This window comes from Telluria sp. LT1R51-2, from assembly GCF_059685775.1.
Window position 1 is genome coordinate 3611689 of record NZ_JCASIM010000001.1, and the last position, 57671, is coordinate 3669359.

The window sequence follows — 57671 nt, forward strand, 5'->3', positions numbered from 1 at the left end:
CCTGCTGTTCCTGGCGGTGCTGATCTGGCTGCCGTGGCAGGCGCGCCAGATGGAAAGCAACGATCGGCAAGAGCAATTGATTGCCGATACGCTGTGGGTTGAGCAGACGCTGCGTTTCGAGCTGGCACGCAGCGAAGAAGCGCTGGCCGCACTCGGTGCCGACCTCGTCGTCGCGCCGCTGCCGCCGGCCAAGCTGACGGCGCGCTTCCGCCAGATGTTTACCAATGGCCCGGAACTGGTGCGCGTCGTCTGGAGCGATGCCGACGGCGTCCAGCAAGCCATCCACGGCAGCGACCTGCCCGCCACCGGCCTGCCCCAGGCTACCGTGCTGGCCGGCGAAATGGCGCGCTCGATCCGGCGCGGCCGCTACAGCGTGCCGTACGGCGCCACGGCCTCCACCCACGGCGTGATCGATTACTACCTGCCGCTGTTTCGCGGCGGCCAGTTCACCGGCAGCCTGGTGGCGACCTACAGCCTGCAAGTGCTGCTGGATGAAACGGTGCCGTGGTGGTTCGCGCAGGACAATGCGCTGACCCTGCTCGACCGCAACGAACTGCCGGTGGCCCGGCGCGCGTCGGGCGGGCCGGGCCGCAACGTCTACACGCACCAGCGCGAGCTCGACCTGCCCGGTGCCCAACTGGTGCTGTCGACCAACAGCGTCAAGCGCGCGCCGCAACTGCTGCCCAACCTGCTGGTCGGCTCGGTGATCGTGCTGGCGCTTGGCTTGTTGATGAGCCTGGCAGCGCTGTGGCGCCACATCTCGCGCACGCTGGCGGCCGAGGCTGCGCTGCGCCAGCAGATGGCGTTTCGCACGGCCATGGAAAATTCGCTGATCACGGGCCTGCGCGCGCGCGATCTCGAAGGCCGCGTCACGTACGTGAACCGCGCCTTCTGCCAGATCGTCGGCCTGTCGCAGGAAGAATTGATCGGCAAGAAGCCGCCGATGGCGTACTGGGCGCCCGAAGCGATGGCCGAATACGAAGACCGCTTCCAGGGCATCCTGTCGGGCAAGGTCACGCCGCAGTTCGAGACCGTGTTCCAGCGGCCCGACGAAGTGCGCGTGCCGGTGCTGGTGTTCGAGTCGCCACTGGTCGACGTCGACGGGCGCCATACCGGCTGGATGAGTTCGGTGCTCGACATCACCGATCGCAAGCGCGTCGAAGAACTCAATCGCCAGCAGGAAGAAAAGCTGCAGGCCAGCGCGCGCCTGGCCACGATGGGCGAGCTGTCGTCGATGCTGGCGCACGAACTGAACCAGCCGCTGGCCGCCATCTCGAGCTACACGGTGGGCGCCCTGAATATGCTCGACCGCGCCGCCGGCACCGGCCAGGAAGTCAAGCCCGGCATGCTGCGCCACGCACTCGAACAGGCGCGCCAGCAAGCCCAGCGCGCCGGCCACATCATCCGCAGCGTGCACGAATTCGTCAAAAAACGGGAACCGCTGCGCCAGGAACTGACGATCCGCAGCGTGATTGCCAGCGTGCATGCGCTGATCGAATTGCAGGCGCGCCAGGCCGGTGTGGTGCTGCGCGTGCACTTGCCACCGGGCCTGCCGCCGGTGCTGGCCGACCGCGTACTGCTCGAACAGGTGCTGCTGAACCTCACGCGCAACGGCATCCAGGCCATGCAGGATACCGTGCCCGACCAGCGCGTGCTGCGCATCGAGGCGGCGCACGTTGACGACCAGGTGGCCGTCTCGGTGATCGACCGCGGCCACGGCATTTCGGCGGAAGTGGCCGAGCGGCTGTTTTCGCCGTTCTACTCGACCAAGGCCGAGGGCATGGGCATGGGACTGTCGATTTGCCGCACGGCGATCGAGTTTCACGGCGGCACCCTGAGCCACGCGCCGTATCCGCCCGGGGGCACCGTGTTCACGTTTTCGCTGCCCGCGCAGGCAGGGAGCCGGGCGGTCGGCTAGAATCGCGTGCGGCGCCCTGCCCGACCATTACGGAGACCCCCATGCTGCACATCGTCGACGACGAAGAAGTCATACGCGATTCGCTCGCCTGGCTGGCGCAATCGCGCGGCCTCAACGTGCGCAGCTATACCGGCGGCCAGGAATTCCTCGACGTCATCAAGGACCTCGACGGCAGCGGCGACTGCGTGCTGCTCGACGTGCGCATGCCCGGCATGAACGGCATTGCCGTGTTCGACCAGTTGATCGGCCGCGGCCTGCTGCCGCGTCTGCCGGTGATTTTTCTGACTGGCCACGGCGAGGTGCCGATGGCGGTCGACTCCCTCAAGCGCGGCGCCTTTGATTTCTTCGAGAAGCCGTTCAACGACAATGTCTTGATGGATCGCGTCGAAGAGGCGCTGGCCGCCTCGCGCAGGGCCGCCACGTCCGCTGCGGTGCAGGCGCGACTGGCCACGCTGTCCACGCGCGAACGCGAAGTGCTCGACCTGATCCTGGCCGGCATGATGAACAAGGTCGTGGCCGACAAGCTCGGCATCAGCATGCGCACGGTCGAGGTGCACCGGGCCCATATCTTCGACAAGATGCAGGTCAAGACGGCGGTCGAACTGGCCGGCTTGCTCAAGTAAATACCGGCAGCGTGCTCGCGCTGCCTTCACACTGTCTTCATTTCCTGCGCGTAAAGGGTCTGAGGAGTCTGCAGCAGCCTTGTAAAATAAAGTCTGAACGCGCCGCGGCCAGGGCGCTGCGATGCACAGGCTTTTTCAGGAAACGCGCATGAACGAAAAGACAGTTGCAGACAAGATGTTTCTACGCACGGCGACATCGATGCTCGTGCTCAATGGCCAAGCCAATCCAACCGTGACAGCGCACATGCCGGCCGACATCGTCAAACAGGGGGACGGGCCGTTCGACGTCATCCTGATGTTTTGCATGGGTCAGAACGACCTCGCGCATTACCTGCCGCTCGCCAAACAACAGCTCAGTGACACCGGCTCGCTCTGGATCGCGTACCTGAAGCAGACGGCCTCGAAGGCAACCGATATCAACCGTGATTCGATCAATGCCTATGCCAAGGAGCATGGCATCACCGGGGTGGCCATGATTTCGATCGATGGCGACTGGTCGGCGCTGCGCCTGAAACGCATTGCGGTTTGAGCTCGTCGCATAGATTGAAGGAACATGCGATGCAAATCCTTCATAGATAACGCTTTAAGGTCCATAATAAGCAATCTATGAGGTAATTTATGCCGAAGAAATTGTCTGGCTCCGACGTCTGGCCAACCCTGGTTCTTGACCACCTTCAGATTTGGGGGCGCTGTATTCGCACTCAACGCCTGCAGCAGCGTATTACTGCAGCCGACTTGTGCCAGCGGCTGGGAATTTCAGCAGCGACACTGCGTCGCCTCGAACGCGGCGACCCTGGCGCTGCAGCCGGCTCCTACCTTACCGCGTTGCTGACCTTAGGCATTGCTGACGCAGCAACCCCGCCCGTACCTGCGGCGTTATGGCAAGAAACCGGTAGCATTCGGGTCAGATTACGCCAACAGCGCGAAGGCGGAGAGCCTAATGCAGACTATTTCTAAACCACTGTTTATCTACCTTCAACGACCTGACACGGCTGAGTGGGTAACCGTTTGCGCAAAGCGTCAAATCTCGATCGCTGGGGCGCTCTTGCCGTTGGTTCGGCACCCAAGCCTCCGACAGCCACATTTGACAGTCCGTCAGTACCGCAACTCAGCCAAGTCATTGAAGAGCTTGCAGCGATTGCGGAGCTCCGGCCAAGCGTGCGTGCCAACGTTCGCCGAAGACTAGTGCAAACCGCCAGCCTCGGCGGGGCTCGGCCGAAAGCTACCGTCCGGGATGAGAACGGACAGTTCTGGCTTGTCAAACCGCGCATCGCATCCGATATTGCCGATATCCCCCGACTCGAACACGCGTGCCAGCAATGGGGTGCCGGCAGCGGGCTGCATTTTGCGCGCACCGAGCTGCACCTCGAAAAGGATGGACGCAGCGCAGTGCGGGTCTTGCGCTTTGACCGTAACGGCCAGCACCGTCATATGTGCCTGAGTGCGGCCTCCATGCTGCAGGCCGAATATCCTGACAATCTTACGCAAACCGACCGCTGGAGTTACTCGCGCCTGGCCGACGAGTTGCGCCGTGTTGGCGCACCTGCCGATGACCGGAAGGAGCTCTTTGGACGCATGGTATTCAATGCAGTCTGCGGCAATGACGACGATCACGTGCGCAATCACGCTATTGTGTACCAGGCGCCTGAACGCATGTGGCGACTCGCACCAGCGTTCGATGTGGTCGCAAATCCGTCCGAAACGCCACGACGCCTGTCGATGCAGCTGGCGCTGGGACGCTTTGACATCTCACGTGAGGCGGTCCTTGCAGATGCCCTTCGATTCGGTTTCGATAACCGCGACGCGTGCAGTGCTTATCTGAATGAATTGTTGGGGCGAATGCGAGCATCGTTCGATGCATCGGTTGCGTGTCTGGACGAAGCATGGCGCCAGACACTGCATGAGCGGCTGCAGCACAACGCAACCATGCTGGGTAGTGAAGCGGCTTGGAAATAATCTGGATTGAACTGGTAGCGGTTCGACGTACTCATCAGCACATACGATGTTGCGCCAGCGCCCACGCCACATGCTCACGCACCAGCTCGGATGGATGATCGGCCCGCGTTTGCAGCGCTGCCACGATGGCCGCATCGCCAGGCAACTGCTGCGCCGCATTGCCCAGCCCCACCGCCAGATTGCGCAGCCAGCGCTCGTGCCCGATGCGCCGGATCGGGCTGCCTTCCATGCGCCGGTTGAATTCCGCTTCTTCCCACGCGAACAGGCCCACCAGGTCGCCCTCGCCCAGGCCGTTGCGCTCGTCGAAATCGGGCACCTGCGCCCGCTGCGCGAACTTGTTCCACGGGCACGCGACCTGGCAATCGTCGCAGCCGTAGATGCGGTTGCCGATCAGCGGACGCAACTCTTCGGGGATGCTGCTTTTCAGCTCGATCGTCAGGTACGAGATGCAGCGCCGCGCGTCGAGCTTGCCCGGGCCCAGGATCGCGCCGGTCGGGCACATGTCGATGCAGGCCGTGCAGCCGCCGCAATGCTTGCCGGTGGGCGGGTCGACCGGCAGTGGCAGGTCGATCAGGATCTCGCCAATGAAGAAGGTCGAGCCGGCCGCGCGCGACAGCAGCAGCGTGTGCTTGCCGCGCCAGCCCAGGCCGGCTTTTTCGGCCAGCGGCAATTCCATCACGGGCGCCGAATCGGTGAACACGCGAAACCCGAACGGACCAATTTCTTGCTGGATTTTCTCGGCCAGCGCTTGCAACCGGTTGCGCAGCACCTTGTGGTAGTCGCGGCCCCGCGCATACACCGACACGACGGCTGCGTTCGGGTCAGCCTGACGCAGGCGCTCCCCGGCGCGCCAGTCGCCCTGGCGCTCGGTTGGCAGATAGTCCATCCGCACCACGATTGCGCGCACGGTCCCGGGCACGAGTTCGGCCGGCCGCGCACGCTTCATGCCGTGGGTTGCCATATAATCCATCTCGCCGTGGTAGCCCGCATCCAGCCAGGCTTGCAGGCCTGCTTCGAGGTGCCCCAGGTCGACATCGGCAATGCGCACGTCGGCAAAGCCCAGCCCCGCGCCCCATCCCTTGATGGCGCGCGCTAGCTGGGGCAGGTCGACGGATGAGGTTGGGGAATCGGACATACCGGGGTGGGAACACCACAAGAAAAGAACGCAGCAGAATGCAGTACAACACGCTATTTTATGCCATGCAGCCCATCAAAGCGCACCAGCACTACTATTTGCCGGACGAGTCGGCCACCGATGCACTGGGCGGCGCGCTAGCCCGCGCGCTGGCGCCGGGCCTCGTCATCTACCTGCACGGCGACCTGGGCGCCGGCAAGACTGCACTCACCCGCGCCCTGCTACGCGCGCTGGGTCACACGGGCACGGTCAAGAGCCCGACCTACACGTTGTCGGAGCCATACAACGTGATGCTTGACGACAATCCTCTGAGCGTGATCCACTACGATCTGTATCGCATGTCGAGTCCGGAAGAATTCCTGGACGCCGGCTTTCGCGAAGATTTTGACGGCCACAACGTCTGCATCGTCGAATGGCCCGAAAAAGGCGAGCCCGTGTTGCCGCCGCCGGACATCCGTTTACTGCTGAGCGTCAGTGGAAACGGCCGTGCTGTAGAATTGCAAGCGTTGTCTGAATTGGGCCTGCTATGCCTCGATCGTCTCGCTTTCCTCCCGCCGCACCAGTAACTACGCCCTCAACACGCCGCCGCGTCATGCTCAAGGCCGGCGGGACACTGCTGCTGTCCGTCGTCGCCCCCCTGCCCGCCAGCGCCAACCAGATCCTGGCAGTACGCGTCTGGCCCGCGCCCGAGTACACCCGCGTCACGCTCGAAAACGACACCGACCTCAAGACCGAGCATTTCCTGATTCCCGATCCGCCGCGCCTGGTCGTCGACATCGACGGCCTGGGCCTGAGCCCCACGCTCAAGAGCCTGGTGGCCAAGATCGAATCGAACGACCCATACATCAAGCAGGTGCGCGTGGGCCAGAACCGGCCGAACGTCGTGCGCCTGGTATTCGACCTGAAGGCCGAAGTTAAACCGCAGGTGTTTACGCTCGCGCCCGTGGCCGGCTACCAGCACCGCCTGATCTTCGACCTGTACCCGGTCACGCCGGTGGACCCGATTGCGGCGATGATCGAAAGCGGCGAATGGAGCACCGGCACGACCAAGACCGTGGCGGCCGGCACGCCGGCGCTGGGCGACCCGGTATCCGGCCCGCCGGGCGCGACGATGCCCGCTACCGTGCTGCCGCCATCCGGCGCCGTCGGTACGGGCACTGCGGCGGCGGCAGGCGCCATCGTCGCCACCACGCCACCGGTGCAGATCCCGACCCCGCCGCCAGTGGCGCCGCGCACCCAGCCGAATGCCGGACCGGACGCCATTGCCCGGCTCGAAGCCGAGATCTCGGGCCTGCGCGGCACACCGCCGGCCCAGGCGGTGCAACCGACGCCCGGCAGGGCCGGTGCACGTCCGTCGCAGAAAGTGGCGCGCATGGTTACCATCGCGCTCGACCCGGGCCACGGCGGCGAAGACCCGGGCGCCATCGGCGCCAACGGCAGCCGCGAGAAGGACATCGTGCTCGAAGTGGCCAAGCGCCTCAAGACCAAGCTCGAACAATTGCCCAACACGCGCGTGATGCTCACCCGCGACGGCGACTTCTTCGTGCCGCTCAATACCCGCGTTGAAAAGGCGCGCAAGGTGCAGGCCGACCTGTTCGTGTCGATCCACGCCGACGCCTGGGTCTCGCCGACCGCGCGCGGCTCGTCGGTATTCGTGCTGTCTGAAAAAGGCGCCAGTTCCAGCGCCGCGCGCTGGCTGGCCAACGACCAGAACCGGGCCGACCTCGTGGGCGGCGTGAACCTGGCCGGTGGCAGCACCGACCGGCAGCTTGCCAGCGTGCTGTTCGACCTGTCGACGACGGCGCAGATCAACGACAGCCTCAAGCTCGGCAAGGCCGTACTGCGTGAAATCGGCGGCATCAACCGGCTCCACAAGGCATCGGTCGAGCAGGCCGGCTTTGCCGTGCTCAAGGCGCCGGACATCCCGTCGATCCTGGTCGAGACCGCCTTCATCTCGAACCCGCAGGAAGAAGCACGCCTGAACGACAACGGCTACCAGGACCAGCTGGCCAATGCCATCACGAACGGCATCCGCCGTTATTTCGCCGACAACCCGCCGATGGCCAAGAGCCGACAAACCTGACATGGACCACATCACTTTCGGGCAGCTGCCCGCGATCCGCATCACGGCGCCCGACGGCGCCACTGCCATCATCACGCTGTACGGCGCGCACCTGGTCTCGTGGCATGGGGCCGATGGCGGCGAACGCATGTTCCTGAGCGCCCGCTCGGCGCTCGACGGCAGCCGCGCGATCCGTGGCGGCGTGCCGGTGATCTTTCCCCAGTTCGCCGAGCAGGGCGACGGCATGCGCCATGGCTTTGCGCGCGTGTCCACCTGGCGCCTGGAAGACAGCGGCGTCGAGGATGGCGCGGCGTGGGCCGTGTTCGGCCTGAACAACGCCGATCTGCCGCCGGCCATGGCAGGCGCGTGGCCGCACCGGTTCGCGCTGCAACTGCGCGTGACCGTGCGCGCCAATGAACTGAGCATGGCCTTGAATGTCCGTAACACGGGCGAGGCGGCGTTCCCGTTCGCAGCGGCGCTGCACAGCTACCACCTCGTGCCGCATCTGGCCGACGTGCGTATCGAAGGGCTCGAGGCGGGCACGCTGTCGATCGCCGACAAGCTCGACGTGGTGTACGAGCAGGTCGACGACACCATCTTCCTGGGCACCTGGGCGCGCGTGCTGACGCTCGAGCAGGAAGGCTTTTCCGATGCGGTCGTGTGGAATCCGGGCGCAGCCGACACGGCGGCGCTGCCGGACATGGAAGATGAAGAGTATCAGCGCTTCGTCTGCATCGAACCGGCACAGCTGACGCCGGTGCAGCTCGTGCCTGGCGCGGCCTGGGAAGGCCGCTACAAGGTCAGCTGAGCATTTACATCGACTCTTTGATCATCCGTCCATTGCTCGGCTGCACAGGCCGCGCATTGTATGGATACAGCCGCGAGAACAGCGCCATCTGTTGCGGCGAAGCCGTCATCGGCTGCTTCATCACGATCCACAGCACGTTCTCGGTACAGGGCGGCTCGCTCAGCGAACCCATGTACGTGAAGTAATCGCGCCGCGCCGGCAGGATCTCGTTCACGTTCAGCACGATCGACGGCGTCACGGTCGTCAGCTTTTCCAGCGGCAGGTTGTTCCACACGGTCTGGATCATCGGATTGGCATCGCCACGCTCGAGCTGCACCGCCAGCACGGCGATCTTGTTGTCGTAGCTCTTGTGCACCATGTGCACCACCATCTCGGTGCCGCGGCCATTGACACGTTCTTCGCCCGGGCGGTGGAAGTGGAACTGCTGCAGCTCGTAGGTGGTGCCGCCCACGGTCAGGAAGTTCCCGCCCGCGACATTGACTTGCACCGTGTGGCCATTGTCGACCTCGTTGAATGAGCTCGGCTGATAGTCGAACGTGATCTGTTCGAGGTTGACCTTCATGCCATCGCGCAGGTCGATGGGCGACTGGCGATTGCCGGTATTACAGGCCGCCCATGCCGTATTGATCTTCGACCAGTTCTCGGGACCGAACTCGCCGTCATAACTCCAGTGCGTGCCATTCTTCGGCCTGGCAGTTTCGACGGCCACGGCCGCCACCATCGCGGCCTCCTTCTTGCGGCGCGCGTCGGCGGCCTTGCGGGCGCGCGCCGCTTCTTCGGCGCGCAGGGCCTGCTTGGCGCGCAGCTCGGCGAGCTTTTCGGCAATGCGCACCGACAGGTCGACCTCGGTATCCTCTTCGGATTTCGCGGGCGCAGCCGCAGCGGCAGCAGCAGGCGCAGTGGCGGCCGGCTTGAGGTTCGGCCGGATCGACGCAATCGCAGGCTTGGCCGGCTCGGCCACGGGCTTGGCGGTCTTCGGTGTCGGTTCATTCGCCTGCGCCAGGGCGGTGACCAGGCCCAGCGTACATAGTGCGATCAGGTTACGCATGTGATTTTCGGATAGTTTGATTCTCTCCATCCTTTATCGGACTCAGCGCCTGTAACTTGAGTGCGCACGGGCAACATGGGGACTTAATTCGTCGGATTAGCCAGTTTGCAAGCCTTCGCAACAACATCCCGTGTCGTTCTTGCATCGCCCGCCCTACGCGCTTTGCCCTCGATTACAATTGCCCGATACTTATAACGACAGGGGGAGCAGATGCAGGCAGCGTCATCAAAAAAGAACACGATCCACGCAACCGTCGGCGCAGCACTGTGCGCGCTGCTGTCCATGACCAGCGCGCACGCCGCGGCGGCGAAGACCGAGCAGGAATTGCCGCCCAGGCTGACAGTGGCCGATGTCGTCAAGGCATCCAAAGCGGCCGAATGGCGCGCGCTCGACCCCGAGAACACGATGTACATCGAGCTGCCAACGGGCCGCGTTGTCATCGAACTCGCGCCCCGCTTCGCGCCGAACACGGTCGCCAACATCCGCGCGCTGGTGCGCGAGCGCTACTTCGACGGCTTGTGGGTGATGCGCGCGCAGGACGGCTTCGTCGTGCAATGGGGCGACCCGGATGAAGAAAAGCCGCGCCCGTTCAAGGCCGCCAAGACCGTGGCCGCTGAATTCACCGTGCCGTACACGAAGAGCGACACCTTCACGCGTCTGAAGGAACGCGACGTCTACGCGCCGCAGGTCGGCCACGTCGACGGCTTTCCCGTCGCGCGCAATCCGGCAACCCGGCAAACCTGGCTGCCGCACTGCTACGCGATGATCGGCGCGGCGCGCGACAACGGCGCCGACACCGGCAACGGCTCGCAGCTCTACACGGTGATCGGCCACGCGCCGCGCCACCTGGACCGCAACATCACGGTCGTGGGCCGCATCGTGGCCGGCATGCCGCTGCTCACCGTGATGCCGCGCGGGACCGCCGCCGCAGGCTTCTACGAAAAGGCCGAGCAGCGCACGCCGATTGCCAGCGTGCGCATGGCGGCCGACGTGCCGCCCGCCGAGCGCAGCAAGCTCGAAGTCATGCGCTCGGACAGCGCTGCGTTCCAGGCCCTGATCGACGCCCAGCGCAATCGCGGCGGCCCGTGGAGCAAGGTGGCCGCCGGCGCGATCGACCTGTGCAACGTGCCGATTCCCGTGCGCGAGCAGCCTTGACGACACGGGGGCGGGGCAATTTGCAGCCGGGGACGATCCGGGTCTTTTTCGACGGGCTATAATCTGCGGATGAACGCCCCTGCCCCGACCATCCGCCCCATCCAGCAGCTTCCCGACCAGCTCATCTCGCAGATCGCCGCCGGCGAAGTGGTCGAGCGGCCCTCGGCCGTCGTCAAGGAGTTGCTGGAAAATGCGCTTGACGCCGGTTCGACCACGATCACCATCCGCTTGGAAGAAGGCGGCGTCAAGCGCATCGCCATCACCGACAACGGCCGCGGCATCGCGCCCGAGCAGCTGCCCCTTGCGCTGGCGCGCCACGCGACGTCCAAGATCGCGTCGCTGAGCGACCTGGAAAACGTGGGCACGCTGGGCTTTCGCGGCGAAGCGCTGGCCTCCATTGCCTCGGTGGCCTCGGTGCGCGTGACCTCGCGCACGGCCGACGCTGCGCACGCGTTCGAGATCGTCGGCTCGCACGAAGGCGTGGTCGCCCCATCGTCGGGCGCCTGCGGCACCACGATAGATGTGCAGGATCTGTACTTCAATACGCCGGCGCGGCGCAAGTTCCTCAAGTCCGAACAGACCGAATACGCCCACTGCGCCGAAGTCGTGCGCCGCATCGCGCTGTCGCGCCCCGACGTGGCCTTCAGCCTGTCGCACAACGGCCGCACGATCGACCACTGGAACGTCAGCGAAGCGGCCAAGCGCAGCGCCCACATCCTGGGCAACGATTTTGCCGAGGCGCGCCTGGCGCTCGACGAAGCGGCCGGCCCGCTGCACCTGCACGGCTACGTCGGCCTGCCGACGGCCTCCAAGGCGCGCGCCGACGGTCAGTTCTTCTACGTGAACGGGCGCTTCGTGCGCGACAAGGTACTGGTGCACGCGGTCAAGGCGGCCTACCAGGACGTGCTGCACGGCGACCGCTTCCCGGCGTATGTGCTGTCGCTCGACCTCGACCCGGCGCTGGTCGACGTCAACGTGCACCCGTCGAAAACCGAGGTGCGCTTTCGCGACAGCCGCGCGGTGCACCAGTTCGTGTTCCACGCGGTGCAGCGCACGCTGGCGCAGACGTCAGCCACCGCGCATGGCAGCGTGCCGGGGCCAATGACCGCGGCCGAGGTGCGCCCGAGCGGCACGCCGCTATGGCAGTTGTCGCAATCGCCATCGCAGCCGCAGCAGCGCCCGCACGAGCAGACCTCGTTCGGCGCGCAGCTCACGCAGACCTTTTCGCCGTCGCCGTACGCAGCGGGCAGTCGCTGGGACGATGCAGCTACCGGAGGCGGCGTGCCCCAACGCCTTGAAGCCTACGGCGCGCTGTTTGCCTCCGATGCGGCCAGCAGTTCGTCTGGCACTGCGTCTAGCAGTGCGTCCAGCTCGGCGCCGATGCCGGTGCCCATGACGGCGGCCGACAAGCCGCTGTCGAACGACGACTTCCCGCTCGGCTTCGCGCTGGCCCAGCTGCACGGCATCTACATCCTGGCGCAGAACACGCGCGGCCTGGTGCTGGTCGACATGCACGCGGCGCACGAGCGCATTCTGTATGAGCAGATCAAGAACGCGCTCGACGCCCAGGCGCAGGGCCAGGAAATGCAGGTGCAGGCGCTCCTGATTCCGGTGACGTTCTACGCCGACGCGATGGAAGTCGCCACCGTGCACGAGCACGCGGACACGCTGGCAACGCTGGGCTTCGATATCGCGGCCCTGTCGCCGACGACGCTGGCGGTGCGCAGCGTGCCGACGCTGCTCAAGAACGCCGACGCGCAAACGCTGGCGCGCGACGTGCTGCGCGACGTGCGCGAATTCGGCGGCTCACGCGTGCTGATCGAACGACGCAACGAGCTGCTGGGCACCCTCGCCTGCCACACGGCGGTGCGCGCCAACCGCATCCTGAGCCAGCCCGAAATGAACGCGCTGCTGCGTCAGATGGAAAGCACCGAGCGCGCCGACCAATGCAACCACGGCCGCCCGACCTGGGTGCAGCTCGAGATCTCCGCGCTCGACAAGCTCTTCTTGCGCGGTCAATGATGGGTAACATGAACAAACCGCTGGCCGTGGCCATCATGGGCCCGACCGCTTCCGGCAAGACCGCCGCCGCCCTGCGCATCGCCCAAACGCGCCCCGTCGAAATCATCTCGGTCGATTCGGCCCTGGTGTATCGCGAGATGGACATCGGCACCGCCAAGCCCACGCCGGCCGAACTGGCCGCCGTGCCGCATCACCTGATCGATATCCTCGATCCGCTCGATGCGTATTCGGTGATGCAGTTCAGGAACGATGCGATCCGCCTGGTGGCCGAGATCACGGCGCGCGGCGCGCTGCCGCTGCTGGTGGGTGGCACGATGATGTATTTCAAGGGCCTGGTCGAGGGACTGGACGACTTGCCCACCGCCGACATGGCACTGCGCGCCGCGCTCGACGCCGAAGCGGCGCGCATCGGCTGGCCCGGCATGCACGACAAGCTGCGCGCGCTCGACCCGGTCACCGCCGACCGGCTGGCGCCAAACGACGCCCAGCGCATCAACCGGGCACTGGAAATCATCGAACTGACCGGCAAGCCGATGTCGGCGCTGCTGGCGCTGCGCACGAAGCCCGTACTGCCGTTCAGGCTCGTGTCGTTTGGCCTGGAGACCGATGACCGCGCGGTGCTGCACAAGCGCATCGCGCAGCGTTTCGATGCGATGCTGGGCACGCGCGACGACAGCGGGCTGGTGGCGGAGGTGGCGCGGCTGCGCGCCCGAGGCGACCTGTCGCCGCTGCTGCCGTCGATTCGCTGCGTGGGCTACCGCCAGGTCTGGGATTACCTCGACGGGCGCATCGACCGCGCCACGCTGCGTGAGACGGGCATCATCGCCACGCGCCAGCTGGCCAAGCGCCAGATCACGTGGCTGCGCGCGATGCCGGACCGGATCGTCATCGATTGCCTGGGGCCGGATCCGGCCGGCGCGATGCTGGCCCAGCTTGCGCTGTTGGAAAAATGACATGCGCAGCAACTATTTGTGACCCACACGCCCCCGCGATCTTGACAGCCATCCACTCACGCCGGATAATACTTGCCGTTGCGGTGATATAGCTCAGTTGGTTAGAGCACAGCACTCATAATGCTGGGGTCGGTGGTTCAAGTCCACCTATCACCACCAAAGATTTCAGGCGATGGCCTGGCTCCAACGAGTCAGGCCATTTTGCTTTGCCAGTTCCGGTGATATAGCTCAGTTGGTTAGAGCACAGCACTCATAATGCTGGGGTCGGTGGTTCAAGTCCACCTATCACCACCACGAAGTCAAAAGGCCGCTGATCCAAAAGGTTCAGCGGCTTTTTTCATGCCCATCCTGTCCGCATCGTGTTGCCCGAGCATCGGTCACGTGGCAGGCCACTACCCCGCAATGGCAATTCCCCGATGCCGATCGACATGTCACAAGACAGCGAGTCGTTGCACCGTGTCGGGTCGCGTGCGCTTGCATCGCGCATCGCGCATCGCTCTTCACGCGTATTTCCACCGCGATGACAACCGGGGTGATACATGGCTGTTACTTCCGTGATTGTCCGAACCCAGCTATGTTTGAGCGGTGTTTCCTCTATGACACCTGATTTTATGGGCCATGGATATCACTGTCATTTCCAGCGTTCGAACGTATCGAAACTGTCACGTCGCGCAGTTTTGATCATCCCAATCAAGCGACTATCAAAGGAAATATTATGGCTCTGAAGATCATCACCGCATTCTATGGCGACGCTACACGTGGCGCGGATGTCACGGCACAAGTTCAAGCCATTGTGGCAAACGGAAACGATGATGTCTCGATCAGCAATCAGTCATTGGGCGGCGATCCTGATTTCGGCACCAGGAAACAATTTGGCGCCGTGTACTTTCATGAGAACGGCACAATTGCATCGATTGTCGGGCAAGAAGGCGACACGCTCGATTTCGTGAAGTAATTCAGCTATTTCAATAAGATCCGGCACCGCTGCAAGAATTTCTGCGAATGTTGACATGGCATCAATGAATGCAGCGGGACCGCGATCACATATCGCAGCAATTCAATGTAACAGACCGGTCGCCCGGAAAAATTCATCACGATTTAACGATCTTACTGCCAGGCGCATCACCCAACGATGATTGCGAGATCGTTGTTTATTCCCTCAGCTGCTGAACTTCGATGCTTCCGGTGAATCCGGACTGTCCACCTGCTGCCGCAAGGCGCCCCTCTCCCAAGGTGTCAGGCAAGCGCTGATCCGGTTGCCGCGTGACGCTGCCTGCCTGAGGTAATTTCGCAGCACCCCCGGTTGCCCCCATCGATCACGCACACTACGCAGGCCTGCCAGCCAGACAATGTTTTGGCTTGTCGAAAGAAGGCTAGCCCTGCGCCACAGTGCATAATGTGCGAAATAATTCATAAAAAAAGTGGCTTCACCCTATGGCGAACATCCGGCGCTCCCTGTTCATCAACTTCTTCACCTCGACAGGCGGCACCGTCGTCCAGTTTGCCGTCACGCTGTTTCTGGCCCGCGTACTGAGTCCCAGCGATATCGGCATCTATTCGATGACCATCGTGTTCATCAATATCGCCCATATTTTCCAGGACTTCGGCGTCGGCAGTTATCTGCAGCGGGAAAAAGAACTGACGCCGGAAAAACTGCGCGCTGCCACGGGCGTGATTTTTACGACCTCGTGGATGATTGCCGCGGCCATCTACGCCGGCAGCGACTGGTTTGGCGAATGGTTCAATGAACCCAAGATGGTGCCCGTGATGAAGGTCCTCGCGATCTGCTTCGTGTTCATCCCGTTTGGCTCCATCACCAATTCGTTGCTGATACGCGATTTCGCGGCGGGCAAGCAGGCATGGGTCACGGCGGTGAGTACGGCAACGTCGGCGGCGACCTGCATCGTCCTTGCCCTCATGGGTTTTGGCGCACTGAGCATGGCCTGGGCCAATCTCGTCAACATCATCACGTGCGCGATTGCCTACATTCCCTTCCGGCCCAAGTATCTTCCATGGATGCCCTCCTTCAGGCACTGGCGCGACGTCGTGCATTTCGGGATGAGTTCGCTCCTCACAAATTGCCTGAGCTCGATTAACAATTCGATTCCCGATATCCTTCTCGGGAAACTGGGCAATGCGACCCTGGTCGGCTTTTTCAGCCGGGCCAATTCAACCGTCACGATCTTTTTCCACATTGCCGGCAGTACGGCAAATTACGGGTCGGTGTCGTATATCGCCCAGGCCCACCATCGCGGCGAGTCGGTTGGCGCCTTGCTGAACAAGGCGACGTCGCTGTTGACCGGCATTGCCTGGACAGCACTTGGATTGACGTATGTGTTCGCCACGGACATCATCACCGTGCTGTATGGCGAGAAATGGCTGCCATCGGTACCGGCCATCGACGGCCTGCTGGTCGCCTGCGCCATCGGCACGATTTTCAACTACTACCCGGCAGCCATGACGGCGATCGGCAGGCCGTTCCTGGCCTCGTTCCCGATCGCGGTGACGCTTGCCTCGCGTGTGGCATTTGCCTTTGCCCTGTTTGACGGCAGCATTCGCAGCTTCTCGTGGGTGATTTGCGGCGCGACCATCGTTGCGATGCCCGTGCTGCTGATCCAGCAACGCATCTATTTTCGTCACCGGCTGTCGACCATGCTGGTCGCGTTATGGCCCAGCGCTGCCGTGGCGATCATTTGCATGGCGGGCGCGGCGTTTCTCAAACTGGCCTTTCCTGCCTCATTCGCACCGGCGCTCGTACTTCTTGCCTCGGCCCTGCCGCTGGCGTGCCTCTGGTACTTGTCACTTCGTCTCACAGGGCATCCATTAACTGCAGAAATCCATAAAATGGCCGCCGGGTTCCGGGCGCGTATTGCATAAACGGGCGGCAATGCCAAGCTTATTCTGATGACATGACGGGTCAGTTGGTTTGAGGCGACAGAACTTTATTTTGGCCGCAACTGGCACATTGCCGGTGATATGATAATAACAATTGTCATTGCTGGAAAAACTCGGTGTTATTCATTGCGACAGACAATCTCCGTTGTGTGTCGTTTTATTCCTGCAATTACACATTCCCCTTGTTTACCGAGTGCCGTCCCGAACCAATTGGCCATAATGCCAGACCCTAAACATCCGTTGTCCCAGTACGTGTTTGTCGTTTTCGCCGACGATTGGGGTCGTCACCCGTCCAGTTGCCAGCATTTATTCTTGCGAATTATTCCGCACGTGCAGGTTATCTGGGTCAATACCATTGGCCTGCGCACGCCGCGATTGAATCTGCATGATTTCAAACGGACCATGCAGGTCATTCATGCATGGATTCGGCCCCATGCCCGGCTCAGAGCACGTTCGCCAAACCGCACCCGGCAGATTGGCAATGACTGTTCCACGCCGTCAGCCAGCAACGCCGTGTTCCCGTATATCGTCAACCCGGTCATGTGGCCATCGTTCCAGGGCCCCACGTCCACCGCGCTGAACCACCACCTTCTCTCGGGCGCAGTGCATGAAGCGCTGCGGCATGTGGCGCCGGGCAAGCATCCCATTCTGGTGAGTACGTCGCCCATCGTGCCCGGCCTGTTTCGCGACCATGTCTTCAAACGAAAAATCTATTACTGTGTCGACGACTTCACGCACTGGCATGGCATCAATGGCCCGGCCATGCATCGCCTGGAACAACAAACACTGCACGCGTGCGACCTGATGATCGCCACCTCGACCTCGATTCTCGACACGCGGTCACCACACGCGAAAGCGTCGACGCTGCTGACCCATGGCGTGGACCTGGCGCATTTCTCGGGTGCCAGCCCCGATCCCGACAGCCCGCTGGCTGCCTTGCCGCACCCGATAGTCGGCATGTTCGGCGTATTCGACCAGCGTGTCGATGGCCAGGCCCTCAAGGCGGCCGCGCGCCTGTCACCGCAGGCAAGCTTCGTCGTCCTCGGTCCAGTCATGGATCGCCAGCCCGGCGAATTTCATGATGTGCCCAACCTGCACTTCCTGGGCGCCGTGCCGTATGCCGACTTGCCCGGCCACGTCGCCCATTTCGACCTGTGCATCCTGCCGTATGTGGTCGATGCATCGACCTGGAACATCAACCCGCTCAAGCTCAAGGAATACCTGGCCACGGGCAAACCCGTGATCGCCTCGCCCCTGCCCGAGGCGATCCGATTGGCCGCCTACCTGACCCTGGCTGCGCCGGACGCGTTCCCGCAGGCAGTGGCAGCGGCCCTGGCCACGCTCGAGGCCGGTCCGGCAGCACAATCCGACGCCGCACGCAGCCGCCTCGCGGATTTTCTCCACAGCGAAAGCTGGGAAGCGAAGGCAAAAAGCTTCCTGTCCGACGTCATGGTCGATCTGTGAGCAATCCATGAACGAGCGTATCCGCATCCTTTGCATCGCAACCATGTTTCCCAATCCACGGATGCCGGTGCATGCCCAGTTCGTCAAGCAGCGACTGGATGCGTTGTCGGACAAGGTCGATCTGATCGTGGTGTCGCCGATCCCCTGGTTTCCCGGCGAACGGTATTTTGCGCGCTACGCCAACCGCAGCCAGATCGCGGCGCAGACCGACGCGAACGCGTATCCAACCTTCTTCCCGAAGTTCTTCTCGATCCCGGCGGTGCTCAAGCCACTGGAGGGTGTCTTCCTGGCGTTCGCGCTGCGGCGTTTCATCGCCGCCCATGGCCTCGAGGGCAAGATAGACGTGCTCGATTGCCACCTGGCGTTTCCGGAAGGGTTTGCAGGCGCCCTGCTCGCCCGCATGATTGGCAAGCCGTATGTCGTGACCTTGCGCGGCCACGATATCAACGATCTTCCCAGGTTTCCCGTGCGGATCCGGCAAGTGCTGTTCGCGCTGCGCCACAGTGCGCGCTACTTCGGCGTTGCCAGAGCGCTGGTCGATGGCGCCATCCGGCTGGGCGCGCCGCCGGACAAGGGTTACGCGTCCACCAATGGCGTGGACACGGCGCGGTTTCGTCCCACGGCAAAGATGGCGGCCCGCGCGGCGCTGGGCTTGCGCACCGACCGGCGCTATATGCTGTCGGTATCGCACCTGGTGCCACGCAAGGGCATCGATATCCTGCTGCGCGCCCACGCCCTGCTGCGCGCCGGAGGGCACACGGATCTGTGCTTCATCGTCGTCGGGCAAGGGGGCGAGGAAGGCGACTGCGAAGCCGATCTGCGCGCGCTCGCGACCGAACTCGGGATCGCCGAACACGTCGTCTGGGCGGGCGCGGTACTGAACACCGACCTGCACGCCTGGTACTCCGCGGCCGACGTGTTTTGCCTGGCCAGCGAAAAGGAAGGCTGGCCCAATGTCGTCCTCGAGGCCATGGCCTGCGCCACGCCGGTGGTGGCGCACCGCACCTGGGGCGTACCCGAGATCATCACGGGGCCGGACCTGGGCATCCTGGTCGACGCCCGCGAACCGGCGCCGTTCGCGCACGCCATCGGCCTCGCGCTGGAGAATGACTGGGACCCGGCGCGGCTACGGGGTTATGCGCTGGAAAACACCTGGGACAAGGTGGCCGACGGACTCCTCGCGCACTTCCAGGCGATCGTCAGGCCCGCTCAGAAAGCGGGGGTCAGGTCTGACAAACGGACACAAGCTCAGCCGTAATACTCGCTCAGAAAGCGGGGGTCAGGTCTGACAAACGGACACAATCTCAGCCCTAGTACCAGTACATTGGAGCTTACAGATGAGGCCGTGTCCATTTGTCAGACCTGACCCCGGCTGTACGCAAGCGAAGTCGAAACCGCCTGATAATTGGCCCCCGCTGCCAGCGACATTGGCAACGCCAACTCCACGCTTCTTACTCCGGCGTGCGCCACTCGCCGTCGGACGCATTTTCATCGAGCGCGAAGTCGCCGCGCGCCAGCGCCAGCAGCACCTCGTGCGCCGCTTGCACATGCTCGGCCGGGACCAATAACCGCACGCCGCCCAGCGCAGGCGCCAGCAGCAGGTCGGTCTGCATCAGGTGCGCGTCGGCCAGCATCGCCGGGATGCCGGATGCTTCCAGGCAGCCCTGCGCCAGGGTGGCGTCCACGGGAATCATGTAGCGGGCCACGACGTACAGATCGCGCTCGGGCACGGCTTCGATGTCGGGGTGGGCGGCGAGCCAGTCGTTCAGGGAGAGCGTGTGCATGAGGGTTCCTTGACTAGCGCAGCAGTGCGGGGAGATGCGACAACAGGTACAGGATCACGCCGATCATCCCGCCCACGATGGTGCCGTTGATGCGGATGTATTGGAGGTCCTTGCCGATATTGAGTTCGATCTGCGCCGACATTTCGCGGTCGTCCCATTGCTTGACGGTGTCGGCGATGTGGCGTGTGAGGTAGCCCGCGAATTCGGGCGCCACGCCGCGCGCGGCGGCCTCGAGGTTCTCCTGCAGCGACTGGCGCAGCTGCGGATCGTCGCCCAGCGCCTTGCCGATCCAGGCGCCCATGCCGACGATGCGGCGGCGCATGCTCGAATCGTCGCTGGCCAGGTCGCGCTTGAGCCACGCCTTCAGCTCGGTCCAGAGCGAGCCGACATACCCGTTAAAGGTGGCGTCTTCGAGCAGGTAGCGCTTGACGTCGTCGGCTTTGGCCAGAAAGTCCGGATCGACTTTCAGGCGCTCGATGAAATCGGCCACGTACTCGTCGAAACGTTCACGCAGCGGATGCGCGGGGTCGGCCGCGACCTTGTTGAGAATACCCGAGGCCAGGCGCACGGCGATGTCGGCGCCCTTGCGGCCAATCAGTTCGGACGGCAACATGCGCTCGACCAGCGCGTAGTCTTCCTTGAGCCAGTCGACGATGCCATTGGCAATGGCGCCCTGGGTCTCGGTATTGTCCAGCAGATGGGCAAGCTGGCGGATGCCTTCGTCGAGCAGTTGCTGGTGGCGCCGGCCGCGCGTCAGGCTCTCGAGGATCGCGCCGCCCGACTTCGACAAATCGACGCTGCCCACCATCGTGTGCACTGCGCGCCGGATGACGTTCTGCACCGGGGCATCCTCGATGAAGTCGAGCATGAAGGTGGCGGCGCGCACCAGGTGCGCGCCCATCAGTTCGGTATTCACGGGTTTGGCCAGCCAGTCGGCCAGCAGTTGCACCGGGTCGTGGCGGCGGATCAGCTTGAGGATCGACTCGGTGTCGAGGAATTTTTCGCGCACGAACAGCGCCAGGTTGTCGGCGATCTTGTCCTTGTTGCCGGGGATGATGGCCGTGTGGCGCGAGATGATCGGGATCGGGATGCGCTTGAACAGCGCCACCACCGCGAACCAGTCGGCCAGCGCGCCGACCATCGCGGCTTCGGAAAACGCGCGCAAGAGGCCCGTCCACCAGGTCTGCGGCAGCAGCAGGCTGACCACGAACAGCACGGCCGCGCCGACGAAGAAGCCGAGGGCGATCAGTTTGGACTTGCGCAGTTCGTCGTGCTTGTGCATGCGGGGCGGCCCGGCTGTGGCGATGGTGCCATGCTAGCCGACTTCGCGCGCGCGTGACGCGCCGGCTGCCTTTGGCGCATCAATCCTGCACCACCTGCACCCGCCTTACGCCGCCACTTCTTCCTCGCACAAGGTCAGCTTTGCGCAGCGCTGTCCGTGCAGCTGCGGCAGCAGCAGTTCGCTGCGTGCTTCCAGCAGCGCAAACACTTCATCCTTCGACAGCACGTACTGCTCCAGCAGCGTGTCCTTGAGCGACTCCATCATCAGCTTGTAGTCGCGGATCGCGTCCAGCGTGTAGCTGTACAAGGCATCTGCCTTTTCTTCCACCAGCCGCACCGTATGCTCGCCGCCGATATCCTTCTGCAGCTGGCTGTAATCGATCTTCGAGCGCGAATACATCGACAGGCGGCTCACCATCAGATTGAGCATCTTGGTGATCTTCTCGATGTCGTTCTGGCTGCCCACCGAAATACCGCGCGGGCCGTAGAACAGTTCTTCGGCCGCGACGCCGCCGTACAGGCCCACCACGTCGCGCTCGAGCTCTTCCAGCGTGCGCAGCGACATGTCTTCGCCCGACTGCAGCACGTAACCCAGTGCGCCGATCTTCGACACGGCCTCGGTGCTGATCTTGAGCAGGTGCGAGCGTTCCTTGACTTCGGCCAGCGTCATCCCCTGGCGCAGGAACGGGTCAATCTGCATGAAGAAGTGGCCCAGCTCGTGCAGGGCGATGCGCTCGCGCTGCTTGTGCTTGTCGAGCGTCGTGGCGCGGTCGGTCAGGCCGATCGTGGCGCGCTCATAGGCGCGGAACAGCAGGTTCGTGTTGATGATCGTTTTTTCCTGGATCGACAGCATGCTGGCGCGTTCGACCACGGTTTCCAGCAGCGCCGGGCTCAGGTTCTGGGTGATCTCGGCGACCTGGTCCAGGTTCAGGTCATTCCAGTCGACGAGGCCATCCTTCTTGCGCGACAGGAAGCTGCGCAGCAGTTCGCGGCGCTCGCCCTTGTTCGGCAGGCGGAAGTTGATCTTGACCGAGAAACGGCGCAGCATCGCTTCGTCCATCTCGGTCGAGTTGTCATCGAAGTTCGAGGCGACGATCCAGATGACGCCTGCGCCCTTGTCGCTTTTCACGCCGTCGAGCAGGCCGAGCATCGTGTTGGCGGTGTCGTCTTCCCACTTCTTTTCGCTGCGGCCACGCGGCATGAACAGGCTCTGGGCTTCGTCCAGGAAGATGATGCACTTGCCCTTGGCGCAGGCCTTGCGGTGCAAGGCGTTCAGCGCCTTGGAGCCGCCGCCGACATAGCCCGATTCGAGCGCCGAGCCGGACGCCGAAATCATCGGCAGGTTCAGGCGCTTGGCCAGATAACCCACCAGCTTGGTCTTGCCGGTACCGGCCGGGCCGGTGAGCATTACGTTGAACGGCTTGTCGATATTGTGCGACTGGTATTCGGCGCGGTTGCGGATCATCTCTTCCAGGTGCAGCACTTCCTGCTTGATGTCGTCCATGCCGATCAAGTCATCCATGCTGCCCTTGAGCTTGTCCGGGGTGATGACCGAAGCGCTCATGCCCATGCCAGGCATTCCGAATTTGATGAGGTACAGCACCAGCAGCACGATCGCGATATTGAAGGCGTTCTGCTTGAAGAAGGTGCCGGTGCGCGCGAGCGTGCTTTCGCCCTCGTCCATCACGGCTTCGTGGGCCGCCAGGTAATCATCCTTGGCGATCGAATACGGAATCGCGTTCTTGAGCAGTACTTCGCGCTCGAGCGACAGGTGCGAGGTGCTCGGCACCTTGACCACGTTCAGCGCTGCCGAATCCTTGAACTTGTAGATGTAGCGCGGCGCTTCGGACAGCGGTTTGGCAATGAGCAGGTATTCCAGACGGGCCTTCTGGTCCGCCAGTGCGGTGATCTCGGCGATGTTCTGCGAATGGACCACCGGGCGCGCGTCCTGCGGCACATTGGATTTGAAGACCGCCAGCGTCACCAGCATGGCCATCAGGATGACGGCGAGGATGCGGACGTAGACGTTCTTGAATGCAATCTGAAGACGGGAAAAATTGGGCATAAGGTGTACTCGTCGAAAATGCTTGATGCAAAGAGAGACTGGGGTGCCATGCCACCGGTAGCGGTAGTCGGCGTCGGCGATAAGCCAACAAATTCGCGTTGCTGCGGCTTGCTTTTTGATGCTTGCAAGCAAGGGAGTAAGAAGACTATACCTTCAAAAAAAATCGCCGGGAATACCAAAAAGTCAAAAACCCGCGTGATTTAAGGCGAATGAAAGTCTTGATAATGGAATTGATTATCCGACTGACAGCATTCGTGATGAGTGTGTCAAATAAATCGGCAATTATTGCGAGATAGGCATGACGAAATGCCTAGGAGATGGGTAGAGATATTGTTGAGCGCTGCATATTTACCACAGTCAACTTTTTAAGACTGCATGCAATATGACGCTATCGGTACATAAAGTGGTGGCTATTTCTGCAACTGCTCAAGCAAATGGGTGCAGGCTCGCACCGATTCGAACAAACAAGTCGGGAGAGAATCGGGCGATAAAATGATTCCACCAAAGGCGGCAATCGCTTATACAGCAAGGCGCCGGTTAACCAGCGCCATCGCGGCACAGGTCATGCAACTTGATCATCGTATTCCAGTTGCGCGACGTGGCGCCATCGCCCAGCCGTTTGCCGAGCGCCACCGCGGCTGCACTATTGAGCAGGCCTTGTGGACACCAGACATAGGCCGCGTGGCGTCCAAGTGCCACGGCTTCGGGCGCCCAGTCCAGGCGGCACAGGTCGGCCGCCAGCGCGCATTGCGGCTCGCCTGCCAGCAGGAAGGCGAACAGGCGCGCGTGGTCGGTGGCCACCTGCAGCAAGGGGTTGTCGGCGATGATCTCGGCCACGTCATCGCATGCAAACACGAACACGCGCGCACTGACGCCCAGATGCAGGGCGATGGCCGCTTCGATCTCCTGCGCCGCATTGACGGGTGGGACAACGGCGTCGAACACGATATTGCCGCTATTGAGCAGACTGCGCACGCGCGTAAAACCGAGGTCTTCGACCAATTTACGCAGGTCGGCCATTGCAATGCGTTTGGCGCGGCCAACGTTTACGCCGCGCAGCAGGGCAATGTAGCGCAAGCGCGGCGCCGTGTCTGCCCCGGCCCGCATGCTATTGCAACCCTTCCTGGCGCAACGCTTCCTGCACCGCAGGCAGCATCTTGATGCGTGCTTGATAAGCCTGCAGTGCCGGCCAGTGATCCAGCGAGAAACTGGTGAACCCTACCCAGTTCAACACGGTAAACAGGTAGGCGTCGCCACGGTGAAGTCGTCCCCGACCAGGTAACCGTCGTCGCCGATCTGACCCGCCAGATACGTCAGTGGCGCCGCCAGCGCCGCCCAGGCTGCTTCCTTGGCCTCGCTCGACGCGCCCGGTACGAAGATGGGCGAAAAACGCTTGTGCAGCTCGGTCGATGTCCACGCCAGCCATTCCATCGATTCGTAGCGCTCAAACGTGCCGGAGGCAGGCATCAGCGCGCTCGCCGGGGCCTGGTCAGCCACGTATAGCAGGATGACCTGGCTCTCGGTGAGCAGCTGGCCACCTTCCAGCGCCAGCGCCGGCACATAGCCTTTGGGATTGATGGCCCGGAAATCTTCGCCGCCCGCAGTCAGTTTGGTGCGCAAATTGACACGCTCGCTGTCAAACGGCAGGCCGGAGGCGATCAGGGCGATACGGGGCGCGAGCGAGCAGGCGCCGGGACTGAAGTAGAGTTTCACGGGGTTCCTGAAATGGAAATGGAAATGGAAATGGATGCCAAAAGCCTACAGCAATTTGGCGCCGCTCTCCAGCCACAGGCGCTGCGGCATGAACGCGACATATTGTGTCGCCGCCGTGATCTGTACGCACACCGGTGATACCATCGTTTGAATATTGAATGGAGGAAACTATGAGCGACGATCACGAGCTGGTCCCGGTGGCCAGCGCATTGCCGGGCATGGTGCTGTCGGACGAACTGCTCGACAGCCATGGCCTGGTGCTGCTGGCCAAGGGCACGGTCTTGAGCGAGGCGATCATTGCCTCGTTCGCGCGCCATCAGATCGACGTGGTGCCGGTGGCGCGCGTGGAAGCGCACCGCGCGCCAAACGCAGCGGCGGTACAGGCGCGACTGGACATCGTGTTTCGCCGCCACGACCGCGACGACGACAACGACTGGGCCGGCAACCTGCTGCGCCGCTACGTCGAGGATTACCGGCTCGAACGGCAGGTGGCGCCATGACGCTCGATGAACTGACGACCGGCCTGGACGACCTCCCCTCGCTACCCGCCGTCGTGATGGAACTGCTGGGCAGCATCGACCAGGAAGACGCCGACCTGGCCGTGTTGGCCAAAAAGGTCGCCCTGGATCAGGCACTGACTGCCAAGACGCTGCGCCTGGCCAACTCGTCGGCCCTGGGCCTGCAGGTCAAGGTCACGACGATCCATCAGGCCATGACATTTCTTGGCGTGCAAGCCACGCGCAACCTGATTCTGGCGGCATCGATCACGGGTTGCTTTCCCGGCAGGCGCTGTCCGGCGTTCGACCACAAGGCGTTCTGGCGCCTGTCGATCGCCACCGCTGCCTGCGCGCGGGTGCTGGCGCGCCATATGCACTTCAATCAGGACGTGGCATTCACGGCCGGCCTGTTGCACGGCATCGGGCGTCTGGTGCTGGTGACGCGTTATCCCGAGCAGTACGACGCCGTCCTGCGCGAACGCGAGCGCGTCGATGGCGACCTGCTCGAAACGGAGCGCGCCATGCTGGGTGTCGACCACATATTGGCAGGCCGGGCGCTGGCCGAGCACTGGCAATTTTCGGACACGCTGCGTCAGGCCATCGCGTTCTATGGCCAGCCGGAGATGCCGGGTGCGGGGTTCCTTGCTACCATCGTGCACGTGGCAAAGGCCGTGGCGCATGCGCTCGATCTTGCAGGCTATGCAAACGAAGTGGTACCGACCGTGTCGAGTGTCGCCTGGACGGCGCTGGGATTGTCCGAGGAAGCGTGGTTGCAGGTGTTCCGCGAAACGGAGCTGCAATTTGAAGAAATGACCGCCATCCTGTTGGCGTAAGCCGCAGGACGGAATCAGATAAAGGTCATCAGGTAAGCGTCAACAGGTAGTACGAAGTCAATTGCTGTGCGGCGCCACTCAGGCGGCGCCGCGGCACGCCAACAACGCAGGCATGACAGACACGTCTGCCATGCCCACGATGTCAGTGCGCATAATTACCGGTCTTTGGCGTCACGTCGCCCGCTTGGTTTGCCTGGCCCTGTGCTGGCTGGTTTGCCTGCTGTGCAGCAGCTGCAGCAGCGGCTGCCGCTTTCTCTTCTGGCTTTGGACGACCCTGTGCATCCGACAGACGGTACTTGGTGCGGCGATCGCCCATCAGGTCACGCAGGTCGCGAATGCTCATGCCCGTCACTTCGTGCATGCGGATCAGCAGCGACGCGCCAACCGGCAGACGGTGGTGGCGAATCTTGCTGATCACAGGCGGTGCCACTTCGAGCATGCGCGACAGCGCAGCATCGTTCTTCAGCTGCATCTTGCCCAAGAGAATGTCGAGCAGATGGTTCGGGTTGTAACTCTCTTGCGACGACAGAGCGTGATGTTGTTGTGCCATGATATTCCTCACGAGTTGGTTAAGATAGTTCCCTTATGAACCTTAGTTAAAGACAACATATCCTCAACTAAAGTTCCCGGAACGTGTTCAGGAATTAAACAGGGCGAATCTGAGTAGTTCCTTAAGAATTCCGGTCCTGCGGTGCGCCACGCGGTTTCCGTGTACGCACTTGTCTTTCAAACAAATTATCGCTGCGCGCGCCAGGTCGATGCCGACCCCGCGCACGTGACTCCTTGTCAGAAATCAAGCTAACAGATGGAAAGCTTGTCACGTTTGCATTTCAGCACATGGGGCCACATTGTGGCGCACGCAAGAGATTTCCCTGATAAATTTTTCCAATCAGAATGATTACGGAACTCTTTGATTTGCATAGAGAAATACTTCATGCACGCCGCACCCTGCGCTAGCGAAAATAAAGTATGTTCCCTAGCGAACATTTAACATTGTAAATAAAACGATAATTACTTTAGGTAAGGAAACTACGCATTCCTTTCGGAACACCTTGTTCTTTCCCGCCGGTGTTTTTATCGAGCCCCTACCGAATTACGGTAAACTGATCCCCCAGCCTTGTCGGCGCAGCAATTCGTCCCCAACTACCCTCTCCATGCAGAAAAAAGTCTTTATCAAAACCTTCGGTTGCCAGATGAACGAGTACGACTCGGACAAGATGGTCGATGTCCTTGGCGCCTCGGATGGGCTGGTACGCACCGACAAGCCGGAAGACGCGGACGTCATCCTGCTCAACACGTGCTCGATCCGCGAAAAAGCGCAAGAGAAAGTGTTTTCCGATCTCGGCCGCCTGCGTGAACTCAAGCGCAACAAGCCGGACCTCGTCATTGGCGTGGGCGGCTGTGTCGCGTCGCAAGAAGGCCAGGCCATCATCAAACGCGCGCCGTTCGTCGATGTCGTGTTCGGCCCGCAAACGCTGCACCGCCTGCCCAAGCTGATCAGCGACCGGCGCGCGTCCGGCGTGGCCCAGGTCGATATCGCCTTCCCCGAAATCGAAAAGTTCGACCACCTGCCGCCGGCCAAGGTCGACGGCCCGGTGGCGTATGTTTCGATCATGGAAGGTTGCAGCAAGTACTGCAGCTACTGCGTCGTGCCGTACACCCGTGGCGAAGAAGTCTCGCGCCGCTTCGAGGACGTGCTGACCGAGGTCGCGGGCCTGGCTGCGCAAGGCGTCAAGGAAATCATGCTGCTGGGCCAGAACGTGAATGCGTTCCGTGGCACCATGGAAAACGGCGAGATCGCCGACTTCGCCCTGCTGCTCGAATACATCGCCGAAATCCCCGGCGTCGAGCGCCTGCGCTTCGTCACCAGCCACCCGAAGGAATTCAGCCAGCGCCTGATCGACGCCTACGCCAAGATCCCGCAACTGGTAAACCACCTGTACCTGCCCGTGCAACATGGCTCGGACCGCATCCTGTCGGCCATGAAGCGCGGTTACACGGGCCTTGAGTACAAATCGATCATCCGCCGCATCCGCGCGGTGCGTCCCGACATCACGTTCTCGTCCGACTTCATCGTGGGCTTTCCCGGTGAAACCGAGGCCGATTTCGAGGCGATGATGAAGCTGGTGGCCGACGTCAATTTCGACAACAGCTTCAGCTTCATCTTCAGCAAGCGCCCCGGCACGCCGGCCGCGAACCTGGAAGACGATACGCCGCACGAGGTCAAGCTGGCGCGCCTGCAGCGCCTGCAGGCCCTGATCGACGCCAACACCCGCAAGCACAGCGCCGCCATGGTCGGCAGCGTGCAGCGCGTGCTGGTCGAAGGGTATGCCAAGAAAGATCCAACCCAGCTCCAGGGGCGCGCCGAAAACAACCGCGTCGTCCTGTTCCCCGTGGATGCGACCAATGTTCAGCTCATCGGCCAACTGGTCGACGTGCGCATCAGCGCCAGCCACGATTATTATTTGCGCGGCGAACTCGTCGCCAACCTTGATACGATTGCCATCGCCAGTTGAAAACACAGCCAACCCAGCCCTCGTACTTCATCCCTGAGCCGCTCGACAACACGCGGCTTGCCCACCTGTGCGGTCCACTCGATGAAAACCTGCGCCAGATCTCGGCCGCTCTCGACGTGACCGTGTTTCGCCGTGGCGAGAAATTCATCGTCAACGGTGACAACGCCGATCGCGCCGTCGAATTGCTCGAACGCTTCTATGCGGTCGCCAACAAGGTCGTGCCGATCGAAGAAGTGCAGCTGGCCCTGGTCGAGCAGCGCGCTGGCATCAAGCCGCGCAGCCTCGAGGCGCCGGGTGGCGAGCCACGCGCCATCAAGGGCGTCAAGGCGGTCAAGGCCGTGCCCGACATGGCGCAGGATGACGTCGCCCCCAACGACGTCGACAGCCCGGCCCTGAGAACCCGCCGCAGCGACCTGCGCGGGCGCACACCGCACCAGATCCAGTACCTCAACGATGTGTTGAATCACGACATCGCCTTCGGTGTGGGCCCTGCCGGTACCGGCAAGACCTATCTGGCCGTGGCCTGCGCGGTGGACGCGCTCGAGCGCGACGCCGTCAAGCGCATCATCCTGACCCGCCCTGCAGTCGAGGCGGGCGAGCGCCTGGGCTTCCTGCCGGGCGACCTGGCGCAAAAGGTCGACCCGTACCTGCGTCCGCTGTACGACGCACTGTACGATCTGCTCGGTTTCGACCGCACGCAAAAACTGTTCGAAAAGCAGATCATCGAGATCGCCCCGCTGGCCTACATGCGCGGACGCACGCTGAACCACGCGTTCGTCATCCTCGATGAGGCGCAGAACACGACCGTCGAGCAGATGAAGATGTTTCTGACCCGCATCGGCTTTGGCAGCAAGGCCGTCATCACGGGCGACGTGACCCAGGTTGACCTGCACAAGAACCAGCGCAGCGGTCTGGTCGACGCCATGCACGTGCTCAGGGATGTGCGCGGCATCGCGTTTTCCCAGTTCTCGAGCGTGGACGTGGTGCGTCACCCGCTGGTCGGGCGCATCATCGATGCCTACGAATCCGATAATTCGGTGCAGGAACTGGCCGACCTCCCCAAACCGATCCCGGTGAAAAATGCAAGAAAAAAAACATCCGCTTGAACTCGAGGTGCAGTTCGCCGACCCGCGTCTGGAAAGCCTGCTGCCCGAGGCCACGCTGCGTACCTGGGTCGAGTCTGCCCTGCTCGGCCCGGCCGAACTGACGATCCGGTTTGTCGATGCGGCCGAAGGCCAGGCACTGAACCTGGCGTATCGCGGCAAGGACTATGCGACCAACGTCCTCACCTTTGCCTACAACGAAGATGAAGACCTGGCCGAGGACGATCCGGTCAAGGCCGACATCGTCCTGTGCACCGACGTGCTGCAGCGCGAAGCCGACGAGCAAAAGAAAACCGTCGAGGAACACACGGCGCACCTGGTCGTGCACGGCGTGCTGCATGCGCAGGGCTGGGACCATGACAATGACGACGATGCCGAAGAAATGGAACAGTTCGAGCGCGACATCATGGAAGTGCTGGGGTTCCCGGATCCGTATGCGGACTGAGTGAAGACAGCTTGAACGTCAGCCTGGCCTGAACGGCGGCGCGCCTGCCGCTCAGGCCGCACGCCTGCATCAAAAACAGGCAATGTGCCTTTTGGTGTATCCTACGCCCATCGCAACAACGGCTTCTCGCCAACTATGCCCGAGTATCCCAGTGACGTCCGTCCGGACGCCAAACCCCATCGGTCCCTGCTGGAAAGGTTGACCGCATTCATCTCCCCCGAGCCTGAAAACCGCGCAGAACTGCTTGAAGTGCTGCACGACGCCCACGAACGCAACCTTCTCGATGCCGACGCCCTGTCGATGATCGAAGGCGTGTTTCAGGTGTCCGACCTGTCTGCGCGCGACATCATGGTGCCCCGTTCCCAGATGGACGTGATCGATATCACGAAGCCCATCGAAGAGTGGATGCCCTACGTGCTCGAGACCGCCCACTCCCGCTTCCCCGCCATTGAAGGCGAACGCGACAAAGTCGTGGGCATCCTGCTGGCCAAGGATTTGCTGCGCTATTACGCCGAAGAATCGTTCGATGTGCGCACCAAACTGCGCCCGGCCGTGTTCATTCCCGAATCGAAACGCCTGAACGTGTTGCTGCGCGACTTCCGCGCCAACCACAATCACATGGCGATCGTGGTCGACGAGTATTCCGGCGTGGCTGGCCTGATCACGATTGAAGACGTGCTCGAGCAGATCGTCGGCGACATCGAGGACGAATACGATTTCGACGAAGAAGAAGACAACGTGATCTCGATCCGCGAAGGCCAGCTCGGCCCGCGCTGGCGCGTCAAGGCGCTCACCGAGATCGAACAGTTCAACGACGAAGTCGGCACCAACCTGCCGGACGACGACGTCGACACCGTCGGCGGCCTGGTTGCCAGCCACCTTGGCCACATGCCCCACAAGGGCGAAGTGGTCGATCTGCACGGTGTACGCTTCGAAGTGCTGCGCGCCGACGCGCGTCAGATCCACGTCCTGCTGGTCGAAAAACTGCCATTGGCGGACGACGAACACGACTGATGCTGCGTCGCCGTACCTCCCCAGCCGCAGCGCCGGTCCCGGCGCTGCGCGCCAACAAGCCCTCGGCCCTGCTGCTGCTGGGCGCTGCACTCGCCGGCGCCTCGTCCCTGCTGTCATTCCAGCCGGTGGGCTGGTGGCCGCTGCAATTTCTTTCCCTCGCCTGGCTGTTCTATCAGGTCGGCATGAGCCCGTCCGTCAAGCGCGCGACGCTGATCGGCTGGGCCTTCGGCTTCGGCTGGACGCTCGCCGGCGTACACTGGCTGTACGTCTTCATGACCGATTTCGCCCACTTGCCGGCCGTGCTGGCGGTGGTGGGCTTGACCCTGCTGTGCCTGTACATGGGCTTGTGGGGCGCCTTCACGGCGGGCGTGGCGACCTGGCTGCGCCGCCGCTGGTCGCTGCCGGTGGCGGCGTTCCTGCTGCTGGTGCTGCCCGTGACCTGGGGCGTGTCGGAATGGCTGCGCGGCTGGGTGTTTACCGGTTTTCCGTGGGCCTCGTCCGGCTACGCGCATGATCTGGCGCCGCTGGCAGGTTACGCGCCGCTGATCGGCGTGTATGGCATCGGCATCGTCGTGGGCGTCATTGCCGGGTGCCTCGCGATGTTGACCCAGCGCGCGCGCTGGCCGGCCATGGGTTTGATGGCTGCCCTGCTGCTGGGCGGCGCGGGCCTGCGCACGGTCGAATGGACGCAGGATGTCGGCCAGCCGATCAGCGTGCGCCTGTTGCAAGGCAATATCGCGCAAGACCGCAAGTTCGACGCCGAATTCCTGAACAGTATCCTGACGCGCTATCAGGGCCTGATCACGGCCGCACCGGCCGACCTGATCGCCACGCCCGAAACGGCGATCCCGACCTTCCCGCAACATCTGCCCGACGGTTACCTGGCCGGTCTGCAGCGCTACGCCACCACCAGCGGCAGCACGCTGGCCATCGGGATGCCGCTGCTGGACGGTCCGGGCAAGTATGGCAACAGCCTGGTCACGCTGACGCCGCAGCCCCAGTCCACCGTGTACCGCTACGACAAGGCGCATCTGGTGCCGTTCGGCGAATTCATCCCGCCGGGCTTCCGCTGGGTGACCGACATGCTCGACATTCCGCTCAACGACGCCACCCGTGGCGCCGCGCTGCAGGCGCCGTTCGCCGTCAAGGACCAGCTGGTGCTGCCGAATATCTGCTACGAAGACGTGTTCGGCGAAGAAATCGCCTACCAGCTGCGCAACGCGCCGCAACCGGCGACGCTGCTGCTGAACGTGTCGAACCTGTCGTGGTACGGCCAGTCAGTCGCCATCCCGCAGCACCTGCAGATTTCGCGCATGCGCACGCTGGAGACGGGCCGCCCGATGCTGCGCGCGACCAACGACGGCGCCACCGCCATCATCGACCGCCGCGGCAATCTCACGCACGCACTGCCCTTCTACACCGACGGCGTACTCGCCGCCACCGTGCGCGGCGCGGCCGGCATGACGCCGTTCATTCGCCTGGGAAGCGCGTCGTTCCTGCTGCTGGGGGCATGCATGCTGCTTGGCGCCTGGTTTGCCGGGCGGCGTTATCTGCTTACAAAAGCGTAAGGTGGACGGCATCGCTGCCCACCCCGCCCAAATCCCTTCCCAGAGGGTACGAAAAATTCAGTAGAATTGGCCATTTGGCAAACATACCGCGTTCACGGTCCACGGGCCGCGTTCCACTCGACATGCTCACATTCCAGCAAATCATCCTCACCCTGCAGTCCTACTGGGACAAACAGGGTTGCGCACTGCTCCAGCCCTACGACATGGAAGTCGGCGCCGGCACCTTCCACACCGGTACCTTCCTGCGCGCGATCGGTCCGGAGCCATGGCGCGCCGCCTATGTGCAGCCATCGCGCCGCCCGAAGGATGGGCGCTACGGCGAGAACCCGAACCGCCTCCAGCACTATTACCAGTTCCAGGTTGCGCTCAAACCCGCGCCCGAGAATATCCTCGACCTGTATCTCGGTTCGCTCGAGGCACTGGGCCTGGACCTGAAAAAGAACGACGTGCGCTTTGTCGAGGATGACTGGGAAAGCCCGACGTTGGGCGCCTGGGGCCTGGGCTGGGAAGTCTGGCTCAACGGCATGGAAGTCACGCAGTTCACCTACTTCCAGCAAGTGGGCGGGCTCGATTGCAAGCCGGTGCTGGGCGAGATCACGTACGGCATCGAGCGCCTGGCCATGTACCTGCAGGGCGTCGAGAACGTGTACGACCTGGTCTGGACCGAGTGGCAGGAAGACGGCAAGACCAAGTCCCTGAGCTACGGCGACGTGTTCCACCAGAACGAGGTCGAGCAGTCGACCTACAACTTCGAACACTCCAATACCGAGATGCTGTTCCAGGCATTTGCGAACCACGAATCGGAAGCCAAGCGTCTGGTCGAACTGGCGCTCACGCTGCCGGCCTACGAGCAGATCATGAAGGCCTCGCACAGCTTCAACCTGCTGGACGCGCGCGGCGCCATTTCCGTGACCGAGCGCGCCGCCTACATCGGCCGCGTGCGCACGCTGTCGCGCCTGGTGGCGCAAGCCTATTACGACTCGCGCGAAAAGCTGGGCTTCCCGATGGCGCCCAAAGCTGACGTCACCGCTGCTTGATAAGAACAGAACAGACCATGAACCAAACACTCCTCGTCGAACTGCAGACCGAAGAACTGCCGCCGAAGGCGCTCGTCAAGCTGGGCGCCGCCTTTGCCGCCGGCATCGCGAATGGCCTCAAGGCGCGCGACTTCCTGGAAGCCGACAGCGTCGTCACCACGTACGCCACGCCGCGCCGCCTGGCCGTCTCGATCACGAACGTGCGCGACACGTCCCCTGATAAAGCGATCCGTGAAAAAGTGCTGCCGGTGACGGTGGCGCTGGACAAGGAAGGCAATCCGAGTGCGCCATTGGCCAAGAAGCTGGCCGCGCTGGGCTTTCCCGACCTGACGATCGACCAGCTCGAACGCGCCCCGGACGGCAAGACCGAAAGCTTCTTCTACACCTACACCGCCGCTGGCAGTGCGCTCACCGGCGCGCTGCAGGACGTACTGCAGGATGCGGTGGTTAAGCTGCCGATCCCGAAGCTCATGAGCTACCAGCGTCCGAACGGCGACACCGTGCAGTTCGTACGACCGGTGCACCGACTGCTCGCGCTGCACGGCGAGCAGGTGCTGCCACTGATGCTGCTCGGCCTGACAGCTGGGCGCGAGACCGCCGGCCACCGCTTCCTGTCGCACGGCGGCGCGATCACGATTGCGCACGCCGATCAGTACGCGAACACGCTGGAAACCGAGGGCAAGGTCATCACGTCGCCACAAGCGCGCAAGGACAGCATCCGCGCCCAGCTGCTGGAACAGGCCGGCGCCGACCAGGTCCTGATGCCCGAGTCGCTGCTCGATGAAGTCGCGGCGCTGGTCGAATGGCCGGTCGTCTACGAATGCCGCTTCGAAGAAGAATTTCTGGCCGTGCCGCAGGAATGCCTGATCCTGACGATGCAGACGAACCAGAAATACTTCGCGCTGACGGACGCCGACGGCAAGCTGCGTTCGCGCTTTCTGATCGTGTCGAACATCGCGACCGACGACCCGTCCGCGATCGTCGGCGGCAACGAGCGCGTCGTGCGCCCGCGCCTGTCAGACGCCAAGTTCTTCTTCGAGCAGGATAAAAAGAAGACGCTCGAGTCGCGCCTGCCAGCGCTCAGCAACGTCGTGTACCACAACAAACTGGGCTCGCAGGCCGAACGCAGCGAGCGCGTGACCAAGCTGGCCATGTACATTGCCACGCGCCTGGGCTTTGACGCGTCGCTCGCCGAACGCGGTGCGCGCCTGTCGAAGGCCGACCTCTTGACCGACATGGTCGGCGAATTCCCGGAACTGCAAGGCATCATGGGCACGTACTACGCGCGCCACGATGGCGAGCACGATGAAGTGGCGCGCGCGGCGTCCGAGCATTACCAGCCGCGCTTTGCCGGCGATGCCCTGCCGACCACCGATACCGGCCTTGCCGTCGCACTGGCCGACAAGCTCGAAACGCTGGTGGGAATCTGGGCCATCGGCCTGCAGCCAACGGGCGAAAAAGACCCGTTCGCGCTGCGCCGCCACGCACTGGGCATCGTGCGCATGCTGGTCGAAAAGCGCCTGCCGCTCGAACTGTCCGACATGCTGCGCGATGCGGTCACGACGTTTGCCGACCAGCCAGCGTTCAAGGACCCGAGCGCGGAGGTCACGGCCTTCATGCTCGACCGCCTGCGCGGCCTGCTGCGCGACCGGGGCTTCTCGCCAAACGAAGTCGAAGCCGTGCTGGCCCAGAACCCGGACCGCGTCGACGACGTCGTCCAGCGCCTGGAAGCCGTGCAGGCGTTTGCCGCGCTGCCCGAAGCCGCCTCGCTCGCCGCCGCCAACAAGCGCATCACCAACATCCTCAAGAAGAACGAGGAAGCACTGGCGCAAGCCGGCGCGGTTGATCCGGCCCTGCTGCAGGACCAGGCCGAGAAAGACCTGGCCGCTGCCGTCACGCGCGTGCAGCCGGCCGTCGACGCGGCGTTTGCCGCAGGCGACTTCGCCGGCACGCTCAAGACGCTGGCAGAGCTGCGCGAGCCGGTCGACGCGTTCTTCAACGATGTGATGGTGATGGCCGACGACATTGCGCTGCGTAACAACCGCCTGGCGTTGCTGGCGTCGTTGCACGGCATGATGAACCGCGTGGCCGACATCTCGAAGCTGGCAACGTAAGCACCGCATGCAGGCACCCCCGATGAAACTCATCATTCTCGACCGGGACGGCGTGATCAACCACGACTCGCCCGACTTCATCAAGTCGCCGGCCGAGTGGATCCCGATCCCCGGCTCGCTCGAGGCGATAGCCCGCCTGAACCAGGCGGGCTATCGGGTGGTGCTGGCCACGAACCAGTCGGGCATTGCGCGCGGCCTGTTCGACATCGCCACGCTCAACGCCATCCACGCCAAGATGCACGCGGCGGCGCAGCTGGTGGGCGCCGACATCGACGCCATCTTCTTTTGCCCGCACGCGGCGCTGGATGCCTGCGACTGCCGCAAGCCCAAGTCGGGCATGTTCGAAGAAATCGGCAAGCGCTTCAAGATCAACCTGAAAGGCGTGCCGACCGTGGGCGACTCGCTGCGCGACCTGCAGGCGGGCTTCAACCGTGGCTGCACGCCCTATCTGGTCCTGACCGGCAAGGGCGAGCGCACGCAGATGACGGGCGGCCTGCCGCCCGGCACGAAGGTCTTCCCGGACCTGGCTGCGATGGTCAGCGCCCTGCTCAAGCCCACCAGCGCCACTGGTGCTGGCGCTGCCCAGGCGTCATAATCAATACAACACCACGATAAGAATAACCAGATCGTTTTGTCCGGAGCCCCTTTGCGTAATTTCAGTCTGTTTCTGCGTTCCCTGCTGTTCACGATCGTCATGATGGTGGCGACGATCATCTGGGCTTCACTGTGCTTCCTGGCAGCCCCGCTGCCCTACAACCAGCGCTTCTGGTTCACCTCGCGCTGGAACGTCTTCATCATCTGGTGCGCGCGCGTCATCTGCGGCATCCGCTACGAATTCAAGGGCTACGACAACCTGCCCGACGCACCGGCCATCGTGCTCTCGAAGCACCAGTCGGCATGGGAAACCATCTTTTTGCTGCCGAACCTGACCCGTCCCCTGGTCTACGTCTTCAAGAAGGAAATCCTGTACATCCCGTTCTTCGGCTGGGCCATGGGTTTGCTGCGCATGATCCCGATCGACCGCAAGCAGGGCAAGAACGCGTTTTCGCACGTGGTGCGTCACGGTAAACGCCGCCTGGCCGATGGCCAGTGGATTATCATGTTCCCTGAAGGTACCCGCATTCCGGTGGGCCGCAAGGGCAAGTACAAGAGCGGCGGCGCGCGCCTGGCGGTCGAGACCCAGGCCGTGGTGGTGCCGATCGCGCATAATTCAGGCGAGTGCTGGCCCAAGAATTCGTTCATCAAACGGCCCGGAACGATCACGGTATCGGTCGGCCAACCGATATCGCCGCAAGGCCATACCCCTGACAGCTTGATGCAAGAGGTAGAAAATTGGATAGAATCGGAAATGCGCGTCATTTCGCCCCACGCCTACAAAGGTGGTTGAGCGACATTAGCACCCAGATCAGGAATTCACGTCCGCAGCAAACGGCGGCGTCGTCGAAGATCGACGGCGACCAGCTCGAACTGTTTGCACAAGAATTCTTTGCGGCGCTCAAGCCTTCCGACAGGCCGGCGCCGCCGTCCCAGCCATTGTTCAAGGCGCCGCCAGCGCCGCCCCGTACAAAGCTCCCTTCGCCGCCCGTCGGCCCGCAAGATCCTCCCCTCAAACGCATCGCGCTCGGCCAGCACTACGTCGACTACGCGCTGCGCCGCTCGTCGCGCCGCTCGATCGGCTTCATGATCGACGACGACGGCCTGCGCGTGACCGCACCGCGCCGCGTAACGCAGGACGACATCGAGAACGCGCTGCGCGCCAAGAGCCGCTGGATCATCACCAAGCTGCTCGAACGCGGCGAGCGGCGCGAACTGCGCCAGCAACGCGCGCCGGTCGTGTGGGTCGATGGCGCGCTGCTGCCGTTCATGGGTGGGGAGATCACGCTGCGCCTTGAGCCGGCCACGCGCAGCCATTGCCGCTTTGATGAAGCGACGCGTGAGCTGGCGATCGGCGTGGTGCCCGGACTGGCCGAATGGCAGCTCAAGGAACGGGTCAAGCTGTGGTTTCAGGCCGAGGCAAAACGGGTATTCACCGAACGCCTGGACCACTACGCGCCGCGCCTGAACGTGCGCTATACAACCTGCACGCTGTCGTCGGCTGGTTCACGCTGGGGTTCGTGCACGGTGGGCGGGAGCATTCGCCTGAACTGGCGCCTGATCCACTATCCGCTCGCGTTGATCGACTACGTGGTCGCGCACGAACTGGCGCACCTGCGCGAGATGAACCACAGCCCGGCGTTCTGGGCGACGGTGGCCGAGGTGTATCCGGATTACGATGGTGCGCGCCTGGCGCTGCGCAAGCAGTCGCACCAGATGCCGGTATTGTTTGACGAGTAGGCAGGCGAGCAGGCAGGCCGCCGGCCTGCCGGATGCATGACGGTCAGTGCAGACTCAGTGCAAACTCAATGCATGGCGCGCGGCCGCCAGATCGCGCATGGTGGCGGTCTGCTGCTGCGACAGGCAGCGAAACGGGATCGGCAGCGTGCCCCGCTTGAGCACCATCATGAAGCCGCGCGAGTAGGTACGCACGGCGGCCACGTCGGCCCATTCGATCAGCGTGACGCCGCCACTGGTGCGCACGATGCCGTGCGCGTCGATGGTGAATTCATAGGTGCGGCGCCCGCGCCCGAGCAGCACGAAGTTCAATCCCGCGCTCAGGGTGCTGCGCAGGCGCAGCAGGAAGCCGGCAGGCCAGCGCACGCGCCGGCGGCGGATCAGGAAGCCCCCGTGCTGCCACATGAAGCTGACGTATTCGGCCAGCGTATAGCGCACGAAAAAATGCAGTGCATCGAGCGGCAGCACGCTTGCCGTTGGCTGCTTTGCCGGTGCATGGTCGGTCAGGCCCGAACCCAGAAGTGTTCCGACAACGTCGACTCCCCCATCCTGGACCCGAAGAGACACTGGCTCTCCATCACTGCCCGGTGTCGCGCGATTCATTGACAACATGGCGCATCCCCTTATAGTTTTGTAGCGTGCAGATGGGAATGGTAACAAAACCTACCCAAATAGCCGTTGCACGAGTTCAACAGTGCGCAGGGTCGCGCCGCGGTGGCGGCCGGCGAAGGCCAGCGCCCTGGCACCCATCGCCGCGCGCGCTGCATCGTCCTGCAGCAGCCGCGCGGCTTGGGCCACGAGTGCGTCGGCGTCCGGCACGCGCAACGCGGCGCCGCCGTCGACCGCGTCGATCGTCGCCTCCAGAAAGTTGAACGTGTGTTCGCCCACCAGCACCGGCTTGCCCAGTGCGCAGGCTTCGATCAGATTCTGCCCGCCCAGCGGCAGCAGGCTGCCGCCGATATAGGCGCAGTCGCAGGCGGCGTAATAGGCGAACATCTCGCCCATCGAGTCGCCCAACAGCACGTCGGCATCCATCGCGGCGGCGTTGTCATCATCAAGCTGCGAGCGGCGCGCAAGCATCAAGCCGCTTGCCTCGACCAGCTTCGCCACATCGTCGAAGCGCTGCGGATGACGTGGCACCAGCAACAGCAACGCGTGCTGCGGCTTGTCGCGGTTCTGCCGCCATGCTTCCAGGATCAGGGCCTCTTCGCCTTCGCGCGTACTCGCGCACAGGAACACCGGTCGGCGCCCCGCGCCGTCGATGCGTGTGCGCAGCCAGGCGCCCTTCTCCAGCGCGCTCGGTGGCGGCACGATGTCGAACTTGACGCTGCCGGTGACGACGACGTTCGGCGCGCCCAGCGACGCAATGCGCGCCGCATCGGCGTCGGTCTGCGCCGCCACCAGCGTGAACGAGCGCGCCGCCTCCAGCATCACGGCGCCGGCCTTGCGGCCGCGCTTGAGCGAGCGTTCGGACAGGCGCGCATTGGCCAGCACGATCGGCACGCCCTGGCGCGTGCAGGCATGGATCAGGTTTGGCCAGACCTCGGTCTCCATCAGGATGACGGCGCGCGGACGATGGCGGCGCAGGAAGCGCGCCGTCATCCAGCCTGTGTCGTATGGCAGGTAGGCCTGCACGACGCGCTCGCCGTGGCGCACAAACAGGTCGCGCCCGGTAGCGCGGCCGGTCGGGGTCATGTGGGTCAGCAGGATGCGGCACCCGGGATACGCCAGCAGCAGCGCATCGATCAGCGGCTCGCTGGCGCGCGTCTCGCCCACCGACACCGCATGCACGATGATCGTGGGCCGGTCGTCAGCCGCAGGGCCGCCAAGGGAAAGGCGTTCATCCCAATGTGCGCGGTAGCCCGGCTCCTTGCGGCCACGCCACCACAGCCGGCCCAGCACGGCCGGCATGGCCAGCCACCAGAGGCTTGAGTACAGCGTGCGGTTCATGTCATGCCGGCGCCAGCAGGCGCCGTGCAGCCGCGATGACGTCCGCGCTTGACGGCGGCGCGCCCAGGTCGCCCAGGTTGACGATGCGATCGGACCAGTTGCCTTCGGTCTTCCACTTCGGCGAATCGCAGTAGATTTCGATCGTTGGCCGCACGAAAGCGGCGGCGATATGGGTCAGGCCCGTGTCGACGCCCACCGCAAGGCGCGCATGCTGGGCCAGCAATACCGCGTCCATCATCGACAATTTTGGCAGCACACGGGCATTGGGGATCGCTGCCGCCAGCGCCTGGGCATCTTCGTGTTCGGCGGACGAGCCCCATGGCAGCAGCACCGGCATCGGTGCGAGCGCCGCGCCCAGTGAGATCCAGTTGGCGTCCGCCCACTTCTTGGCCGCGCGCGCCGTGCCATGGAAAAAGACCGCATAGTCGTCGGGCGGCAAAAACGCCGGCCGCGTGGCAGGCGTCGGCGCCGGCAACCCGAACTCCGGGGCCGAGTCGACGCTGTAGTCCAGCGCAGCCCCCGCGACCATACGCCCGCGCGCCACCGCATGCGTGCGCGGGTTCAACGGGATGCTGTCGGTATGGAAGATGCGCGAGATGCCTTCGTAGCCCGAGCCTTCGCTGCCGTTGGCCAGGCCGACTTTTTTACCACCCTTGCGCACGCGCGCCGCGCCCATGATGATGCCGGTCTTGAGCAGACCCTGGGTGTCGAACACGTAGTCGTATTCGTCTTCGCGCAGCGTGCGGAAGAACGCGCGGATTTCAGCCCGCGTTTCTTTCTTGCCCAGGCTCTTGCGCCAGCGGCGCAGCGACCACGGGATGATCTTGCGCACATGGGGATTCAGGCGCACAAGGCTCACGTAGCCCTCTTCGACCACCCAGTCGATCGTGGCGCCCGGATGCTCTCGCAGCAGGTCGGCCACCATCGGCAGGTTATGCAGCACGTCGCCCAGCGACGACACGCGCACGAGCAGGATCTTCAAGCGCGTATCCTCAGAACGGCAGGTCGGCGTCCGGCTTGGCGGCCAGGATCACGGTCTTGAACTCGGCCTGGATGCGCGCCAGTGCTTCCGGCGATTCGCCTTCAAAGCGCAGCACGACAACCGGCGTCGTGTTCGACGAACGGGCCAGGCCGAAGCCATCCGCGTACTCGACGCGCAGGCCGTCGATGTCGTTGATTTTTTCGGACGTCGGGAACGTGGCGTTGGCGCGCAGGTGGTCGATCAGCGTGAAGTTCTCGCCTTCCTGCAGCTGCAGGTGCAGTTCCGGGGTGCTGCTGGCCATTGGCAGGCTGTTCAGCAACGCCGACGGATCCTGCTGCTTGGTCAGGATCTCAAGCATGCGCGCGCCGGCATACATGCCGTCGTCGAAACCGTACCAGCGTTCCTTGAAGAAGATATGGCCGCTCATCTCGCCACCCAGCGGTGCGCCGGTTTCCTTCAGCTTGGCCTTGACCAGCGAGTGGCCGGTCTTCCACATCAGCGGCTTGCCGCCGTGCTGCTCGATGTACGGCGCCAGGTGGCGCGTGCACTTGACGTCATACAGGATCTCGCCACCAGGCACGCGCGACAGCACATCGGCCGCGAACAGCATCATCTGGCGGTCCGGGAAGATGATCTGGCCATCCTTGGTGACGATGCCGAGGCGGTCGCCGTCGCCATCGAAGGCCAGGCCGATTTCGGCGTCGGTCTCTTGCAGGGCGCGGATCAGGTCTTGCAGGTTTTCCGGGTGCGCCGGGTCAGGATGGTGGTTCGGGAAGGTGCCGTCGACTTCGCAGAACAGTTCGACCACTTCGGCGCCCATGCCGCGATACAGGTCGCCCGCGAACGCACCGGCCACGCCGTTGCCGCAGTCGACCGCGATCTTGATCGGACGCGCCAGCTTGACGTCGCCGATGATGCGCTCGAGGTAGGCGGCGCGGATGTCGTGCGTGCTGTAGCCGCCGCGCTGCGCTGCGATCGCGCCGTCATATGCTGCGATGCTGTCGTGCAGGCCGGTGATGGCGTCGCCGTAAATGGCTTCGCCGGCCAGGACCATCTTGAAGCCGTTGTAGTCGGGCGGGTTGTGGCTGCCGGTGACCATGATGCCCGAGCGGGTATCAAGCACGTTGGTGCCGAAATAGACCATTGGCGTGGCGACCATGCCCAGGTCGATCACGTCGACGCCGGCGTCGCGCAAGCCTTCGCTCAAGGCGCCGGCCAGTTCAGGGCCCGACAGGCGGCCATCGCGGCCGATCACGACCTTGCTCTCTCCTTTGGCCAGCGCGGCGGCGCCGAATGCACGACCGATGTGACGCGCGATGCCGGCGTCCAGGGTCTTGTCGATGATGCCGCGAATATCGTAGGCCTTGAAAATCGTTTTGGAAAGAGCGACCATTTTGTTTCCTGGAGTATTGGAGGATTGATAAGTAACCACTATTGTAACGGCAAGCGTGGCGGACGGGTGAATGGTGCGCGCGTGCGCAGGCATGGCTGAAAGCCGCGTGAAACGAACAATAAGGGAATACAGGAAATAGCGGGGGCGGGAAAGGCACGCCAGATTCGATGGCAGCACGCCATCGGCGCCGGCGCTGGAGAAGCGCGCGGCGCATGCTCCGCGTGGCGGAGCGAGACGGACTGCTTAGACGCGCAGGTCGTCGATCGACTTGCCGCCGTCGACCCATTCCTTGACCCACTTTGGCTGACGGCCACGGCCGGTCCATTGTTGGCTGGAATCCTGCGGGTGACGGTAACGTACAGCGACCGTTGCGCCTTTCGAACCGCGGCCGCTGGCAGCCATCAGTTCTTTCAGCGGCATGCCGACGCTTTGCGCGATTGCCAGGATTTGTTCGCGTGCTTTCTGCACTTCCTGGGTTTCACGCGTTTTCATTTCCTGCTTGATTTGTTCTTGCAGGTTGCGCAAATCGCCTACCGACATATTCGACAGATCCATCATCGTTCCTCGTTCGTTAAAAATTGAATGCAGATTCAGCAATTGCTGACTATTGGTGAATACTCACCAAATGTCGCAATATACTACATCAATAATACAAGGTCAGTCCTTCTTGCTTAAAAAAAGCCAGCGCGGCGACTTGAATCGGACGATGCGTCCATACAACCACAGGTAACTGATTATGAACAACAGGCAGAATACCATCAATGCGCCGGTGCTTTCCCAGAACACGGTTGCCGGTATCACTGCCAGCAATGAAATCAGCCATAAATAAGGCGAGGTGCGTGCATTGCGTTTCATCAGTGCGCGTGCTTCGCGCGGCCCCACGGTCCATTGCACGATGCGCCGGAAAATCAAACTGTGCAGGTGAATACCATCGGGCAGCGTTGGCGATTTACCACGGACAAACATGCGGCGGTATGCAGAGAATAAAGTTTCAAATGCAGGGTAAATCAACAACAGCGCCGCATACCAGGTCGAGACCGCAGGATTGCGCATTACCAGCAGCAAGGCCAGTTCGCCCAGCATGAAACCGAGGAAATACGCGCCGCCATCGCCAAGGAAAATCAGCCCGACCGGGTAATTCCAGATCAGGAAGCCGGTGGTGGCACCAGCGACAATCAATGCCGCCACCAGCACGAACATATCGCCCACCTGCAAGGCCACGTACGACAGCGAGATCAGCATGAAAATACTGATCACGCCGGCCAGGCCGTTGAAACCGTCGATGATGTTGATGGCATTCGCAACACCGGCCACGGCGAGCAGCGTCAGAGGCAGGGCAATCCAGATGGATTCAAGCGGCACTACCATCCACGGCAAATCGAGTCGACCCACACGCGCATCGAGAAGCCAATAACCAAAGGCTGCCGCGAGCATCGTCAGGAACAGGCGACGGCTTGGCGAGACCTTTCCCGTATAGTCTTCAGCAAGGCCACCGACCAACGCAATCGTGGCGCAGGCAATCAGGGTTGCCAGCCACGCTGCCATTTGCGGCTGGCGCAAGATCGATAAACCGGACGCCACCACCACCGCCAAAAAGATGGGAATACCACCGACGCGCGCGACCGCATGCGTATGGTTTTTCTGGATGCCGGTAAAATTACCATCGAGTCCCAGGCCATGTTTTCGCGCGGTCTTGATGACGAGCAGCGTGAGCAAGGCGCAGGAAAGGAAACTGACAAAAAACGAGAACATTATTGTTTTCTTTCGGTGCTATTCTTGGGCAGTGCTTCGCGACGGAAGCGAATTGGAGCAGCCACAGCACTCAATTCATCAAGGGAAGCCGGCCTCATTGTACCGGCTGGGCGCACTTGCCGGCACGCGTATTTATCTTTTCGCCAGCGTGCTCGGCGACGCAAAACACCTGTGGCGCGCAAAATCATTTAGTATCCGCCAAAGCAACTCGCGCCACCTCTTCTCACAACGCCAGGCAGCAGGACCGCGATGTCCTGCCAGAACAAGAATATGACGACCTACGCCATTGGCGACCTCCAAGGCTGTGCGCACGAAGCGCAGCTGCTGCTCGACCGCATTGCCCTCGTGGCGGGCGACGACGCGCGCATCCTGTTCGTGGGCGACCTGATCAACCGCGGGCCCGAATCGCTGATGGCCTTGCGGCGCATGAAGGCGCTCAATACATCGAGCGGCGGGCGGGTCGATGCCCTGCTCGGCAACCACGACCTGCACCTGATCGCGGTGGCCGGCGGCGTTCAGCGCCTCAGCCGCTCCGACACGCTCGACGAGATCCTGGCCGCCCCCGACCGCGATGAACTCATCGCCTGGCTGCGCGCGCGGCCGCTGGCGATGCTCGTCGACAATCACCTGCTGGTGCACGCCGGCGTGGCCCCGCAATGGGATGCTGCGCAGACGATGGCGCTGGCCGGCGAAGTCGAACGCATGCTGCAGGGCGACGGCTGGCTCGACTTTCTGAGCCAGATGTACGGTAACCAGCCCGAGCGCTGGGACGACAGTCTGACGGGCATCGAACGCCTGCGCTGCATCGTCAATGCGCTCACACGCATGCGCCTGTGTGCGCCCGACGGTGCGATGGACTTCAAGCACAAGGAATCCGACACCGGCCCCGTCGGCAGCGACCTGCAGCCATGGTTCGACCTGCCGGCGCGCCGGACCCAGGACGTGACGGTGGTGTTCGGCCACTGGTCGGCGCTGGGCGTGGTGCAGCGGCCCAACCTGATCGGGCTGGACAGCGGGTGCGTCTGGGGCGGCAAGCTGACCGCCGTCTGCCTTGATGACCGCACGTTGCTGCAGGTGGACTGTCCCGAGTACCGGGAGCACGGCGGCAAGCCGCGCTGAGCTAGTGCGAGGCTGCGGTGGCCACTGCCGCAGCCACCGCCTGCTGCGACGCCTGCGCCAGTTCGCGCCGGTGGGCGCCGTAGCTTTCGAGGGGCGCCAGGCAGGTCAGGCGCGCCGTGACCGGTGGCCCCTGCAAAATCCTGAACAGACTGTCGACAAAGGTCGTCTCGCCGACGTATTCGATCGACGGATGGTGCGCGCCATCGGCGCCGACATACGCCAGCGCATACGGCTGCACCGGCACGCCGGCATCGACCGCTGCCTCGAACAGGTTGGCGTGGAACGGCAGCACCTGACCTTGCAGCCCGGTCGTCCCTTCCGGGAACAGCGCGACACGCTCGCCGTGCAGGAGTACATCGACCAGACCCTTGAACACGTGGCGCAGCTCGCGCCGGTTGCCACGCGCGATGAACACGGTGCCGGCGCCAGCGGCCAGGCGCCCCATCACGGGCCAGTCGCGAATTTCGGCCTTGGCCACGAACCGGCACGGGCTCAAAGCATTGATGACGAAGATGTCGAGCCACGACACGTGATTGGCCACCACGAGCGCATGCGCGAGTGCGGGCACGCCCAGCGCCGGCGCGACGTTCACACGGCACAGGCGCAGCAGGCGCGCGGACCAGCCACGTGTCAGGCCGGCACGCACACGGGGGGACGCAAAGGGAAACACCAGCGCGCACGTGGCCAGTCCTTCGCACAGATGGACGGTGACGCGCGCGAGGCGCCAGGCAAGCCGGATATTCAAGGTAATGGGCGCCATGAAGGCGCGCGCTTCGGGTGAAGCGCGCGCTGTGGTTGGATCAACGCTGGTAGGCCACGCGGCCGCGCACGACGGTCGCGCGCACCTGCCCGGCCAGCTCGTAGCCGAGGAATGGCGTGTGCTTGCCCTGACTGGCCAGCGCCTTGCCATCGACAAGCCAGCGCGCGGCCGGGTCGAACAGCACGACATCGGCCGCCGCGCCCACGCCCAGCGTACCGGCCGACAGGCCGGCAATGCGGGCCGCTTCGCAGGTGATCTTGCCGATCGCCAGCGCCAGCGCGCCTTGTGCATCGTGCGGCTGGTCCTGCGCCCACTTGAGCGTGAGCGCCAGCAGCAGCTCGAGGCCCGTGGCGCCGGGCGACGCTTCGCCGAACGGCAGCAGCTTTTCGTCGTCGTCCACTGGCGTATGGTCGGAGCAGATCGCATCGACCGTGCCATCGACGAGCGCAGCGCGGATCGCGTCGCGGTCGCGTTGCGAGCGCAGCGGCGGCGTCAGGCGCGCGTTGGAATCGAAGAAGCCGATGTCGGCATCGGTCAGGTGCAGGTGATGCACGCCCACGTCGGCAGTCAGGTTCAGGCCTTCTTTCTTGGCGGCGCGAATCAGGTCCAGACCGGCAGCAGACGAAATGCGGCACAGGTGCACGCGCGCGCCCGTGGAGCGCATCAGCTCGAAGATCGTGTGCAGCGCGATGGTTTCGGACATCACCGGCACGCCGGACAGGCCGAGGCGCGAGGCCAGCGGACCGGCATGGGCCACGCCACCGCGGCCGATGTGGGCATCCTGCGGGCGCAGCCAGACGGTGTACTCGAACGTCTTGGCGTACTGCATCGCGCGCAGCAGCACGTTGGTGTCGAGGATCGGTTCTTCGGCCTGCGCGAAGCCGATGCAGCCCGCTTCGGTCAGTTCGGCCATCTCGGTCAGCGCCTGGCCTTTCAGGCCCACGGTCAGTGCGCCCAGCGGGTGCACATTGGCCTGGTCAACGATGCGCGCGCGGTGCTTGAGCATTTCGACCAGGCCCGGTTCGTCGAGCACCGGATCGGTGTCGGGCGGGCAGACCAGCGAGGTCACGCCGCCCTGCAGCGCCGCCTGCAGCTCGGATTCGAGCGTGGCCTTGTATTCGTAGCCCGGCTCGCGCAGGCGCGCCGACAGGTCGACCAGGCCCGGTGCCACCACGAGGCCGCTCGCGTCGATGCTCTGGTCGGCCGCAAAGTCCGCCGGTGCGGCGCCAATGGCCGCGATCTTGCCGTCGACGATGAACAGGTCCTGCACGGCGTCGACGCCGTTCGCCGGGTCGATCACGCGCCCGTTCTTGATATGGAGTTTCATGCGTGGGTTCCTGCCAAAATGCTCATTACGGCCATGCGTACCGCGATCCCGAACGTCACCTGCGGCAGGATCACTGCCTGGCTGCCATCGGCCACCGCCGAGTCGATCTCGACGCCGCGGTTCATCGGCCCCGGGTGCATCACGATCGCGTCGGGTTTGGCCAGCGCCAGGCGCTCGGGCGTCAGGCCGTAGCTCTTGAAGTATTCCTGCGCCGACGGCAGCAGCGCGCCGCTCATGCGCTCGTTCTGCAGGCGCAGCATGATGATCACGTCGACGTCCTTCAGGCCTTCGTCGATGTTGGTGAAGGTGCGTACGCCCATCTGCTCCAGGCCGCCCGGCAACAGCGTGTGCGGGCCGATGGCGCGCACTTCGGGCACGCCCAGCGTGGTCAGCGCGTGGATGTCCGAACGGGCCACGCGGCTGTGCAGGATGTCGCCGACGATCGCCACGCGCAGGTTCGTGAAGTCTTTCTTATAGTGCCGGATCGTGTACATGTCGAGCAGGCCCTGGGTCGGGTGCGCGTGGCGCCCGTCGCCGGCATTGACGACGTGGACATCCGAACGGGTCCGGTTCAGGTGCTGCGCGATCATGTACGGCGCGCCCGACTGCGCGTGGCGCACCACGAACATGTCGGCATGCATCGCGGCCAGATTGTCGATCGTGTCGAGCAGCGACTCGCCCTTGGTGGTCGACGAGGCCTGGATGTTCAGGTTGATGACGTCGGCCGACAGGCGCTTGGACGCGATCTCGAACGTGGTGCGGGTGCGCGTCGAATTTTCGAAGAACAGGTTGAACACGCTCTTGCCGCGCATGAGCGGGACCTTCTTGACTTCGCGGTCGGAGATCCCCACGAAGCTCGATGCGGTGTCGAGGATGTGGTCGATGTGCGACTTCTTGAGGCCCTCGATGGTGAGCAGGTGCTGCAGCTCGCCGTTTTTGTTCAGTTGCGGATTATTGTGCAGGATCGGCATTGTCTTGTTCGATGGTGAGCGAAAGTTGGCCTGTCTCATCGCGCTGCAGGCACAGCGACTCGTTGGCCTCGAGCGTGGCGTGGACGCCGACGAAATCGGCGGCCACCGGCAGCTCGCGCCCGCCCCGGTCGGCCAGCGTGGCCAGGCGGATGCAGGCCGGACGGCCGTAGTCGAACAGCACGTTGATGGCCGCGCGCGTGGTGCGGCCGGTCTGCAGCACGTCGTCGACCAGCACCACGGTGGCGCCGTCGACCGCGAAGCGGATATGGGTCGGTTTCACGTCCGGGTGCAGGCCCTTGCGCGCATAGTCGTCGCGGTAGAACGAGACGTCGATGGCGCCCAGGCGGTGCGTCAGGTCGAGGTCGCGCGCGAGGCGCTCGGCCAGCCAGGCGCCGCCGGAATGGATGCCGACGATGGCCGGATCGGCAACGCCGTCCAGGCCGGCGCGGACCTGGGCCAGCAGCTCGCGGTAGAGCGCCTCGGCATCGAATGCATGTTTGTTGGTAGGCATAGGGTTAGCGTGATGCGTCAAAATACTGTTGCAAAATGATGGCGGCCGCCTTGTCGTCGATGACATCGCCGCGCCTTGAGGCGATCACGGCCGACGAATAGCGCTCATCGACCAGCTCGACGGGAAGATTGAAGCGGCCATGCAACTGGTTGGCGAAGCGGCGGCTGCGCAGGGTCATGTCGTGCTCGGCGCCATCGGGATGACGCGGCTCGCCGACGATCAGGCGCGCCGGCTGCCACTGCGCGATCAACTCGCCAATGATCTGGAAGCGGGTGGCGTTGTCGATCGCACTGACGACTCTCAAAGGCTGGGCCTGCCCGGTCAGGGTGTTGCCCATGGCAATGCCAATCCGCTTGATGCCGAAGTCGAAGCCCAGGACGATATCAACCATGCCCGCCGTTCGTGCACTGGAACGTCTTACGCATGGCCGGCCTCGGTGGCAAGCATCAACGGATCGATGCCCAGCAGCTTGATGGCGGCGTGGTAGCGCTCTTCGATCGGCAGGTCGAACAGCACGCGCGCATCGGCGCCCACCGTCAGCCAGCCATTGCGCGAAATTTCTTCTTCGAGCTGGCCCGGGCTCCAGCCGGCATAGCCGATGGAAACGAGCATGCGCGCCGGGCCACCGCCATTGGCGACGGCCTCGAGCACGTCGATCGAGGTAGTAAACGAGACGTCGTCGGTGACGGTCAGCGACGACGAATAGCGTCCGCCCGGCGAATGCAGCACGAAGCCGCGGTCGTCCTGCACGGGGCCGCCGAACATGATCGGCTCGTCGACGACCGTGGCGCGCAAGCCTTCGGCCAGCTTGAGGTCGACACGGTCGAACAGGGTTTCCATCGTCATGTCGGTCGGCTTGTTGATGACCACGCCGAGCACGCCCTTGTCGTTGTGCTCGCAGACGTAGACGACGGTGCCGCCAAAGACAGGATCCTGGATCGACGGCATGGCGATCAGGAAGTGGTTCGCCAGGTTCAGGCCGGATGCTGCAGGGCCCGCCATGGTGGGGGACCCATCCTGCTCACGGGGCATGCCCGGCATGGGAAGAGTTTTGCCAACTTTGGTTTTTTTCATACGATTGCTCTCAAAAGGCGCACTCTCGCGTTGTTACTTCTGTTGAATGGCTGCCAGGTATCTGCAGAGCAACCTACGCTTTCCGACAGTTTACACCCATTTGCCCTGCGGGCCATTGGAAGCATTCCTCGGGCGCCACACGTTTCGATCATGGGCAGTAAAATCTGGGCCCACCTTGACCTCGCACACGATGATGAATTCAAGCAAGTCTTTAGTCTGGTTTCGCCGCGATCTGCGGGCGTTCGACCACGCCGCCCTGCACCACGCCCTGCGTTCATCGCAACAGGTGTATTGCGTGTTCGTCTACGACACCGATATCCTCGATGAGTTGCCAAAGGATGACCGGCGTCTGCGTTTTATCCATGCCAGCCTGGCCCAGCTCGATGCTGAACTGCGTCGCCTTGGAGGCTACCTGATCGTGCGCCACGGCAGCGCGCGCGATGAAGTCGCGGCTCTGGCAGAAGAACTCGGGATCGATGCCGTGCATGCTGGCAGCGACTATGAACCGTCGGCCATTGCCCGGGATCTGAGGGTGGCAGAAAAACTCGCCGCGCGCGACTGCGCCTTCCATACCTATAAAGACCAGGTCATCTTCGAGAAACAGGAAGTGCTCACGCTCGCGGGCGGCGTGTTCTCGGTCTTCACGCCGTACAAGAACGCCTGGCTCAAGCGCCTGGCCGCGCATCCCGAGACCCTCGCCACCTATCCGGTCGATGCCCATGCGCACACGTTCGCGCGGCCCACCGGTGCGCCGGCCGCCCTGCCGGCCCTGGAAGACATCGGCTTCACGTCGGGCGAGCCGCCACTGCCCGCCGGGATGGATGGGGCGGAAGCATTGTTTGAAACCTTCGTCAGCGAAATGGCCGACTATGGCCGCGCGCGCGACTTCCCGGCCGAAGAAGGCACGTCAAGGCTGTCGGCGCACCTGCGCTTTGGCACCACGTCGATCCGCCACCTGGTGCGCAGCGCCCGCGACATGGTGCAGTCGGGCGCCGGCGGGACAGGTGCGTCCGTGTGGCTATCGGAGCTGATCTGGCGCGACTTCTATGCGATGGTGCTGTCGCAGAACCCGCACGTGGTCGAACGCTCGTTCAAGCCGGCCTACGACGCGGTCGAGTGGGACACCGGGGACGAGGCCGACGCGCTGTTTGCGGCCTGGTGCGAAGGCCGCACCGGGTATCCGCTGGTCGATGCGGCGATGCTGCAGCTGAACCAGACGGGATTCATGCACAACCGGCTGCGCATGGTCACGGCAAGTTTCCTGACCAAGGATCTGGGGGTCGACTGGCGCCGCGGCGAGCGCTATTTCGCGCGCCAGCTCAATGACTATGAGCTGGCCTCGAACAACGGCGGCTGGCAGTGGGCAGCGTCGACCGGCTGCGATGCGCAGCCGTGGTTCCGGATCTTCAATCCCATCACGCAATCGACACGGTTCGACGCGCGCGGAGAGTTCATCCGGCGCTACCTGCCGCAACTGGCAAAGCTCGACGGCAAGCAGATTCACGCGCCGTGGCTGGTGAAGCCGGATGTGCTGGCAGAGCGCGGAGTCGTGCTGGGAAGGGATTATCCGGCGCCGGTCGTGGAGCACGACGCAGCGAGAAAACGCACGCTGGAACGCTTCGCGGTAGTGAAAAAAGTGGTGGCGGAGGTGGACGAGGCGAAGGACGACGCGAACGACGACTGAAGCCGTCGTTACGCCATCACGCTGCCTCGCGCCCCAGCAAACCCTCGATCGCTGCCAGCAGCACCGTCTCCTGATACGGCTTGCCGAAGTAGGCATTCACGCCCAGCCCGAGCGCCACGTTGCGGTGCTTGTCGGCCGTGCGCGATGTGATCATGATGATCGGGATCGCCTTCGTTGCGTCATTGCCCCGCACATTGCGGGTCAGGTCGAAGCCGTCCATGCGCGGCATCTCGATATCGACCAGCATCAGGTCCGGTGCGCCCTGCCCGATCAGTTCCAGCGCTTCGATGCCGTCCTTGGCCAGCACGACGCGATAGCCTTCGCGTTCGAGCAGGCGCTGCGTCACGCGCCGCACCGTCAGCGAATCGTCGACCACCATCACGGTGGGGCGCCGTACCTGGGCCGCGATGGCCTGCTTCACGCGCGCCTCACCCTGCGGCTGCTGCGCCAGTGCCAACGGATCGAGGATCAGGACGATCTCGCCCGAACCCAGGACCGTGGCGCCGTCGATGCCCGGCATGCGCGCCAGCTGGCGGCCGATGTTCTTGACGACCACCTCGCGGTTGCCCAGCACCTCGTCCACACGCAGCGCGATGCGGCGGCTGCCGCCATTCAGGACCAGCACCGGCGTCGAACGGTGCGTCGTGATGCGCTCGTCGTCATTCATGCCCAGCAGATCCGGCAAGCCATGCAGCGCCAGTTCGTGACCGGCCAGGTGGATCCTGCCGGCGTCGATCGCCGCGGCCAGGTCGGCCTCGCGTACCTGCTGCACCGCTTCGACCAGCGTCGACGGCACCGCGTGGGTACGGCCACCGGCCACCACCAGCACGACCTGCGCCACGGCCAGCGTCAGCGGCAGCGTGATCGTGAAGCGCGCGCCCTGCCCCGGCTCGGACGCCACTGCGACACGTCCGCCCAGTGCCTGCGCTTCGGAGCGCACCACGTCCATGCCGACGCCACGCCCGGCCAGTTCGGTCAGCGTGTCCGCCGTCGAAAAGCCCGGCGCGAAAATCAGGTCGGTCACCTGATCGTCCGGTGCCTCGTCGCCCTCGGCAATCAGGCCGACTGCCAGTGCCTTGGCGCGGATGCGCTCGAGGTCCAGCCCCGCGCCGTCGTCGCTGAAGTTGATCAGGACTTCGTTGCCATGCTGGCTGACCTGCACCAGCAGTTCGCCCGTTTCGGCCTTGCCGGCTTTTTGACGCGCCGCGCGCGGCTCGATGCCATGCACGATCGCATTGCGCAGCAGGTGTTCGAACGGCGCGGCCATCTGTTCCAGTACGCCGCGGTCGATTTCGACCGCACCGCCCCGGATATCCAGGTTGACGCGCTTGTCGGTCTCTTTCGCCGTCTGGCGCGCGACGCGGAACAGGCGCTCGGACAGGCTGGCAAACGGCACCATCCGCACCCGCATCAGGTCGCGCTGCAGGTCGCGCGTCATGCGCGCCTGCGCCGACAGTTCTTCGTTGGCCGAATCGACCGTGCGCGCCAGGCTTTCCTGGAACGAGGCGACATCGTCGACGCTTTCGGCCAGCATGCGCGTGAGTTCCTGCAGGCGGGTGAAGCGGTCGAATTCGAGCGGATCGAATTCGCGCTCGCCGGCGATCGACAGGCGCGAGGCGATCTGCGATTCGGCCTGCATCTCGATCTCGCGCAACTGGCGCCGCAGGCGGCCCACGTTGTCCGAGAAGTCGCCCAGCGACGACTTGAGTACGCCGATCTGGTTTTCCAGGCGCGAGCGCGTGATCGACACCTCGCCCGCCTGGTTCACCACGCGGTCGAGGATGTCGGCGCGCACGCGCACCAGTGGCGCGCGGGCTGGCTCGGCCGGCGCGGCCACAGGGTTATTCACGGAGGCTGGCGCCGCTGTCGTTGCCGAATCAGCGCCGGCCGGTTGCTGCAAGCCCTCGAACAGCAGCATCGCGCTGTCGTAGTTGGCAAGCAGCTCGTCGAATGCGGTTGGCGGCAACGTCGAGGTGCCGGCATGCACCATGTTCTCGATCTGCGTTTCCAGTTCGTGCGCGTGCTGGCCCAGGCGCATCGCGCCGGCCATGCGCGCACTGCCCTTGACCGTGTGCAGGTCGCGCTGCATGCGCTGCGCGACGCCGGCGTTGGACGGCTCCTGTTGCCACTGGCGCAGGTCGTGGCCGATGCGCGGCAGCAGGTCGGTCGCTTCTTCGAGGAAGACCGGCAGCAGGTCGGCGTCGATCTCGTCGACATACCCGCTGGCGCCGACCAGTTCGGGCTCGTGCAGGTTCTCAAACGTCAGATCGGGTTCCGGTGCAGGTTCGAATTGCGGCTCGGGCTGCGGCTCGGCGTCAGCTTCCGACACCGGCTCGGCCAGCACCGCTTCATCGGGCGTCACCGCCACAAAACCGGCCTCCGGCTGCGGTGCGGCCTGTTCCAGCGCGGGCGCGGCAAACGGGTCGTCGCCGAACGCGCCGAAGATGTCGTCGATATCGTCCGATGCTGCTGCAGGTGCGGCCTGGCGCGGTGCTGGCGCCGGCGCCATGAATGGCGGCGGTTCGGCCAGCAACTGCTTGTACGCTTCGGCAAACAGCGTATCGAGCTGACGTGCCAGCGCCGGTTCGAGCTTGTCGAACGGCGATGTGCCCAGGCGCGCGCGCAGCGCAGCCAGCTGCTCGATCAGGTCCGGCTGCGCCGGGGCCAGTTCGCCCAGTGTGAATACCTGCAGCATCGCGCGCATGCGCGCCAGCGTCGTATCGAACAGGTCCAGCGCGGCCTCGTCGACGTTGGCGCCCGGCAGGGCGAGCTTCTCGAGCGTTTTTTCCAGCGCATGCGCCAGTTCGCACAGGTCGGTGTAGCCGACCGTGGCCGAGGTGCCCGCCAGCGTGTGCGCGGCCGTGATTGCATCGGCCGACGCATGCTGCGCCGGGTCCGCGCGCAGCGTGGCAAATGCGTGTTCCAGCGTGGCGCACAGCGATTCGGTTTCGAGCAGGTACACGTCGTGCAGCGCCTGACCGATGGCCAGGTCGCCCACGCGCCGCACGGCATCCGCGCCGACCGGCGTGATCTCTTCGTCGAGCACGGGGATATCGTCGAACTGCGCATCCAGCTGGGCATATGCCGACGGCGCAAACGCACCACCTTCCTGCACCCGCGCCGCAGCCTCGATCAGCGCCGCGCCATCGCGTTGTGGTGTCTGGCCAGCGGCCAGTTCGGCCACCCAGGCGTCCAGTTCGGCGTAGGCGTGCGCGAGCAGCGCCAGCAAATCGGCAGTGGCCGCGCGACCATCGGCCAGCCAGACGTTCATGACCCGCTCGATGCTGGCAGCGGTCGCGCCGAAGGCTTCCAGGCCCACCATGCGGCTGCTGCCCTTGAGCGTGTGGAATGCACGGCGCAGGCCGGTCAGCGTTTGCTGGTTGCCCGGCTCGTCGGCCGCGCGCGGCAGCGTCTCGACCACGACGCCGAGCACTTCCTGCGCTTCGGCGATGAAGATCCCGAGCAGTTCGGCGTCGACGACGTCCTGCGCGTCGGCTTCGGCGACAGGTGCCACCGGTGTCTCGACGGCTGCGGCAGCCTCGGTGAACTCGAACGGCAGCTCGCGCAGCAGCTGTTTCTCGGTATCGAACGTGAAGCGGCCACGCGCCAGCGCGCTGTCCTGCGCCAGCAGGTCGGCAAAGAAGCCAAGCGCGCCGATGTTCTGCGCGATATTGTGCAGCGACGCGTGCTGCGCGGTGACATCGCGCTCGCTGTCGGCCAGCGTGCGCACCGCGTCTTCGACGTGGTGCACGGTCAGCACGGCCTGCTCCTGGTCGAGGATGGCAAACGCCCCCTGCAAGCCATGCAGCACCGGCCCGGCCTGTTCCAGCACCTGGCGTTTGGACGGGTCGTCGTAGTAATCGTCGAGCAGTTTTTCGATCTGGCGCAGGCCGGCCTTGACCTCGCCCGCCAGCACCGCCACGGTCTGGCCCTGCTGGATCTGGCGCGCCAGTTCGCCCTGCCACTGTGGGGCATCGGGCGGCGTTTCGCCGGCGGCCAGCGCCAGCAGGCGCGCGCCGACGGCTTCGGCGTTCTGTGAAAAATCGTCGGGCAACTGGCGCAGCTGGTCCAGGCTGTTCTCGACGAACAGCATGGCGGCGGCCATCTCCAGCCCGAACTGGTCGTCGCGCCCCGACTGCACCGAGTCGCCGGCCGCGCGGCCCAGTTCACGCAGCAGTTGCGCCAACGCGGGTGCGCCCAGCTTGTCGCTGGCGCCCGCCAGGCGCGCCAGCGCATCGTTGAAATCGTTCTCGATGGCGGCGTCGGGCTTGCCGTCACCGGCGATCAGGTCCCAGTCCGATTTGGTGCGGGCCAGCGCTTCGCGCGCATCCTTCAGCGCCTGCGGATCGAGTTTGCCGTAGCGGCGTTCGGCGTAGTCGTGCGGCACCGCGCCGTCCAGGCCCAAGGCCTGGCGCAGCGCGCCTGCCTCGGGGCCCGGCGCGCAGGCGGCGGCCACGAAGAACAGCGCATCGCGCAGCATCGTCTCGGGCGCATCCTGCTGGCCCTTGGCCAGGCGCCGCAATTGCAGGTTGATCTGGCCAAAGAGCTGCTTGATATACAGGTCGGTCGCGATTTGGCCGTCGGCCACCACGCTGGCAAATGCGTGCATCGCCTGCCAGAACAGGCGCGCGCGTGCGCTCTCCTGCGCGCCGGCGATCGGCGCGATTGCCGCAGCCATGTCGTGCGCCTGCGCGCGGCGCACCGCGTCGTCATCATCGGCCTTCAGGTACGGCAGCAGGGCTTTTTCGAAGTGCGCGCGGCAGGCGGCGATGTCCACCTCGCCCACGGCAGTGCCAGTGGCCGGCAGCTCGGGCAGCACCGACAGATCGAGCGGCAGCAGGTCGGCCGGATGGACCTTGCGCTCACCATGGCGTTCGACCATGTCGCGGTAATACGGGAACAGGCGCGCCGGCTGTTGCGGGGCGCCGCCCAGGAGTTCGTCGAGGTATTCGCCCAGCGCCCCGAAGGCATCGAGCACCACCTGCACGCTCTCGGCGTTGCAGGATAACTGGCCGTCCTTGAAACGATCGAGCACCGTTTCGGCGGCGGCGGTGAACACGCCGACGCCTTCGACATCGACCATCTGCAAGGCGCCGTGCGCCTGGTGCAGGTGCGATTTCGCATGCAGCAGCAGCGTTGGCTGCGCCTCGGGCGAACGGCCCGCGGCGTCGCGCAGGGACGTGGCCGCGCGCGTAAGGGCGTCGCGGATTTCGCCAATGACCCAGGACAGCGGGCCGGTATCAAAACTGCTGGAGCGGTTCAAGGTCGTCATCGCCCGGTCAGGATACCACGCGGAAGCGGGACACCGAATCCTTCAATTCCTGCGCCAGCGTGGCCAGTTCCTGGATCGACAAGGCGGTCTGGCGGGTACCCTGGCGGGTCTGTTCGGTCACGGCGAGGATCTGCTGCATCTTGTCGGCCACGCCGGTGGCCTTGGTGGCCTGGCGTTCGGTGGCGGTCGACATGTCGCCGATCAGTTCACCGAGGCGGTTCGAGACGCGCGAAATGTCCGACAGCGCAGCGCCGGCGGCGTCCGACAGGCGCGCCCCCTCGACCACACCCTGGGTCGATTTTTCCATTGCCGCCACCGCGTCGTGGGTGTCGGTCTGAATGGTGCGCACCAGCGCGCCGATCTGCTTGGCCGCGTCGCCCGAACGCTCGGCCAGGCGCTGCACCTCTTCGGCCACGACCGAGAAGCCGCGCCCTGCCTCGCCGGCCGATGCGGCCTGGATCGCGGCGTTCAGCGCCAGCACGTTGGTCTGCTCGGTAATGTCCGAAATCAGCTCGGTGATCTCGCCGATCTCCTGT

51 protein-coding genes and 2 tRNA genes (2 of these 53 only partly in view) are annotated in these 57671 nt (G+C 63.9%); 31 read left to right on the top strand and 22 right to left on the bottom strand.

The features are described 5' to 3' along the window. From AC56LH_RS15860 to AC56LH_RS15880, 5 genes are all read left to right on the top strand, one after another. Nucleotides 1-1918: the 3' portion of a PAS domain-containing sensor histidine kinase gene (locus tag AC56LH_RS15860; protein WP_499647582.1), read on the top strand. It extends 116 nt beyond the left edge of the window; the window shows 1918 of its 2034 coding nt (coding positions 117-2034); its start codon lies beyond the left edge, outside the window; the stop codon is at nucleotides 1916-1918. A gap of 41 nt (nucleotides 1919-1959) precedes the next feature. Continuing rightward, entirely contained in the window at nucleotides 1960-2541 is a 582-nt protein-coding gene (locus AC56LH_RS15865) for a response regulator transcription factor (protein WP_499647584.1), read from the top strand. A 148-nt stretch (nucleotides 2542-2689) separates the two neighbouring features. Then, the gene (locus tag AC56LH_RS15870; RefSeq protein ID WP_499647586.1) at nucleotides 2690-3070 is read left to right on the top strand and encodes a DUF3052 family protein; all 381 of its coding nucleotides are present in this window, start codon (nucleotides 2690-2692) and stop codon (nucleotides 3068-3070) included. 89 nt (nucleotides 3071-3159) lie between these two features. After that, nucleotides 3160-3498 carry a helix-turn-helix domain-containing protein gene (locus AC56LH_RS15875; RefSeq protein WP_499647588.1) on the top strand — a complete coding sequence of 113 codons (339 nt, stop codon included), beginning with the start codon at nucleotides 3160-3162 and terminating at the stop codon, nucleotides 3496-3498. A gap of 228 nt (nucleotides 3499-3726) precedes the next feature. Further along, on the top strand, nucleotides 3727-4497 hold the full coding sequence (locus tag AC56LH_RS15880) for a HipA domain-containing protein (protein WP_499647590.1): 771 nt from the start codon (nucleotides 3727-3729) through the stop codon (nucleotides 4495-4497). Between the two features lie 34 nt (nucleotides 4498-4531). On the opposite strand, the gene queG is transcribed toward AC56LH_RS15880, so the two are convergent. Next, nucleotides 4532-5632 carry a tRNA epoxyqueuosine(34) reductase QueG gene (queG, locus tag AC56LH_RS15885; RefSeq protein ID WP_499647592.1) on the bottom strand — a complete coding sequence of 367 codons (1101 nt, stop codon included), beginning with the start codon at nucleotides 5630-5632 and terminating at the stop codon, nucleotides 4532-4534. A gap of 65 nt (nucleotides 5633-5697) precedes the next feature. On the opposite strand from queG, the gene tsaE reads away from it, so the two are divergent. Genes tsaE through AC56LH_RS15900 form a run of 3 tightly spaced genes read left to right on the top strand, consistent with a single transcriptional unit; the run spans nucleotide 5698 to nucleotide 8502 of the window. Further along, nucleotides 5698-6198 (top strand): tRNA (adenosine(37)-N6)-threonylcarbamoyltransferase complex ATPase subunit type 1 TsaE, encoded by a 501-nt coding sequence (gene tsaE / locus AC56LH_RS15890; protein ID WP_499647594.1) that lies wholly within the window; start codon nucleotides 5698-5700, stop codon nucleotides 6196-6198. After that, a complete protein-coding gene (locus tag AC56LH_RS15895) occupies nucleotides 6159-7715 on the top strand; it encodes an N-acetylmuramoyl-L-alanine amidase (protein WP_499647596.1) in 1557 nt (518 codons plus the stop codon). Before tsaE ends, AC56LH_RS15895 begins: the two co-directional genes overlap by 40 nt. Nucleotide 7716: 1 nt before the next feature. After that, the gene (locus tag AC56LH_RS15900; protein ID WP_499647598.1) at nucleotides 7717-8502 is read left to right on the top strand and encodes a D-hexose-6-phosphate mutarotase; all 786 of its coding nucleotides are present in this window, start codon (nucleotides 7717-7719) and stop codon (nucleotides 8500-8502) included. Nucleotides 8503-8506: 4 nt separating this feature from the next. Here AC56LH_RS15900 and AC56LH_RS15905 read toward each other — a convergent pair whose 3' ends face one another. Next, complete coding sequence (locus tag AC56LH_RS15905) at nucleotides 8507-9550, bottom strand: carbonic anhydrase (protein ID WP_499647600.1); 1044 nt, start codon at nucleotides 9548-9550, stop codon at nucleotides 8507-8509. Between the two features lie 210 nt (nucleotides 9551-9760). Here AC56LH_RS15905 and AC56LH_RS15910 point away from each other — a divergent pair, with 210 nt between their 5' ends. The 9 genes from AC56LH_RS15910 (at nucleotide 9761) to AC56LH_RS15950 (ending at nucleotide 19297) form a co-directional block, all read left to right on the top strand. Beyond that, entirely contained in the window at nucleotides 9761-10705 is a 945-nt protein-coding gene (locus tag AC56LH_RS15910) for a peptidylprolyl isomerase (protein ID WP_499647601.1), read from the top strand. A 69-nt stretch (nucleotides 10706-10774) separates the two neighbouring features. Further along, entirely contained in the window at nucleotides 10775-12727 is a 1953-nt protein-coding gene (gene mutL, locus AC56LH_RS15915; protein WP_499647603.1) for a DNA mismatch repair endonuclease MutL, read from the top strand. Next, nucleotides 12727-13680, top strand: coding sequence for a tRNA (adenosine(37)-N6)-dimethylallyltransferase MiaA (gene miaA / locus AC56LH_RS15920; RefSeq protein WP_499648491.1), 954 nt, complete (start codon nucleotides 12727-12729; stop codon nucleotides 13678-13680). Before mutL ends, miaA begins: the two co-directional genes overlap by 1 nt. An 82-nt stretch (nucleotides 13681-13762) precedes the next feature. Further along, a tRNA-Met gene (locus AC56LH_RS15925) sits at nucleotides 13763-13839 on the top strand. A 58-nt stretch (nucleotides 13840-13897) separates the two neighbouring features. Then, a tRNA-Met gene (locus tag AC56LH_RS15930) sits at nucleotides 13898-13974 on the top strand. 421 nt (nucleotides 13975-14395) lie between these two features. Beyond that, nucleotides 14396-14635, top strand: coding sequence for a hypothetical protein (locus tag AC56LH_RS15935; protein WP_499647605.1), 240 nt, complete (start codon nucleotides 14396-14398; stop codon nucleotides 14633-14635). 479 nt (nucleotides 14636-15114) lie between these two features. Continuing rightward, entirely contained in the window at nucleotides 15115-16557 is a 1443-nt protein-coding gene (locus tag AC56LH_RS15940) for an oligosaccharide flippase family protein (protein ID WP_499647607.1), read from the top strand. A gap of 531 nt (nucleotides 16558-17088) precedes the next feature. Beyond that, nucleotides 17089-18039, top strand: coding sequence for a glycosyltransferase (locus AC56LH_RS15945; protein WP_499647609.1), 951 nt, complete (start codon nucleotides 17089-17091; stop codon nucleotides 18037-18039). 7 nt (nucleotides 18040-18046) lie between these two features. Next, on the top strand, nucleotides 18047-19297 hold the full coding sequence (locus AC56LH_RS15950; RefSeq protein WP_499647611.1) for a glycosyltransferase: 1251 nt from the start codon (nucleotides 18047-18049) through the stop codon (nucleotides 19295-19297). Nucleotides 19298-19490: 193 nt separating this feature from the next. Here the strand turns inward: AC56LH_RS15950 and AC56LH_RS15955 are convergent, their stop codons facing one another. From AC56LH_RS15955 to AC56LH_RS15975, 5 genes are all read right to left on the bottom strand, one after another. Further along, nucleotides 19491-19823, bottom strand: a complete 333-nt coding sequence (locus tag AC56LH_RS15955; protein ID WP_499647613.1) for a putative signal transducing protein — start codon at nucleotides 19821-19823, stop codon at nucleotides 19491-19493. A 13-nt stretch (nucleotides 19824-19836) separates the two neighbouring features. Next, nucleotides 19837-21105 (bottom strand): DUF445 domain-containing protein, encoded by a 1269-nt coding sequence (locus tag AC56LH_RS15960; protein ID WP_499647615.1) that lies wholly within the window; start codon nucleotides 21103-21105, stop codon nucleotides 19837-19839. A 105-nt stretch (nucleotides 21106-21210) separates the two neighbouring features. Continuing rightward, complete coding sequence (locus AC56LH_RS15965) at nucleotides 21211-23169, bottom strand: AAA family ATPase (RefSeq protein ID WP_499647617.1); 1959 nt, start codon at nucleotides 23167-23169, stop codon at nucleotides 21211-21213. Between the two features lie 537 nt (nucleotides 23170-23706). Then, nucleotides 23707-24246 carry a DUF1697 domain-containing protein gene (locus AC56LH_RS15970; protein ID WP_499647619.1) on the bottom strand — a complete coding sequence of 180 codons (540 nt, stop codon included), beginning with the start codon at nucleotides 24244-24246 and terminating at the stop codon, nucleotides 23707-23709. 150 nt (nucleotides 24247-24396) lie between these two features. Further along, the gene (locus AC56LH_RS15975) at nucleotides 24397-24882 is read right to left on the bottom strand and encodes a glutathione S-transferase N-terminal domain-containing protein (RefSeq protein ID WP_499647621.1); all 486 of its coding nucleotides are present in this window, start codon (nucleotides 24880-24882) and stop codon (nucleotides 24397-24399) included. Nucleotides 24883-25052: 170 nt separating this feature from the next. Between AC56LH_RS15975 and AC56LH_RS15980 the strand changes: the two genes are divergently transcribed. Together AC56LH_RS15980 and AC56LH_RS15985 are read left to right on the top strand one after the other, a co-directional pair. After that, nucleotides 25053-25382 carry a hypothetical protein gene (locus AC56LH_RS15980; RefSeq protein WP_499647623.1) on the top strand — a complete coding sequence of 110 codons (330 nt, stop codon included), beginning with the start codon at nucleotides 25053-25055 and terminating at the stop codon, nucleotides 25380-25382. After that, nucleotides 25379-26212, top strand: a complete 834-nt coding sequence (locus AC56LH_RS15985) for an HDOD domain-containing protein (protein WP_499647625.1) — start codon at nucleotides 25379-25381, stop codon at nucleotides 26210-26212. Before AC56LH_RS15980 ends, AC56LH_RS15985 begins: the two co-directional genes overlap by 4 nt. 142 nt (nucleotides 26213-26354) lie before the next feature. Here AC56LH_RS15985 and AC56LH_RS15990 read toward each other — a convergent pair whose 3' ends face one another. Beyond that, the gene (locus AC56LH_RS15990; protein WP_499647627.1) at nucleotides 26355-26762 is read right to left on the bottom strand and encodes a hypothetical protein; all 408 of its coding nucleotides are present in this window, start codon (nucleotides 26760-26762) and stop codon (nucleotides 26355-26357) included. A gap of 604 nt (nucleotides 26763-27366) precedes the next feature. On the opposite strand from AC56LH_RS15990, the gene miaB reads away from it, so the two are divergent. The 10 genes from miaB (at nucleotide 27367) to AC56LH_RS16040 (ending at nucleotide 38343) form a co-directional block, all read left to right on the top strand. Continuing rightward, on the top strand, nucleotides 27367-28728 hold the full coding sequence (gene miaB / locus AC56LH_RS15995; protein WP_499647629.1) for a tRNA (N6-isopentenyl adenosine(37)-C2)-methylthiotransferase MiaB: 1362 nt from the start codon (nucleotides 27367-27369) through the stop codon (nucleotides 28726-28728). Then, nucleotides 28725-29834, top strand: a complete 1110-nt coding sequence (locus AC56LH_RS16000) for a PhoH family protein (protein ID WP_499647631.1) — start codon at nucleotides 28725-28727, stop codon at nucleotides 29832-29834. Before miaB ends, AC56LH_RS16000 begins: the two co-directional genes overlap by 4 nt. After that, the gene (gene ybeY / locus AC56LH_RS16005; RefSeq protein ID WP_183556339.1) at nucleotides 29809-30276 is read left to right on the top strand and encodes an rRNA maturation RNase YbeY; all 468 of its coding nucleotides are present in this window, start codon (nucleotides 29809-29811) and stop codon (nucleotides 30274-30276) included. Before AC56LH_RS16000 ends, ybeY begins: the two co-directional genes overlap by 26 nt. A 135-nt stretch (nucleotides 30277-30411) precedes the next feature. Further along, entirely contained in the window at nucleotides 30412-31290 is an 879-nt protein-coding gene (locus AC56LH_RS16010; RefSeq protein WP_183556338.1) for a CorC family transporter, read from the top strand. After that, the gene (gene lnt, locus AC56LH_RS16015) at nucleotides 31290-32858 is read left to right on the top strand and encodes an apolipoprotein N-acyltransferase (protein WP_499647633.1); all 1569 of its coding nucleotides are present in this window, start codon (nucleotides 31290-31292) and stop codon (nucleotides 32856-32858) included. The genes AC56LH_RS16010 and lnt overlap by 1 nt, the downstream gene beginning before the upstream one ends. A 122-nt stretch (nucleotides 32859-32980) precedes the next feature. Continuing rightward, nucleotides 32981-33895: a glycine--tRNA ligase subunit alpha gene (glyQ, locus tag AC56LH_RS16020; protein WP_332532295.1), complete on the top strand. Its 915-nt coding sequence runs from the start codon at nucleotides 32981-32983 to the stop codon at nucleotides 33893-33895. A gap of 17 nt (nucleotides 33896-33912) precedes the next feature. Continuing rightward, entirely contained in the window at nucleotides 33913-36009 is a 2097-nt protein-coding gene (gene glyS, locus AC56LH_RS16025; RefSeq protein WP_499647635.1) for a glycine--tRNA ligase subunit beta, read from the top strand. 22 nt (nucleotides 36010-36031) lie between these two features. Next, nucleotides 36032-36604, top strand: a complete 573-nt coding sequence (gene gmhB, locus AC56LH_RS16030; RefSeq protein ID WP_499647637.1) for a D-glycero-beta-D-manno-heptose 1,7-bisphosphate 7-phosphatase — start codon at nucleotides 36032-36034, stop codon at nucleotides 36602-36604. Nucleotides 36605-36655: 51 nt separating this feature from the next. Continuing rightward, nucleotides 36656-37396, top strand: a complete 741-nt coding sequence (locus AC56LH_RS16035; protein WP_499647639.1) for a lysophospholipid acyltransferase family protein — start codon at nucleotides 36656-36658, stop codon at nucleotides 37394-37396. Next, nucleotides 37393-38343, top strand: coding sequence for a M48 family metallopeptidase (locus tag AC56LH_RS16040; protein WP_499647641.1), 951 nt, complete (start codon nucleotides 37393-37395; stop codon nucleotides 38341-38343). The genes AC56LH_RS16035 and AC56LH_RS16040 overlap by 4 nt, the downstream gene beginning before the upstream one ends. Nucleotides 38344-38397: 54 nt before the next feature. Here the strand turns inward: AC56LH_RS16040 and AC56LH_RS16045 are convergent, their stop codons facing one another. The 6 genes from AC56LH_RS16045 to AC56LH_RS16070 all read right to left on the bottom strand — a co-directional run bounded on the left by AC56LH_RS16045 (nucleotide 38398) and on the right by AC56LH_RS16070 (nucleotide 44417). Beyond that, the gene (locus AC56LH_RS16045) at nucleotides 38398-38907 is read right to left on the bottom strand and encodes a YcxB family protein (protein WP_499647643.1); all 510 of its coding nucleotides are present in this window, start codon (nucleotides 38905-38907) and stop codon (nucleotides 38398-38400) included. Nucleotides 38908-39003: 96 nt separating this feature from the next. Then, nucleotides 39004-40290 (bottom strand): lipid IV(A) 3-deoxy-D-manno-octulosonic acid transferase, encoded by a 1287-nt coding sequence (waaA, locus tag AC56LH_RS16050; protein ID WP_499647644.1) that lies wholly within the window; start codon nucleotides 40288-40290, stop codon nucleotides 39004-39006. 1 nt (nucleotide 40291) lies between these two features. Continuing rightward, a complete protein-coding gene (gene waaC, locus AC56LH_RS16055; protein ID WP_499647646.1) occupies nucleotides 40292-41272 on the bottom strand; it encodes a lipopolysaccharide heptosyltransferase I in 981 nt (326 codons plus the stop codon). 10 nt (nucleotides 41273-41282) lie between these two features. Then, nucleotides 41283-42665 (bottom strand): phosphomannomutase/phosphoglucomutase, encoded by a 1383-nt coding sequence (locus AC56LH_RS16060; protein ID WP_258835634.1) that lies wholly within the window; start codon nucleotides 42663-42665, stop codon nucleotides 41283-41285. A gap of 243 nt (nucleotides 42666-42908) precedes the next feature. Then, nucleotides 42909-43220 carry an H-NS histone family protein gene (locus AC56LH_RS16065; protein WP_499648493.1) on the bottom strand — a complete coding sequence of 104 codons (312 nt, stop codon included), beginning with the start codon at nucleotides 43218-43220 and terminating at the stop codon, nucleotides 42909-42911. A 102-nt stretch (nucleotides 43221-43322) separates the two neighbouring features. Next, nucleotides 43323-44417 carry a glycosyltransferase family 4 protein gene (locus AC56LH_RS16070; protein WP_499647648.1) on the bottom strand — a complete coding sequence of 365 codons (1095 nt, stop codon included), beginning with the start codon at nucleotides 44415-44417 and terminating at the stop codon, nucleotides 43323-43325. A 270-nt stretch (nucleotides 44418-44687) separates the two neighbouring features. Here AC56LH_RS16070 and AC56LH_RS16075 point away from each other — a divergent pair, with 270 nt between their 5' ends. Next, nucleotides 44688-45536, top strand: a complete 849-nt coding sequence (locus tag AC56LH_RS16075) for a symmetrical bis(5'-nucleosyl)-tetraphosphatase (protein WP_499647650.1) — start codon at nucleotides 44688-44690, stop codon at nucleotides 45534-45536. 1 nt (nucleotide 45537) lies between these two features. Here the strand turns inward: AC56LH_RS16075 and AC56LH_RS16080 are convergent, their stop codons facing one another. The 6 genes from AC56LH_RS16080 to AC56LH_RS16105 are packed head-to-tail and all read right to left on the bottom strand — an operon-like array spanning nucleotide 45538 to nucleotide 50107. Continuing rightward, on the bottom strand, nucleotides 45538-46296 hold the full coding sequence (locus tag AC56LH_RS16080) for a lysophospholipid acyltransferase family protein (protein ID WP_499647652.1): 759 nt from the start codon (nucleotides 46294-46296) through the stop codon (nucleotides 45538-45540). Nucleotides 46297-46336: 40 nt separating this feature from the next. Further along, entirely contained in the window at nucleotides 46337-47623 is a 1287-nt protein-coding gene (locus AC56LH_RS16085) for a dihydroorotase (RefSeq protein ID WP_499647653.1), read from the bottom strand. Then, nucleotides 47620-48594 (bottom strand): aspartate carbamoyltransferase catalytic subunit, encoded by a 975-nt coding sequence (locus AC56LH_RS16090; protein ID WP_499647655.1) that lies wholly within the window; start codon nucleotides 48592-48594, stop codon nucleotides 47620-47622. Before AC56LH_RS16090 ends, AC56LH_RS16085 begins: the two co-directional genes overlap by 4 nt. After that, complete coding sequence (gene pyrR / locus AC56LH_RS16095; RefSeq protein WP_343026067.1) at nucleotides 48575-49105, bottom strand: bifunctional pyr operon transcriptional regulator/uracil phosphoribosyltransferase PyrR; 531 nt, start codon at nucleotides 49103-49105, stop codon at nucleotides 48575-48577. Before pyrR ends, AC56LH_RS16090 begins: the two co-directional genes overlap by 20 nt. 4 nt (nucleotides 49106-49109) lie before the next feature. Beyond that, nucleotides 49110-49496 (bottom strand): Holliday junction resolvase RuvX, encoded by a 387-nt coding sequence (gene ruvX, locus AC56LH_RS16100; RefSeq protein ID WP_499647657.1) that lies wholly within the window; start codon nucleotides 49494-49496, stop codon nucleotides 49110-49112. Between the two features lie 26 nt (nucleotides 49497-49522). Next, nucleotides 49523-50107 (bottom strand): YqgE/AlgH family protein, encoded by a 585-nt coding sequence (locus AC56LH_RS16105; protein WP_499647659.1) that lies wholly within the window; start codon nucleotides 50105-50107, stop codon nucleotides 49523-49525. Nucleotides 50108-50372: 265 nt separating this feature from the next. On the opposite strand from AC56LH_RS16105, the gene AC56LH_RS16110 reads away from it, so the two are divergent. Further along, nucleotides 50373-51863, top strand: a complete 1491-nt coding sequence (locus tag AC56LH_RS16110; protein ID WP_499648495.1) for a cryptochrome/photolyase family protein — start codon at nucleotides 50373-50375, stop codon at nucleotides 51861-51863. 16 nt (nucleotides 51864-51879) lie between these two features. Here the strand turns inward: AC56LH_RS16110 and AC56LH_RS16115 are convergent, their stop codons facing one another. Together AC56LH_RS16115 and AC56LH_RS16120 are read right to left on the bottom strand one after the other, a co-directional pair. Continuing rightward, on the bottom strand, nucleotides 51880-57135 hold the full coding sequence (locus AC56LH_RS16115) for an Hpt domain-containing protein (protein ID WP_499647661.1): 5256 nt from the start codon (nucleotides 57133-57135) through the stop codon (nucleotides 51880-51882). Nucleotides 57136-57142: 7 nt separating this feature from the next. Further along, nucleotides 57143-57671 carry the final stretch of a methyl-accepting chemotaxis protein gene (locus tag AC56LH_RS16120; RefSeq protein ID WP_499647662.1) on the bottom strand. 1727 nt of this gene lie beyond the right edge of the window, so 529 of the gene's 2256 nt are visible here — the last part of the coding sequence; its start codon lies beyond the right edge, outside the window; it ends in the stop codon at nucleotides 57143-57145.

Bases quoted from the DNA above. Each gene is read 5' to 3' on its own strand.
- waaA (WP_499647644.1), bottom strand. From the start codon at position 40,290: ATGAACCGCACGCTGTACTCAAGCCTCTGGTGGCTGGCCATGCCGGCC.
- AC56LH_RS15900 (WP_499647598.1), top strand. From the start codon at position 7,717: ATGGACCACATCACTTTCGGGCAGCTGCCCGCGATCCGCATCACGGCG.
- mutL (WP_499647603.1), top strand. From the start codon at position 10,775: ATGAACGCCCCTGCCCCGACCATCCGCCCCATCCAGCAGCTTCCCGAC.
- glyS (WP_499647635.1), top strand. From the start codon at position 33,913: ATGAACCAAACACTCCTCGTCGAACTGCAGACCGAAGAACTGCCGCCG.
- AC56LH_RS15965 (WP_499647617.1), bottom strand. From the start codon at position 23,169: ATGCCCAATTTTTCCCGTCTTCAGATTGCATTCAAGAACGTCTACGTC.
- AC56LH_RS15960 (WP_499647615.1), bottom strand. From the start codon at position 21,105: ATGCACAAGCACGACGAACTGCGCAAGTCCAAACTGATCGCCCTCGGC.
- AC56LH_RS16105 (WP_499647659.1), bottom strand. From the start codon at position 50,107: ATGGCGGGCCCTGCAGCATCCGGCCTGAACCTGGCGAACCACTTCCTG.
- AC56LH_RS16110 (WP_499648495.1), top strand. From the start codon at position 50,373: ATGAATTCAAGCAAGTCTTTAGTCTGGTTTCGCCGCGATCTGCGGGCG.
- queG (WP_499647592.1), bottom strand. From the start codon at position 5,632: ATGTCCGATTCCCCAACCTCATCCGTCGACCTGCCCCAGCTAGCGCGC.
- AC56LH_RS16070 (WP_499647648.1), bottom strand. From the start codon at position 44,417: ATGTTCTCGTTTTTTGTCAGTTTCCTTTCCTGCGCCTTGCTCACGCTG.
- AC56LH_RS15980 (WP_499647623.1), top strand. From the start codon at position 25,053: ATGAGCGACGATCACGAGCTGGTCCCGGTGGCCAGCGCATTGCCGGGC.
- tsaE (WP_499647594.1), top strand. From the start codon at position 5,698: ATGCAGCCCATCAAAGCGCACCAGCACTACTATTTGCCGGACGAGTCG.
- ybeY (WP_183556339.1), top strand. From the start codon at position 29,809: ATGCAAGAAAAAAAACATCCGCTTGAACTCGAGGTGCAGTTCGCCGAC.
- AC56LH_RS16085 (WP_499647653.1), bottom strand. From the start codon at position 47,623: ATGAAACTCCATATCAAGAACGGGCGCGTGATCGACCCGGCGAACGGC.
- AC56LH_RS15940 (WP_499647607.1), top strand. From the start codon at position 15,115: ATGGCGAACATCCGGCGCTCCCTGTTCATCAACTTCTTCACCTCGACA.
- miaA (WP_499648491.1), top strand. From the start codon at position 12,727: ATGGGTAACATGAACAAACCGCTGGCCGTGGCCATCATGGGCCCGACC.
- AC56LH_RS15870 (WP_499647586.1), top strand. From the start codon at position 2,690: ATGAACGAAAAGACAGTTGCAGACAAGATGTTTCTACGCACGGCGACA.
- lnt (WP_499647633.1), top strand. From the start codon at position 31,290: ATGCTGCGTCGCCGTACCTCCCCAGCCGCAGCGCCGGTCCCGGCGCTG.
- miaB (WP_499647629.1), top strand. From the start codon at position 27,367: ATGCAGAAAAAAGTCTTTATCAAAACCTTCGGTTGCCAGATGAACGAG.
- glyQ (WP_332532295.1), top strand. From the start codon at position 32,981: ATGCTCACATTCCAGCAAATCATCCTCACCCTGCAGTCCTACTGGGAC.
- AC56LH_RS16080 (WP_499647652.1), bottom strand. From the start codon at position 46,296: ATGGCGCCCATTACCTTGAATATCCGGCTTGCCTGGCGCCTCGCGCGC.
- AC56LH_RS15935 (WP_499647605.1), top strand. From the start codon at position 14,396: ATGGCTCTGAAGATCATCACCGCATTCTATGGCGACGCTACACGTGGC.
- AC56LH_RS16090 (WP_499647655.1), bottom strand. From the start codon at position 48,594: ATGCCGATCCTGCACAATAATCCGCAACTGAACAAAAACGGCGAGCTG.
- pyrR (WP_343026067.1), bottom strand. From the start codon at position 49,105: ATGCCTACCAACAAACATGCATTCGATGCCGAGGCGCTCTACCGCGAG.
- AC56LH_RS15895 (WP_499647596.1), top strand. From the start codon at position 6,159: ATGCCTCGATCGTCTCGCTTTCCTCCCGCCGCACCAGTAACTACGCCC.
- AC56LH_RS15875 (WP_499647588.1), top strand. From the start codon at position 3,160: ATGCCGAAGAAATTGTCTGGCTCCGACGTCTGGCCAACCCTGGTTCTT.
- AC56LH_RS15955 (WP_499647613.1), bottom strand. From the start codon at position 19,823: ATGCACACGCTCTCCCTGAACGACTGGCTCGCCGCCCACCCCGACATC.
- ruvX (WP_499647657.1), bottom strand. From the start codon at position 49,496: ATGGTTGATATCGTCCTGGGCTTCGACTTCGGCATCAAGCGGATTGGC.
- AC56LH_RS16065 (WP_499648493.1), bottom strand. From the start codon at position 43,220: ATGGATCTGTCGAATATGTCGGTAGGCGATTTGCGCAACCTGCAAGAA.
- AC56LH_RS15990 (WP_499647627.1), bottom strand. From the start codon at position 26,762: ATGGCACAACAACATCACGCTCTGTCGTCGCAAGAGAGTTACAACCCG.
- AC56LH_RS16075 (WP_499647650.1), top strand. From the start codon at position 44,688: ATGACGACCTACGCCATTGGCGACCTCCAAGGCTGTGCGCACGAAGCG.
- gmhB (WP_499647637.1), top strand. From the start codon at position 36,032: ATGAAACTCATCATTCTCGACCGGGACGGCGTGATCAACCACGACTCG.
- AC56LH_RS16010 (WP_183556338.1), top strand. From the start codon at position 30,412: ATGCCCGAGTATCCCAGTGACGTCCGTCCGGACGCCAAACCCCATCGG.
- AC56LH_RS15950 (WP_499647611.1), top strand. From the start codon at position 18,047: ATGAACGAGCGTATCCGCATCCTTTGCATCGCAACCATGTTTCCCAAT.
- AC56LH_RS15985 (WP_499647625.1), top strand. From the start codon at position 25,379: ATGACGCTCGATGAACTGACGACCGGCCTGGACGACCTCCCCTCGCTA.
- AC56LH_RS16115 (WP_499647661.1), bottom strand. From the start codon at position 57,135: ATGACGACCTTGAACCGCTCCAGCAGTTTTGATACCGGCCCGCTGTCC.
- AC56LH_RS15905 (WP_499647600.1), bottom strand. From the start codon at position 9,550: ATGCGTAACCTGATCGCACTATGTACGCTGGGCCTGGTCACCGCCCTG.
- AC56LH_RS15910 (WP_499647601.1), top strand. From the start codon at position 9,761: ATGCAGGCAGCGTCATCAAAAAAGAACACGATCCACGCAACCGTCGGC.
- AC56LH_RS16060 (WP_258835634.1), bottom strand. From the start codon at position 42,665: ATGGTCGCTCTTTCCAAAACGATTTTCAAGGCCTACGATATTCGCGGC.
- AC56LH_RS15865 (WP_499647584.1), top strand. From the start codon at position 1,960: ATGCTGCACATCGTCGACGACGAAGAAGTCATACGCGATTCGCTCGCC.